46 protein-coding genes are annotated in these 57,671 nt (G+C 67.5%); 32 read left to right on the top strand and 14 right to left on the bottom strand.

The genetic code is table 11. The features are described 5' to 3' along the window. Together NA10_RS23880 and NA10_RS23885 are read left to right on the top strand one after the other, a co-directional pair. The coding region (locus NA10_RS23880; RefSeq protein ID WP_174562548.1) for a cbb3-type cytochrome c oxidase subunit I at window positions 1-566 on the top strand (566 nt) is incomplete at its 5' end. A gap of 76 nt (window positions 567-642) precedes the next feature. Further along, a complete protein-coding gene (locus tag NA10_RS23885; RefSeq protein WP_067571695.1) occupies window positions 643-1,545 on the top strand; it encodes a quinone oxidoreductase family protein in 903 nt (300 codons plus the stop codon). A gap of 6 nt (window positions 1,546-1,551) precedes the next feature. Here NA10_RS23885 and NA10_RS23890 read toward each other — a convergent pair whose 3' ends face one another. Beyond that, window positions 1,552-2,001, bottom strand: coding sequence for a MarR family winged helix-turn-helix transcriptional regulator (locus tag NA10_RS23890; RefSeq protein ID WP_067571697.1), 450 nt, complete (start codon window positions 1,999-2,001; stop codon window positions 1,552-1,554). A 218-nt stretch (window positions 2,002-2,219) separates the two neighbouring features. Here NA10_RS23890 and NA10_RS23895 point away from each other — a divergent pair, with 218 nt between their 5' ends. The 3 genes from NA10_RS23895 to NA10_RS23905 all read left to right on the top strand — a co-directional run bounded on the left by NA10_RS23895 (window position 2,220) and on the right by NA10_RS23905 (window position 17,328). Further along, a complete protein-coding gene (locus NA10_RS23895; protein ID WP_067571790.1) occupies window positions 2,220-3,602 on the top strand; it encodes an MFS transporter in 1,383 nt (460 codons plus the stop codon). A 194-nt stretch (window positions 3,603-3,796) separates the two neighbouring features. Then, entirely contained in the window at window positions 3,797-17,098 is a 13,302-nt protein-coding gene (locus NA10_RS23900; protein ID WP_067571699.1) for a non-ribosomal peptide synthetase, read from the top strand. After that, window positions 17,095-17,328 (top strand): hypothetical protein, encoded by a 234-nt coding sequence (locus NA10_RS23905; RefSeq protein WP_218021569.1) that lies wholly within the window; start codon window positions 17,095-17,097, stop codon window positions 17,326-17,328. The genes NA10_RS23900 and NA10_RS23905 overlap by 4 nt, the downstream gene beginning before the upstream one ends. Here NA10_RS23905 and NA10_RS23910 read toward each other — a convergent pair. Both NA10_RS23910 and NA10_RS23915 read right to left on the bottom strand, forming a co-directional pair. After that, window positions 17,325-19,583 (bottom strand): M28 family peptidase, encoded by a 2,259-nt coding sequence (locus NA10_RS23910; protein ID WP_157556708.1) that lies wholly within the window; start codon window positions 19,581-19,583, stop codon window positions 17,325-17,327. The genes NA10_RS23905 and NA10_RS23910 overlap by 4 nt on opposite strands. Window positions 19,584-19,625: 42 nt before the next feature. After that, window positions 19,626-20,387, bottom strand: coding sequence for an SDR family oxidoreductase (locus tag NA10_RS23915; protein WP_067571792.1), 762 nt, complete (start codon window positions 20,385-20,387; stop codon window positions 19,626-19,628). Window positions 20,388-20,504: 117 nt separating this feature from the next. Here NA10_RS23915 and NA10_RS23920 point away from each other — a divergent pair, with 117 nt between their 5' ends. The 5 genes from NA10_RS23920 (at window position 20,505) to NA10_RS23940 (ending at window position 25,607) form a co-directional block, all read left to right on the top strand. Next, window positions 20,505-21,338 (top strand): helix-turn-helix domain-containing protein, encoded by an 834-nt coding sequence (locus tag NA10_RS23920; RefSeq protein WP_067571706.1) that lies wholly within the window; start codon window positions 20,505-20,507, stop codon window positions 21,336-21,338. A gap of 15 nt (window positions 21,339-21,353) precedes the next feature. After that, a complete protein-coding gene (gene hutH, locus NA10_RS23925) occupies window positions 21,354-22,934 on the top strand; it encodes a histidine ammonia-lyase (protein ID WP_245677745.1) in 1,581 nt (526 codons plus the stop codon). Window positions 22,935-23,177: 243 nt separating this feature from the next. Then, window positions 23,178-23,834 (top strand): hypothetical protein, encoded by a 657-nt coding sequence (locus NA10_RS23930; protein ID WP_067571708.1) that lies wholly within the window; start codon window positions 23,178-23,180, stop codon window positions 23,832-23,834. Between the two features lie 59 nt (window positions 23,835-23,893). Next, a complete protein-coding gene (locus tag NA10_RS23935) occupies window positions 23,894-24,325 on the top strand; it encodes a DUF6636 domain-containing protein (RefSeq protein WP_157556709.1) in 432 nt (143 codons plus the stop codon). 199 nt (window positions 24,326-24,524) lie between these two features. After that, window positions 24,525-25,607 (top strand): ATP-grasp domain-containing protein, encoded by a 1,083-nt coding sequence (locus tag NA10_RS23940; protein ID WP_067571712.1) that lies wholly within the window; start codon window positions 24,525-24,527, stop codon window positions 25,605-25,607. Between the two features lie 28 nt (window positions 25,608-25,635). Here NA10_RS23940 and NA10_RS23945 read toward each other — a convergent pair whose 3' ends face one another. Further along, window positions 25,636-26,583, bottom strand: coding sequence for a LysR family transcriptional regulator (locus NA10_RS23945; RefSeq protein WP_067571714.1), 948 nt, complete (start codon window positions 26,581-26,583; stop codon window positions 25,636-25,638). Window positions 26,584-26,715: 132 nt separating this feature from the next. Between NA10_RS23945 and NA10_RS23950 the strand changes: the two genes are divergently transcribed. After that, window positions 26,716-27,462, top strand: coding sequence for an SDR family oxidoreductase (locus tag NA10_RS23950; RefSeq protein ID WP_067571716.1), 747 nt, complete (start codon window positions 26,716-26,718; stop codon window positions 27,460-27,462). A gap of 4 nt (window positions 27,463-27,466) precedes the next feature. On the opposite strand, the gene NA10_RS23955 is transcribed toward NA10_RS23950, so the two are convergent. Continuing rightward, window positions 27,467-28,039: a TetR/AcrR family transcriptional regulator gene (locus NA10_RS23955; RefSeq protein WP_067571718.1), complete on the bottom strand. Its 573-nt coding sequence runs from the start codon at window positions 28,037-28,039 to the stop codon at window positions 27,467-27,469. A gap of 72 nt (window positions 28,040-28,111) precedes the next feature. On the opposite strand from NA10_RS23955, the gene NA10_RS23960 reads away from it, so the two are divergent. The 5 genes from NA10_RS23960 to NA10_RS23975 all read left to right on the top strand — a co-directional run bounded on the left by NA10_RS23960 (window position 28,112) and on the right by NA10_RS23975 (window position 32,348). Continuing rightward, complete coding sequence (locus NA10_RS23960) at window positions 28,112-28,687, top strand: dihydrofolate reductase family protein (RefSeq protein ID WP_067571720.1); 576 nt, start codon at window positions 28,112-28,114, stop codon at window positions 28,685-28,687. Between the two features lie 104 nt (window positions 28,688-28,791). Further along, window positions 28,792-29,211, top strand: a complete 420-nt coding sequence (locus tag NA10_RS23965) for a YciI family protein (RefSeq protein ID WP_067571722.1) — start codon at window positions 28,792-28,794, stop codon at window positions 29,209-29,211. A gap of 12 nt (window positions 29,212-29,223) precedes the next feature. Next, window positions 29,224-30,513, top strand: coding sequence for an RNA polymerase sigma factor (locus NA10_RS23970; protein ID WP_067571724.1), 1,290 nt, complete (start codon window positions 29,224-29,226; stop codon window positions 30,511-30,513). A 74-nt stretch (window positions 30,514-30,587) separates the two neighbouring features. Then, window positions 30,588-30,716 carry a hypothetical protein gene (locus NA10_RS39220; protein ID WP_281180232.1) on the top strand — a complete coding sequence of 43 codons (129 nt, stop codon included), beginning with the start codon at window positions 30,588-30,590 and terminating at the stop codon, window positions 30,714-30,716. Window positions 30,717-31,130: 414 nt separating this feature from the next. Next, window positions 31,131-32,348, top strand: a complete 1,218-nt coding sequence (locus NA10_RS23975; protein ID WP_067571726.1) for an MFS transporter — start codon at window positions 31,131-31,133, stop codon at window positions 32,346-32,348. A 258-nt stretch (window positions 32,349-32,606) separates the two neighbouring features. Here NA10_RS23975 and NA10_RS23980 read toward each other — a convergent pair whose 3' ends face one another. Genes NA10_RS23980 through NA10_RS23990 form a run of 3 tightly spaced genes read right to left on the bottom strand, consistent with a single transcriptional unit; the run spans window position 32,607 to window position 35,760 of the window. Further along, the gene (locus tag NA10_RS23980; RefSeq protein WP_067571728.1) at window positions 32,607-33,800 is read right to left on the bottom strand and encodes an MFS transporter; all 1,194 of its coding nucleotides are present in this window, start codon (window positions 33,798-33,800) and stop codon (window positions 32,607-32,609) included. 47 nt (window positions 33,801-33,847) lie between these two features. Then, window positions 33,848-34,471, bottom strand: a complete 624-nt coding sequence (gene wrbA, locus NA10_RS23985) for an NAD(P)H:quinone oxidoreductase (protein ID WP_067571730.1) — start codon at window positions 34,469-34,471, stop codon at window positions 33,848-33,850. Between the two features lie 59 nt (window positions 34,472-34,530). Continuing rightward, window positions 34,531-35,760 (bottom strand): serine hydrolase domain-containing protein, encoded by a 1,230-nt coding sequence (locus NA10_RS23990; protein ID WP_067571795.1) that lies wholly within the window; start codon window positions 35,758-35,760, stop codon window positions 34,531-34,533. A gap of 132 nt (window positions 35,761-35,892) precedes the next feature. Between NA10_RS23990 and NA10_RS23995 the strand changes: the two genes are divergently transcribed. Further along, window positions 35,893-36,951, top strand: coding sequence for a helix-turn-helix domain-containing protein (locus NA10_RS23995; protein ID WP_067571732.1), 1,059 nt, complete (start codon window positions 35,893-35,895; stop codon window positions 36,949-36,951). A 204-nt stretch (window positions 36,952-37,155) separates the two neighbouring features. On the opposite strand, the gene NA10_RS24000 is transcribed toward NA10_RS23995, so the two are convergent. After that, a complete protein-coding gene (locus NA10_RS24000; RefSeq protein ID WP_067571734.1) occupies window positions 37,156-37,830 on the bottom strand; it encodes a response regulator transcription factor in 675 nt (224 codons plus the stop codon). Between the two features lie 114 nt (window positions 37,831-37,944). Between NA10_RS24000 and NA10_RS24005 the strand changes: the two genes are divergently transcribed. Further along, complete coding sequence (locus NA10_RS24005) at window positions 37,945-38,799, top strand: phosphatase PAP2 family protein (protein ID WP_084515177.1); 855 nt, start codon at window positions 37,945-37,947, stop codon at window positions 38,797-38,799. Here NA10_RS24005 and NA10_RS24010 read toward each other — a convergent pair. The 4 genes from NA10_RS24010 to NA10_RS24025 are packed head-to-tail and all read right to left on the bottom strand — an operon-like array spanning window position 38,794 to window position 43,470. Then, window positions 38,794-41,451 carry an ABC transporter permease gene (locus NA10_RS24010; protein ID WP_067571739.1) on the bottom strand — a complete coding sequence of 886 codons (2,658 nt, stop codon included), beginning with the start codon at window positions 41,449-41,451 and terminating at the stop codon, window positions 38,794-38,796. The two genes, NA10_RS24005 and NA10_RS24010, sit on opposite strands and share 6 nt — an antisense overlap. Continuing rightward, the gene (locus NA10_RS24015) at window positions 41,448-42,146 is read right to left on the bottom strand and encodes an ABC transporter ATP-binding protein (RefSeq protein ID WP_067571741.1); all 699 of its coding nucleotides are present in this window, start codon (window positions 42,144-42,146) and stop codon (window positions 41,448-41,450) included. Before NA10_RS24015 ends, NA10_RS24010 begins: the two co-directional genes overlap by 4 nt. Next, window positions 42,143-42,847: an ABC transporter ATP-binding protein gene (locus tag NA10_RS24020; RefSeq protein WP_067571743.1), complete on the bottom strand. Its 705-nt coding sequence runs from the start codon at window positions 42,845-42,847 to the stop codon at window positions 42,143-42,145. The genes NA10_RS24015 and NA10_RS24020 overlap by 4 nt, the downstream gene beginning before the upstream one ends. Continuing rightward, on the bottom strand, window positions 42,844-43,470 hold the full coding sequence (locus tag NA10_RS24025; protein ID WP_157556710.1) for a hypothetical protein: 627 nt from the start codon (window positions 43,468-43,470) through the stop codon (window positions 42,844-42,846). The genes NA10_RS24020 and NA10_RS24025 overlap by 4 nt, the downstream gene beginning before the upstream one ends. Window positions 43,471-43,733: 263 nt before the next feature. Here NA10_RS24025 and NA10_RS24030 point away from each other — a divergent pair, with 263 nt between their 5' ends. After that, window positions 43,734-45,044, top strand: a complete 1,311-nt coding sequence (locus tag NA10_RS24030) for a sensor histidine kinase (RefSeq protein ID WP_245677751.1) — start codon at window positions 43,734-43,736, stop codon at window positions 45,042-45,044. Window positions 45,045-45,071: 27 nt separating this feature from the next. Here NA10_RS24030 and NA10_RS24035 read toward each other — a convergent pair whose 3' ends face one another. After that, a complete protein-coding gene (locus NA10_RS24035; protein ID WP_067571747.1) occupies window positions 45,072-45,884 on the bottom strand; it encodes a COG4705 family protein in 813 nt (270 codons plus the stop codon). Window positions 45,885-46,061: 177 nt separating this feature from the next. Between NA10_RS24035 and NA10_RS39225 the strand changes: the two genes are divergently transcribed. The 13 genes from NA10_RS39225 to NA10_RS39235 all read left to right on the top strand — a co-directional run bounded on the left by NA10_RS39225 (window position 46,062) and on the right by NA10_RS39235 (window position 57,429). Next, window positions 46,062-46,196, top strand: coding sequence for a hypothetical protein (locus tag NA10_RS39225; RefSeq protein WP_281180233.1), 135 nt, complete (start codon window positions 46,062-46,064; stop codon window positions 46,194-46,196). Between the two features lie 173 nt (window positions 46,197-46,369). Next, window positions 46,370-46,993: a hypothetical protein gene (locus NA10_RS24040; protein ID WP_067571748.1), complete on the top strand. Its 624-nt coding sequence runs from the start codon at window positions 46,370-46,372 to the stop codon at window positions 46,991-46,993. A gap of 89 nt (window positions 46,994-47,082) precedes the next feature. Next, window positions 47,083-48,330 (top strand): COG4705 family protein, encoded by a 1,248-nt coding sequence (locus NA10_RS24045; protein ID WP_067571750.1) that lies wholly within the window; start codon window positions 47,083-47,085, stop codon window positions 48,328-48,330. A 64-nt stretch (window positions 48,331-48,394) separates the two neighbouring features. Then, window positions 48,395-48,520: a hypothetical protein gene (locus tag NA10_RS39230; protein ID WP_281180234.1), complete on the top strand. Its 126-nt coding sequence runs from the start codon at window positions 48,395-48,397 to the stop codon at window positions 48,518-48,520. A 127-nt stretch (window positions 48,521-48,647) separates the two neighbouring features. Next, a complete protein-coding gene (locus NA10_RS37990; protein ID WP_067571752.1) occupies window positions 48,648-48,833 on the top strand; it encodes a hypothetical protein in 186 nt (61 codons plus the stop codon). Window positions 48,834-50,116: 1,283 nt separating this feature from the next. After that, window positions 50,117-50,455 (top strand): hypothetical protein, encoded by a 339-nt coding sequence (locus NA10_RS24060; protein ID WP_067571754.1) that lies wholly within the window; start codon window positions 50,117-50,119, stop codon window positions 50,453-50,455. Between the two features lie 6 nt (window positions 50,456-50,461). Further along, the gene (locus NA10_RS24065; RefSeq protein WP_067571756.1) at window positions 50,462-51,568 is read left to right on the top strand and encodes a tyrosine-type recombinase/integrase; all 1,107 of its coding nucleotides are present in this window, start codon (window positions 50,462-50,464) and stop codon (window positions 51,566-51,568) included. 471 nt (window positions 51,569-52,039) lie between these two features. Next, window positions 52,040-52,225, top strand: a complete 186-nt coding sequence (locus NA10_RS24070) for a helix-turn-helix transcriptional regulator (protein ID WP_067571758.1) — start codon at window positions 52,040-52,042, stop codon at window positions 52,223-52,225. Window positions 52,226-52,231: 6 nt separating this feature from the next. Then, window positions 52,232-53,287: a bifunctional DNA primase/polymerase gene (locus NA10_RS35900; protein ID WP_084515179.1), complete on the top strand. Its 1,056-nt coding sequence runs from the start codon at window positions 52,232-52,234 to the stop codon at window positions 53,285-53,287. Next, window positions 53,284-54,513, top strand: coding sequence for an AAA family ATPase (locus NA10_RS24080; RefSeq protein WP_067571763.1), 1,230 nt, complete (start codon window positions 53,284-53,286; stop codon window positions 54,511-54,513). The genes NA10_RS35900 and NA10_RS24080 overlap by 4 nt, the downstream gene beginning before the upstream one ends. A gap of 430 nt (window positions 54,514-54,943) precedes the next feature. Next, the gene (locus NA10_RS24085) at window positions 54,944-55,267 is read left to right on the top strand and encodes a hypothetical protein (RefSeq protein ID WP_067571765.1); all 324 of its coding nucleotides are present in this window, start codon (window positions 54,944-54,946) and stop codon (window positions 55,265-55,267) included. A gap of 180 nt (window positions 55,268-55,447) precedes the next feature. After that, complete coding sequence (locus NA10_RS37660) at window positions 55,448-57,280, top strand: phage major capsid protein (RefSeq protein WP_169812633.1); 1,833 nt, start codon at window positions 55,448-55,450, stop codon at window positions 57,278-57,280. A gap of 20 nt (window positions 57,281-57,300) precedes the next feature. Further along, entirely contained in the window at window positions 57,301-57,429 is a 129-nt protein-coding gene (locus NA10_RS39235; RefSeq protein WP_281180235.1) for a hypothetical protein, read from the top strand. Window positions 57,430-57,671: the final 242 nt, after the last annotated feature.

Genomic DNA, 57,671 nt, shown 5'->3' on the forward strand with positions numbered 1-57,671 from the left:
GCTATTTCGTGGTGGCGCACTTCCACTACGTATTGTTCGGCACCATCGTGTTCGCGACCTTCGCGGGCATCTATTTCTGGTTCCCGAAGATGACCGGCCGCATGATGGACGAGCGCCTGGGCAAGTGGCACTTCTGGGCGACGTTCGTGGGTTTCCACACCACCTTCCTGGTGCAGCACTGGCTGGGCAATGAGGGCATGCCGCGCCGCTACGCCGACTATCTGCCCGGTGACGGTTTCACCACGCTCAATACCATCTCCACCATCGGCGCTTTCATTCTCGGCGCGTCGATGCTGCCGTTCGTGTGGAACGTCTTCAAGTCCTACCGCTACGGCGAGGTAGTGACCGTGGATGATCCGTGGGGCTACGGCAATTCGCTGGAGTGGGCGACCTCCTGCCCGCCCCCGCGGCACAACTTCTACGAGCTGCCGCGCATCCGCTCCGAGCGCCCCGCGTTCGAGCTGCATTACCCGCACATGGTCGAGCGCATGCGCGCCGAGGCCCATGTGGGCTGGGGCTCCAAATCGCACTATGTCGCCGAGGAGGCGAAGGTCTCCGAGCAATAATTTTAGGATTGACATATGAATCCCCTTCATTCTAATCTTGTGTCCGTTACAAGATTCTGGTCGAAGGGGATTTCTCATGCTCAAGGTGCTGTTCTCGGGACTTCGCGAACCTGTCGAGGTGGATCGGCCGGTGCCGGGACCGGGGCAGCTGCTGATTCATTCGGAGGTTGTGGGCGTACATCTCGGGCTGGTGCGCATGCTCGGCGCGGACGCCGCGGCGGATCCCGGCGCCGAGGTCGTCGGCACCGTGGTCGAGGTGGGACCCGAGGTCGATGCCGCGTGGGTCGGCAAACGCGTCGGCGGTGTGGTGTTCTCCGGCGCCTATGCCGAATACGCGCTCGCGGCACCGGCATTGGTGACCGAGATTCCGGCCGGGGTCGGGGCCGCCGACGCGCTGGCGGTGGTACGCGGCGGACTCGTCGCCCTGGGCGCGCTGCGCGCCGGGCGATTCACGGCGGGGGAGTCGATCATGATCACCGGCGCGGCCAGCGGCAGCGGTCATCTCGCGGTGCAATTGGCGCGGGCGCTGGGCGCGGCCCGGGTGATCGCCGCGGTGAGCTCCGCCGACAAGGCCGGTTTCGTTCGCGACTGCGGAGCCGATGCCGTGCTCACCTACGACGAGCCGTGGACCGAACGGGTGGATGTCATCCTCGACGGCGTAGGCGGTGATCAGGTGCGGCGCTGCGTGGAAGTGCTTGCGCCGCAGGGCCGTCTGGTCGCCTACAGCGCCGGTCGCGGTGCGGTGGACGTGAACGCCCTGCTCGCCGAGCTCAAGACCGTCACCGGTTTCTCGGTTGGTCTGTTCGCCAGAACCCGTCCCGAGGTGATCGAGTCCTACCGTGCCGAACTGTGGAAGCTGTTGGCGGAGGGCGCGATTCGACCTCGGCACACCGTGCTGCCGCTGGATCGCATCGACGAGGCGATGGGGCTCATCACGGCCCGTCGCAATCTCGGCCGGGTCATGGTGCGCCTCGCCTGAGCCGAATCAGGGTCGCGGCCAGGGTCTTCCGTCGATGCGCTCGATATCGGTATTGAGCCGTTCCAGATAACCGGCGAAGGCCGCGACGTCCGCGGCCGACCAGGTTTCCATAACCCGTTCCAGCCCTTCGGTATTGGCGGCGCGCTCGGCCTCCAGGCCGCGTTCGCCCGCCGCGGTGATGCGGAATTTGCGGGCGATGCCACCGTCCGGGTCGGGGATGCGCTCCACCACCCCGGCGCGCAGCAGGGCCGCGGTCTGGCGATTGAGCGTGGAGGTGTCCAGTCCGAAAGCCTCGGTGAGCTGACCGATGGTCATCGGGCCCTGCACGCTGAGCCGGCTCAGCAGCACGTACGCGCTGCGATCCATCCTGGTGCCGTCGCGCCGATAGCGCGCGTTGATGGTGTACCGGCCGAGCAGCATGGTTTCGAATTCGACCCGGTCCGTGGGCTTTTCCATGCCGTCCTTCCGTCGCGACCTGCGTGAGCCTGTCTATCACAGGTGATGTGAGTCACAGCACGTATATGCACAATGCATAACATGTGTACCGTACACACGCCTTGTATTCGATCGATGAGGAGAAGCGTGTGGCTGTGTCATCGAGCACCGCGGTCCCCGGGGCGGACAGTCCCACCGGCTCGGGCGGGCGGCCCGGCGGCATAGTCGGGGTGCTCGCCATGGCGGGCATCATCGCCGCCGTCATGCAGACCCTGGTGGTGCCGCTGCTCGGCGAACTGCCCGCGCTACTGCACACCGGCGCTTCCAATGCCTCCTGGGTGGTGACCGCGACACTGCTGGCCGCGGCCGTCACCACGCCGGTGTCGGGGCGGCTCGGTGATCTCTACGGCAAGCGGCGCATGCTGCTGGTCTCCACGGTGCCGCTCATCGCGGGCTCCGTGCTCTGCGCGGTCGCCGGATCGGTCGCGCCCATGATCATCGGTCGCGGTCTGCAGGGTATGGGCATGGGCATTCTGCCGCTTGGTATTTCGGCGCTGCGCGATCTGCTGCCCGCCGAGCGCGTCGGTCCGGCCATCGCAATGGTGAGCGCCTCCATGGGAATCGGCGGCGCGATCGGCCTGCCGGTGGCGGCAGCCGTTGCGCAGCACGCGAATTGGCGGGTGCTGTTCTGGGCGGCGGCGGGCTCGAGCCTGCTCATCGCGATTCTCATCCACGTGGTGGTGCCGGATGTGCCGGTGCTCGCCAGTGGCCGCTTCGACGCCATCGGCGCGGTCGGGCTCGGTATCGGACTGATCTGCCTGTTGCTCGGCATCTCCAAGGGCGCGACCTGGGGCTGGGACAGCGGCAGCATTCTCGGCCTGCTCGCGGCCGCCGTTGTGGCGCTGGCACTCTGGGGCTGGTGGGAGTTGCGCACCGCGGACCCGCTGGTCGATCTGCGCGTCACCGCGCGGCCCAAGGTGCTGCTCACCAATGCCTCGTCCTTGGTCCTCGGATTCGGCATGTACTCCGCCTCACTGATCATTCCGCAACTGCTGCAACTGCCGAAGGTCACCGGATACGGCCTGGGGCAGTCGATGCTGGCCATGGGTCTGTGGATGGCCCCTGGCGGGGTGGTCATGATGCTCATCTCGCCGTTGGGTGCGAAGCTCTCCGCCGCGCGCGGTCCGAAGGTGACGCTGGTGTCCGGCGCGCTGGTGCTGGCCGCCGGGTACGCCTCCTCGACGGCGCTGATGGGTTCCACCTGGGGGCTGCTGGTGGCGGTCTGCGTCTGCAACTGCGGTGTGGCATTGGCCTACGGCGCGATGCCCGCGTTGATCATGAGTGCCGTACCGCTCGCGGAGACGGCGGCGGCCAATAGTTTCAATACGCTCATGCGCTCGATCGGCACCTCGTTCTCGGCGGCGATCATCGGTGCGGTGCTCTCGCAAATGAGCACGACGCTGGGCGGCCATTCGATTCCGACCGAAAGTGGTTTCCGCACCGGACTTTTCATCGGCTGCGGGGTTGCGGCGGTGGCCGCGGCGATTGCCGCCTGCATTCCGGTCAAGGGTGATAAGGCAATCGGGCGCTCGTCCACCAGCGCGAAGATCGCGGCAGCCTGATCATTCGTCCACTTACGGCACGCAGGAAATAGCAGCAGACTTCCAGCAACTGTGCGGTACTGTCCGCAGTCGGGGCGCACGCGTATCCAATTGTGCTCCGGCTCATTCCGCCGCTCTCGACTTCGGGAGGGACAGTGCCAGCCCAGTCTCCGGATCTATGCGACGCCGTACCGTTCGAATTGTCCAGCGCCCAAATGGAATTGTGGCTCGCGGACGATATCGGGACCGGGCTCGGCGCGGATTCGCGCGCGCTCCCCGGCCAGGCGCACTACCTGGAATTGCGCGGTCCGCTCGACGTGGAACTCTTCGACGCCGCCTCGCACCGCGCCTTCGAGGAGTTCGGGGTCGGCAGACTGCGCATCGGCCAGGCCGAGGGGCGGCCGTATCAGTGGATGGCCCCCGATATCGGCGGCGAACTCGAACGCGTCGACTGCACCGCCGCGCCCGAACCGCATGCGGCGGCGCTGGAATGGATGAATCGGCGGCACCGCGAACCCATCGATCTCCTCGACGCGCCGCTGTGGGCGGCCGCGCTGTTGCGGGTCGGACCGGAGCGGCACATCTGGTACGCGCAGATGCATCACGTCGCCATCGACGGGTACGGCGGGCTGAGCCTGATCGCGCGCATCGGGCAGTGGTACGAGGCGCTGCTGCGCGAGACCGAGCCGCCGGCGTTCGGCGGGCTCTCGCCCGCCGGGATCCAGGCCGTCGAGACCGCGTATCGGGAGTCCACGCGATTCACCGCCGATCGGGAGTATTGGCGGGAACGCTTCTCGGACTGGACCGTTCCGACACCCGCCGGTGCGGTGGTCCGGGCGCGGCACGGCGGCTCGGCGCCCATCGCGCTGCGCGCCGAGGGTGCGCTCTCGGCCTTCGAATGGGTGGCGCTGGAGCAGCTGGCGCAGGATTGCGGGGTCAGTCCGGCGCAGGTGCTGGTGGCGGCGATCTGCGCGTTCCGCGCCGGTATCGCCGGGACCACCGAGCCGATGGTGCAGCTCGCGGCCTCGGCGCGGACGACCGCGGCCTTGAAGCGCTCGGGCGGCATGCTGGCCAATGTGCTGCCGATCCGGCTGCACTGCGCGGGCGCGATCACGGTGCGCGAACTCATCGGCGCGGCGGCGCGCGAGATCACCGGCGGGCTACGGCATCAGCGATATCGCTTCGAGGAGCTGCGCCGCGATCTCGGGGTGAGCGCGGATCAGCTGCTCGGCCCGAGCGTGAATCTGATGTTCTTCGACCGCACCAGCCGCTTCGGCCGGGCGGTGGCCGAATATCGCATCCTCTCTTCGGGTTCGGTGGCGGATCTGCATTTCAATCTGTATCGCGCCGGGCATGCGGAGGGCCTCTCGATCGATATTCTCGCCAACCCCGAACGGTATGACCGGGCGGAGTTGGATGGGCAGCTGAATCGATTCCTGCTATTCCTGGGCAACTTCATTGCCGCCGATCCGGATCAGCCGGTCGGCGGTATCGGATTGCTCACCGATGCCGAGCGGGACCGAATCCTGCACGCGCCGAACCGCATCGACGAGCCCGATCCGGAATTGCTGCCGGAATTGCTGGCCGCCGGTGCGCGGCACGCCGCCGAGACCGCCGTGATCGACGGCACCACCGAGCTCACCTACGGACGACTGGACGCGCTGTCCAATCGATTGGCGCGCACGCTGATTCGGTCCGGCGTCGGACCGGAGGATGTCGTCGCCGTCCCCGCCCGCCGGAGCGCCGAATGGGTGGTGGCCCTCTGGGCGGTGGCCAAGACCGGCGCGGCCTACCTGCCGATCGATCCGGTCCACCCCGCCGAGCGGATCGCCGCGATGCTCGAGGAATCCCGGGTGCGGGTCATAATCGACACCGCCACAGCGCAATTGCCGGAGCCGGTGCGCCGGGGACGTGCGTACCTGACGCTCGGCGATCTGATGGACTCGCCCGCCACGGGTCCATCGGCCGATGCCCACGCCGATCTGGACGCGGCGCCGGTCACCGCCGCGGAGCGCGTGCGTCCGCTGCGACCGGCGCATCCGGCCTACGTCATCTACACCTCGGGCTCGACCGGTACGCCCAAGGGCGTGGTGGTGACCCATGCCGGCCTGGCCGGACTGCTTGCGGCACAGGGCGATTACCTGCCCGCCGTACCCGGCGATCGCATGCTGTGCGTCACCACGCCGACCTTCGACGCCTCGCTCTGGGAACTACTGAACGCGTTCGCCGCCGGTGCCACGCTGGTCATCGCGCCGAGCGAGGTGTACGCGGGTCCGGCGCTGACCGACTTCATCCGCCGGACGGGGGTGACCCATGCCTTCCTCACCCCCGCGGTGCTGGCGAGCACCGATCCGTCGGGACTCGGTGCGCTGCACTACCTTTCGACCGGCGGCGAAGCCTGTCCGCGGGCGGTGGTCGCGGCGTGGTCCCCGGGCCGCACCCTGGTCAATGCGTACGGCCCCACCGAGGCGACCATTGTCACCAACCTGGGCCCGCTCGCCCCGGACCGCCCGATCACCCTGGGCGACACGGTCCCCGGTATGCGCTGCTATGTGCTGGATCCCTGGCTCCGACCGGTTCCCCCCGGCGTGGTGGGTGAGCTCTACCTCGGCGGTCCCGGACTGGCCCGCGGCTATCTGGCCCGTCCGGTCGTCACCGCCGCCACCTTCGTCGCCGATCCGTTCGGCGCGCCCGGCGAACGCCTCTACCGCACCGGCGATCTCGCCGCCTGGAACGGCTGCGGTGAACTCGACTTCCGCGGTCGCGTGGACACCCAGATCAAGATCCGCGGTCTGCGCATCGAACTCGGCGAGATCGAATCCGTGCTGGCCGCCTGCCCCGGCGTCGCACAGGCCGTGGTGATCGTGCGCACCGCCGCCGCGCCGAGCATAGTCGCGTACGCGGTGCCGGAGCCAGGCGTGCTGCTGACCACTAGGGAGCTGGAAGTGTCTGCGGCGCAGCGACTCCCGAGCTATATGGTGCCCACGATCGTGCTGCTCGATCGCCTGCCGACATCGGCCAATGGGAAGGTGGATCGGGCGGCGCTGCCCGCACCGGTGGCCGCGACCGGTCGATACCGCGCGCCCGTGACGGCGGCGGAGAAGGCCGTGGCCGAGGCGTTCACACAGGTACTCGGTGACGACCGGCTCGTCGGCCGGCGCATCGGAGTGGATGACGATTTCTTCGCCCTCGGCGGGGATTCGCTCGGCGCCGCCCTGGTGGCCGGGCGGGTCGCGGCGGCCCTCGGGGTGGCGGCGGGAGTCCGGGATCTGTTCGAAGCCGGGACGGTGGCCGCCTTCGCCGAGCGGGTGGGTGCGCGGGATCTGCTGGTGGAGCGGGCGCGGCCCGCGGCGCGGGAGCGGGGTGCGACCGTGCCCATGTCGTATGCGCAGCGGCGGCTTTGGCTCTCGCATCGGATGGACCCGGAGTCCGCGGCCTACAACATGCTGCTGGGCTTGCGCTTGACCGGGGCGCTGGACGTCAGCGCGCTGACCGCCGCGCTCACCGATGTGGTGGAGCGGCATGAGGCGCTGCGGACCTGGTTCCCGGAGATCGACGGGGCGGTTTGTCAGCGGATTTCCCCGGTCGACACGGTGGTCGCGGGGCTGGTGGCGGAAACCATTGCGGCCCAGGACGTCGAGCGGACACTGTACGAATTCGGCGGCAGCGGTTTCGATCTCGCCGCCGCCCCGCCGATTCTGGTGCGGCTGCTGCGGATTCATGACACGCAGGGCGTGGCGGAACAGCATATTCTCGCCGTTCTGGTGCATCATGTGATCGCCGACGGACTCTCGCTCGCTCCATTCGCCCGAGATCTGGCGGCCGCGTACCGGTCTCGGGCGCGCAGTGCCGTCCCCGAGTGGGCGCCACTGCCCGTGCAGTACGCGGATTACACCCTCTGGCAGCGCGAGGTGCTCGGCGCGGCAACCGATCCGGAGTCCGAACTGTCTCGACAGCTCGGCTACTGGTCGGAGGTCTTGGCCGGGCTGCCGATGGAATCCGGTCTGCCACCGCATAGGCCGCGCCCGGCGCAGCCGACGCGGCGGGCCGGGCGAGTGGGTGTGGATATCTCCGGCGCTACCGCCGGGGGATTGCGCGAGGTGGCGCGCCGGCACGGCGCGACCATGTTCATGGTCGTGCACGCCGGCCTGTCGGTGGTGCTGGCCGCGGTATCGGGTGGAAGCGATATCGCGGTCGGCACCCCGGTGGCCGGGCGCGGTGACGCCCGCCTCGACGATCTCATCGGCATGTTCGTCAATACGCTGGTGCTGCGGGTTCCGGTGCACGCCGGTGAATCCTTCGACGCACTGCTGTCCCGGGTGCGCGATATCGATCTGAGCGCCTTCGCGCATGACGACGCCCCGTTCGAGCGGGTGGTGGATGCGCTGGGCGTGCCGTGGTCCCCGACCAGGCATCCGCTCTTCCAGGTGATGCTGTCGTTCCGGCCGCGCGCGTACGCCGAATTCGAGCTGCCCGGACTGCGGGTGGAGTCGATCGAAATGCCTTTGCCGCTGGCCAAATTCGATCTGGAGTTCACCGTCGCGGAATCGCCCGGCGGCTTGGCGGTCAGCGTGCAGTACGCCACCGATCTGTTCACCGAGGGCGCGGTCCGGGCACTCGCGCAACGGTTGGCCCGGGTGCTGGACCAGATCGCCCGCGATGGCGCCACCCCGGTCGGCGATATCGATCTGCTCTCCGCCGAGGAGCGGCGGCTGCTGCGCGAATGGAATGAGACCAGCCAAGCCATCGCGGTCACCCTGCCGCACCTGTTGACCCGCGCGGCGGCCTATGACCCGGAGCTGCGGGCGGTGACCGGGGAGAGCGGTTCGCTCACCTATGGCGAGCTGAGCGCACGCGCGAACCGGTTGGCGCGCAGGCTCATCGCCCTCGGTATCGGGCCGGAGGACATCGTCGCGGTGGCGCTGCCCCGCTCCCCGGAGTGGGTGGTCGCGGTCTGCGCGGTCGCGTACACCGGTGCGGCCTATCTGCCCATCGATCCGAACGCGCCCGCCGAACGCATCGATCTCATGCTGACCGATTCCGCCGCGGCCATGGGCATCACCACCGATCGCCGCCGCGCGGATCTGCCCGCGCCGGCGGGCGGCGGCTGGCTGCTCATCGATCCGGATGAGCCGGTCGAGCCGGAGTCGCCGCCGATCACCGATGCCGATCGGGTGCGCCCGCTGCGGCTGGCGCATCCGGCGTATGTCATGTACACCTCCGGATCGACCGGAAAACCCAAGGCCGTCACCATTACGCACGCCGGGCTCGCCAATGTGCTGGTGACCCAGGCGCAGCGCTGCGACTCCGATCCGGCGACCCGCGTGCTCGCGGTGGCCTCGCCCGGTTTCGACGCCTCGATCTGGGAACTGCTGCTGGCCTTGGGATCCGGGGCGACCCTGGTGATCGCCCCGGCGTGGGCCTACGCCGGGGACGCTCTGCTGGAGCTGCTGGAGCGCGAGCGTATCTCGCACGCGCTGCTCACCCCGCGGGTACTGGCCACCCTCACCGCGCCCGAGCGCCTGCCCGAGCTGCGCCTGCTCGCCGCCGCCGGTGAGACCTGTCCACCGGAACTGGTCGAACTGTGGTCCGCCGGAAGGTGTTTCGTCAATATCTACGGTCCCACCGAGGCCACCATCTGGGCGACGGTCACGGTGCCGCTGCGGGCCGATGCCACCGTCTCCCTCGGCGGACCCGTCGTCGGGATGCGCTGCTATGTGCTGGACGATCGACTGCGCCCCGTCCCGCCCGGCGTGATCGGCGAAATCTACCTGGCCGGAACGGGTTTGGCGCGCGGCTACCACCGGCGTTCCGGCCTCACCGCCACCCGTTTCCTGCCGGACCCCTTCACCGCCGCCGGTGATCGCATGTACCGCACCGGCGATCTCGGCAGCTGGCGCGGTGACGGTGAACTGGATTACCACGGCCGCAATGACTTCCAGGTCAAGATTCGCGGCGTCCGCCTCGAACTCGGCGAGATCGAGGCCGCCCTCACCGCCCTGCCCGCGGTGGGCGATGCCGTGGTCACCGCGCGCGTGGACGCCCAGACCGGATCGGTGGAACCGGAGTTGGCCGCGTACGTGGTGGCCGCGGCCGAATCCGAGGTGGACCCCGCCGAGGTGCGCGCGCAGCTGTCCCGCACCCTGCCGGATCAGTATCTGCCGGCGACCGTGACCGTGCTGGAACGGTTTCCGCTGACCCTGACCGGCAAGGTCGATCGGTCGGCGCTGCCCGACCCGGAGCGCTCGCCCGTGGCGTTCCGCGCCCCCGAGACCGAGTTCGAGGAGATGGTGGCGCGGGCCTTCGCCGAGGTCCTGGGTGTTGACCGGGTCGGCTCCACCGATGATTTCTTCGCCCTCGGCGGCAATTCGCTCAGCGCCGCCCGGGTGGTGGCCGCACTGCGCGCGACCGGTTTCGAACCGGATCTGCGTGCGCTCTTCGAGCGGCCCACCGTGGCGGGTCTGGCCCAAGCGCTCACCGCGCGGGGCGTAGCCGCGCCCTCCCATCCGGCGGCCGCTCCCGAGCGGCCCGGGCCGGAGCGGGTCCCGCTCTCCTTCGCACAGCAGGGAATCTGGCTGCTGGATCGCTTCGGCGCGGGCGCGGCCTATCACATTCTGCTGGCCGTCCGACTGACCGGCGCGCTCGACGTGGCGGCCCTGTCGACCGCCGTCACCGATGTGGTGCGGCGGCACGAGGCGCTGCGCACCTACTTCCCGGAGCACGAGGGCGTGCCATATCAGCGGGTGGCATCGGCGGATGCGGTCGCCTTGGAACTGTGCCGGATTTCACCGGAGCGGCTCGATCACGTCCTCGCCGAATTCGAGAGCGAGCCATTCGATCTCGCGACGGCGCCCCCGATCCGGGCGCGGCTGTACGCACTCGAGCAGGACGGCGGCTGTGCCGGTTGGGTGCTGGCTCTCGTTGTGCACCATGTCAATGCCGACGGCTTCTCGCTCGGCCCGCTCGCTCGCGATCTCGCGGCGGCGTACACCGCCCGGTCGATCGGCGGCGCGCCCCGGTGGCCCGCACTGTCCCTGCGGTACGCGGATCACACCGTGCGCCAGCACACCGCGCTGGGCGCTCCCGAGGATCCGGACTCCGAACTGAACAGGCAACTGGCGCACTGGGTTCGAGTGCTCGACGGTGCGCCGCTCGAGCTCGCGCTTCCGCTGGATCGCCCGCGCCCGGAGTTCTCCCGGCATATCGGTGGCAGCGTCGATGCCGTTGTGCCGCAGGAGATCACCGCCGCACTGCGCGCCATCGGGCAACGGCACCGCGCCTCACTGTTCATGGTGGTGCACGCCGCGCTGGTCGTCCTGCTGGCGCGCCTGTCCGGCAGCACCGATATCGTCATCGGCACCCCGACCGCCGGACGTGACCACCCCGGACTCGACGATCTGGTCGGCATGTTCGTCAATCCCGTGGCGCTGCGCGTGCCGGTCGAGGCCACCGCATCCTTCGACGAGCTGGTGCATCGCGTCCGCGTTATCGATGTGGACGCCTTCGCCAACGCCCGCGCCCCCTTCGAGCGCGTGGTCGAGGCCCTCGACCTGCCCCGTTCCGCCGCCCGGCATCCGCTCTTCCAGGTGATGCTGGCCTATCGGAACTTCGGATCGGCCGAACTGTGCCTGCCCGGTGTCCGGGTGGAACCGATTCCGCCGCGCACCGCGCACGTCCGCTTCGATCTGGAATTCGAGGTGGCCGAGCGGGATTCGGGTCTGGCGCTGACCCTGCGCTATGACACCGCACGCTGCGACGGCGAGACCGCGGCGGCCCTGCTGGACCGATTCGGCCGGGTGCTCGCGCAGGCGGCCGCCGCACCGGATCGCCCCTCGCACACCATCGAGCTGCTCACGCCGGTCGAGCGGGAGCGAATCCTGCACTCCTGGAACAAGACCGGCGGGGCCACCCATATCAATCTGCCCGGCCTGATGTGCCGCGCCGTGACCCTCGCGCCGGATGCCGTGGCGGTGGTGTGCGGCGCTCGCGCACTCACCTATCGCGAGCTGGATCAGCGGTCGAATCAATTGACCCGCGGCCTGATTCGCCGGGGCGTCGGTCCCGGCGATGTGGTCGCGGTGGTCATGCGCCGGTCGGTGGAGTGGGTGATCGCCCTGTGGGCGGTGGCCAAATCCGGTGCGACCTACCTTCCCCTCGACCCGCGTCATCCGCGCGAACGCATCGCGCATATGCTCGCGGAAACCGGTGCGGCACTGGGTCTCACCACCGCTGACAGCGGTGACGGCCTCCCCGGCGCACCCCCGGCCGGCTGGCTGGCGGTCGACGATCCGGCGATGGTCGCCGAACTGGCCGCCACGTCCGCGTCGGTGGTGACCGGCAATGAGCGACTCCGGAACCTCCGGCTGTACGACGCGGCGTACGTGATCTACACCTCCGGGTCGACCGGTGCGCCCAAGGGTGTGGTGATCACCCATGCGGGGCTTGCCAATACGGTCGCCGCCCAGACCGCGCACTGTGCGCCGGGAAGGGATGCGCGGGTGCTGGCGGTGGCCTCGCCGAGCTTCGACGCCTCGCTCTGGGAGGTGCTGCTGGCCCTGGGGGCGGCGGCGACCCTGGTGCTCGCCGAGCCCGACGTCTACGGCGGCTCCGAACTCACGGAACTGCTGCGCCGGGAACGGATTACGCACGCCTTCCTCACCCCGGCCGTGCTCGCGGGCATGGACCCGCACGAGCTGGCGTCCGCGGGCCCGCGGGTGCTGGTGACCGGCGGCGAGGTCGTCGCCCCCGCGCTCGCCGCGCGCTGGTCGGCCGACCGGACCCTGGTGATCGCGTACGGCCCCACCGAGACCACCATCATCTCCCATCTCAGCGCGCCGTACGTCCCCGGTCGCCCCGTCACGCTGGGCGGCCCCGCGACGGGTATGCGCTGCTACGTGCTGGATGCCTGGCTGCACCCGGTCCCCGCGGGGGTGACCGGCGAGCTGTACATCGCCGGGGCCGGTGTGGCGCGCGGCTATCACGCCCGCCCGGGCCTGACCGCCCTGCGTTTCCTGGCCGACCCCTTCGCGCCCGGTCGCATGTACCGCACCGGTGATTCGGTGCGCTGGAATGCCGCGGGCGCACTGGAATTCGTGGGTCGCACCGATGATCAGGTGAAATTGCGCGGTATGCGGATCGAGCTCGGCGCGATCGAGGCCGCCGTCGCGAGCGCGCCCGGTGTCGCACAGGCCGCGGTCATGATTCGCCGGGATCTTCCCGGCGATCCGCGGCTCGTCGCCTACCTGACCGCCGACGGCGCATCGGATATCGCGGCGGTGCGCGCGGCGGTGGCGGAACGGCTGCCCGACCATCTGGTGCCCGCCGCCTTCGTGCTGTGCGAACGACTGTCGCTGACCGTGAACGGCAAGGTCGATCGGAGCGCACTGCCCGCACCCGTACTCGACACCGCACCCTTCCGCGCACCGGAGAGCAGCACCGAACTGGCGGTGGCACGGGTATTCGGTGAGGTGCTGGGGGTCGATCGGATCGGCCTCGATGACGACTTCTTCCGACTCGGCGGTAATTCGCTCAGTGCCACCCGGGTGGCGGCGCGGCTCGCAGCGGCAGTGGGCCGCCGGGTCCCGGTGCGCATCCTCTTCGACGCGCCGACCGTGGCGGCCTTGGCCGCGCGCTTGGCCGAAACTGCGCCGTCGGCACGAATTCCATTGACCGCCATGGCCCGTCCCGACCGCATTCCGCTGTCCTTCGCCCAGCAGCGGCTGTGGCTGTTGAACCGCCTCGATCCGGAATCGGAGGCGTACCACATTCCGCTCGTCCTGCGCCTGACCGGCGACCTGAATACCGCCGCCATGGTGACGGCGGTGCGCGCGGTCATCGCCCGGCACGAGAGTCTGCGCACCTATTACCCGGAGGCGGACGGTATCGGGTGGCAGCGGGTCCTGCCGCCGGAGGCCGAATCGCCCATCGCGGCAGTGCATGTCGATGCCGCGTACGCCAGCGAGGAGCTGTGGGAGTTCTGTTCCCGGCCCTTCGATCTCACGACCGAAGCGCCGGTGCGCACCAGGTTGTTCGCCGTCGCCGAACCGAACGGGCCGGTGCGGGAGTGGCTGCTGGCCTTCGTGATTCATCACGCCAACGCGGACGGATTCTCGCTCGCACCGCTGGCCCGCGATCTGGTGACCGCGTATTCGGGCGCGTGCCGGGGTATGGAACCGCAGTGGCCAGAACTGGCGGTACAGTACGCCGACTACACGCTGTGGCAGCGGGCCATGCTCGGCGCGGCCGAGGACCCGGAATCGGAGATGGCACGCCAGATCGCCTACTGGACAACCACACTCGCCGACCTGCCCACCGAACTCGGGCTGCCGGCCGATCGCGCCCGCCCGCTGATCGCCTCGCACGCCGGTGCGACGGTCACCTGCGAGATTCCGGAACGGGCGGTGCGGCGGCTGCGCGCGGTCGCGCTCGAGCACGACGCCTCACTGTTCATGCTCCTGCACGCCGGACTGGCCATGCTGTTGGCGGCGTGGACCGGCGGCAGCGATATCGCCATCGGCACGCCGGTGGCCGGGCGCGGTGAGGCGGCGCTGGACGATCTGGTGGGCATGTTCGTGAACACCCTGGTGCTGCGGACGAAAGTGCCGGTGGCACAGTCTTTCTCGTCCTTCCTGGGACAGGTGCGCGAGACCGACCTGGCCGCCTTCGCACACGCCGAACTGCCCTTCGAACAGGTGGTGGAGGCGCTCGATCCGCCGCGATCCCGCTCCCGGCATCCGCTGTTCCAGGTGCTGCTGACCCTGCAGAATCTGGACCCGGTCCGGCTGGAGTTGCCCGGTCTGGACGCCGAACCGGTCGCGCTGGCCTCGCCGACGGCCCGCTTCGATCTGGAATTCATTGTCACCCAGTCGAATTCCGGACTTTCCGTGCGCGTCCAATACGCCACGGATCTCTTCGATCAGGTCACCATCGCGGCGCTGGCGCGGCGCTACGCCCTGCTGCTGGAGCGGGTGTGCGCCGATCCGCTCACCTCGATGGCCCGGCTGCCGATACTCGACGCCGCCGAGCAGCGCCGCATCGTCCAGGACTGGAATCACACCGGCGGCGCCGACACTGACCTGCTGCTGCCGGATCTGCTGACGGCGGCCGTCCGCCGTGCCCCCGAGGTGGCGGCCGTGCGCAGCGGTGACCTGGCCCTGACCTATCGGGAGTTGGACGATCGCGCCGAGGAGATCGCCCGGGACCTCATCGCACGCGGCATCGGACCGGAAGACGTGGTCGCACTCGGGATGTCGCGCTCACCGGCCTGGGTGGCGGCGTGCTGGGCGGTCACCAAATCCGGCGCCGCCTTCATGGCGGTGGATCCCGGCTTCCCGCCCGCCCGCATCGCCGCCATGGTCCGGGACGCGGGTGCGCGGGTGGTGCTCACCACCGAACCCGAGCGCGCCGCCTTCGCCACCGAGCCGGTGGAAGTCGTCGTCCTGTCCGCCACCGGAATCCCCGTCGAACCATGGCCCGAGGAGCGCCCGGCGGATCGCGTCGAGGCGCGGCGGGCGCGAATCGACAATGCGGCCTATGTGATTCACACCTCCGGCTCCACCGGCCTGCCCAAGGCCGTGCTGGTGACCCACGCCGGCCTCGCGAATATGGTCGCCGCGCAATCACATTCGATCGATGCGGGCCGCGGCGATCGCATTCTTTGCGTGGCTTCGCCGACCTTCGACGTCTCGATCTGGGAACTCACCCTCGCGGCCCGCACGGCGGCCACGCTGGTGATCGCGCCACCGGACGCCTACGCGGGCGCGGCCCTGACCGACTTGCTGCGCCGCGAGCGGGTGACGCACGGGTTCGTGACACCCGCGGTGCTGGCCCGCACCGATCCGGCCGATCTGCCCGACCTGTCGACGATTGTCACCGGCGGCGAGTCCTGCCCGCCCGCGGTGGTGGCCACCTGGGGCCGATCGCAACTGCTGGTGAACGCCTACGGCCCCACCGAGACCACGGTGATCGCGACCATGAGCGCTCCGCTGCACGGCGATCATCCGATCACCATCGGCGGACCGGCGGTGGGCGTGCGCTGCTACGTCCTGGACCACTGCCTGCGACCGGTGCCCATCGGTGCGACGGGTGAGCTGTATATCGGCGGGCCCGGGGTGGCCCGGGGCTATCCGGGTCGCGGCGGGGCCACCGCCGCACGCTTCGTGGCCAATCCCTTCGGCGCGCCGGGTGAACGCCTGTATCGCACGGGCGATCTCGTCACCTGGACCCTCGACGGTGAGCTGATTCACCAGGGCCGCACGGACTTCCAGGTGAAGGTGCGCGGTATGCGCGTCGAGCTGGGGGAGATCGAGGCGGCGGTGGCGGCCGCACCGGGCGTCGCCCATGTGGTGGCGGCCCGCGCCGACGGTCCCGCCGGAGCCGAACTGGTCGCCTATGTGGTCGCCGAGCGCGATCGGGTACTCGATCCCGCCGTGCTCACGGCCGTTGCGGCACAGCGGCTTCCGGAGTATTTGCTGCCGGTGGTCGTCGTTCTCGACGAGCTGCCGCTGCTGGTCAGCGGGAAGGTGGATCGAGCGGCATTGCCGGTGCCCGCCAAATCCGGAGGCGAGTACCGCGCGCCGATCACACCCTCGGAACAGCAAGTGGCGGAGGTCTTCTCGGCGATCCTGAGCGTCGATCGGGTCGGCCTGGATGATGACTTCTTCACCCTCGGCGGCAACTCCCTCGCCGCCGCCCAGGCCATTGCGCGCCTGCACGGTTCGGTCACCCTTCGGGACCTCTTCGAGGCCCCGAAGGTCGCCGCTCTGGCCCGCCGGATGGATGAGAAGACCGGGGACACAGCGGAGAACGACTCGTACGCGGTGCTGCTGCCGCTGCGCCGCACGGGTCCCGAGACGCTCTTCTGCATCCACCCCGGCGGCGGACTGGCCTGGCCGTACGCGGGCCTGCTGGCGCATCTCGATCCCGAGATCTCGCTCTACGGCCTGCAGGATCCGTGGGTGGTGCGGGATGAGGAACCGCTCAGCACGGTGGGCGACTACGCCGACCACTACGTGACCGAGATTCTCGAGATTCAGCCGGAGGGCCCCTACCGCCTGCTCGGCTGGTCCCTGGGCGGCCGCATCGCACACGAAATCGCCGTGCGGTTACAGCTGCTCGGCGCGGAGGTGGTGCTGCTCGCCATGATGGACACCGCCGTCGCGGACGGTCGCGAACAGCTCGCGCCCGGTGACACCGATGCGGCCTGGGCGCAACTGCACGCCATGGAATCGGTCATGCGGGCCGCGGAGAACTTCCCGCTGGAGATGGTCGAACGCGCGACCGCCGCGCTCACCCGGCGGGTGCCCGGTGCGCCGAGCGGGCCGTACAAGGGCGATCTGCTGCATTTCACAGCCACCCGCGAGCCCGATCGGGAGCGGCGCCCGGCGGCGAGCTGGAGCGAGCACATCAGCGGGGACATCACCGATATCGCGATCGACGCCACGCACATCGGCATGGCCGACGCGGCGCCGATCGCGGTGATCGCGCGGGCGCTGATCCGGCGGTGGAACGGAGCGTGAGCATCGATCATCTATCCGGGGCCATCAGGGTTTTCGGCGCGCGGGCCATCGATCACGACCTCGATCTGATCGGCGACGCGGACCACATCATCGATATGGGACCGGGTGGCGGACCCGATGGCGGGCGCATCATCGCCACCGGCACGCCGCGGCAGCCGGCCGCCACGCGCGACAGCCTGACCGGGCGGTACCTGCGCCGCCATCAGCACCTCGCCGAGAGCGGCCGCTAGAGACCCCGCACCTTCGCGAAGACGACCGCGGAACTGTCCTGCCGGAAGTAGGTGTCGTTCGGATGGCCCGCGCCCGCACCCTGGGCGAGCTTGGAATCGGGTAGATACGTGTAGTCGGCGACGGTGAGCGCGACCGCGCCCGCCGGTGCCACCAGTTCGACCTCGATGCCGTCGGCGGGCGGTGCCGCGAAGCTGAAACTCTTGTGCGGCACGGGAGTCACCTCGCGGCCCGCCACCCGGAGCGCGGTGGGTGCCTGCTCCCAGTGCAGGTCGATGCGGGTCGCACCGCGCGTGGAGCGCAGTCGCAGCTTGACCGTGCGCTGCCCGGAATCGGTGGTGTCGGAGATGATGTCGGCGGTCGGCGCGGTGAGGTTCTCCACCACTGCCTTTCCGCTGGCCACCACGCTGGGGAACAGGTCGGAGTAGGGCGCGCCCGGAGCGTGATCACTCGCGAACGACCGCGTCCAGTCATCGGGGGGTAGCACCGACATCCATTGGGCCTGTTGCTGATCCGCGTCGAGCGCGTACGCCACCTGTGCCACCCGCGGATGCTCCACATCAAAGCGATCCACGGCCTGCCCCACGGCGGTGAGCACCAGGGCCAGCACCAGCGTCAGCGCCGGAACGGTCCAGCCGCGCCGCTGCGGCCAGCTCCGAATGAGCGTCAGCAGCAGCAGACCGCCCAGCAGCACCACCAGCGGTACCGCGGTGAAGGGTGCGGTCATGAGCCCGGCCTGCATACCCAACCACACATTGCAGCCCAGGAATACGGCCGCGGGCAGCAGGAAGACGGTGAGGGTGAGCAGCCGCCAGCGATCCGGCACCAGGAAGGTCAGCGCCACCCCGAGCGCCGCCGCACAGCCCGGCAGTACGAACATCTCGGCCGCGGCGGGGGAGTACACCGTCGTCGCGGCCCCCGCCACCACCACACCCGTGAGCACCCCGACGGCGGCGGCGGTCGCGCCGAACCAGCGGCGCGCCAGGGCATAGCAGGCGATCAGCACGCAGACCGCGAGCACCAGCAGCGCGGCCTGGAAGAACTCGGGCCGATACGGATCCACCGGCCACGCCCGGTACTCGGGCCGAATCCGCTGCACCAGCCACCACAGCCCGTACGTCGCGCCCACCGCCACCGGCGTACCCGCCGAAGTCAGTGCCGCAGCACCGATCACGCCCTTGACGGACGCCTCGCCATTGCGCCGCACCTGCCGGATCACCCACCCGCCCACCAGCAGCGACAGCACCGCGAGCGCGATGATCACCCAGGCGGGCAGCACCACCAGCGTGCCGAAAGGCAGTGCGAAATAAGCCGGATTCGAGCGATCGGCGGTATCGGTCAGATCCCGCCCGCCGAAATCCCTGGTCAGTGCGAGCGTATTCTCGCCCAGCTGCTGTACGGTCGCCAGATCCACATGCGCGGGATCATCTTTCGGATTGTGGTAGTAGGCGCTGTCACCGGCGTAGGCCCAATCCAGCACCGGCAGCCCGACCTTGTCGAAGGCCACGAAATCGGTGGTGCTGGAGACACCCGCACCCGCCAGCGTGGTGGTCAGCGAATCGGTATTCGGATACGGCGCGTGCTTGGCGACCCCGATCAGGCCGCCATCGGGGGAGGTGATCCGCCACAGCAGCGGCGGCCCGCCCGCACCGCGCGCGTCATGATTGATCACCACGCCGTGGCGATCGTAATTCCCCGCCGCCGCAAAGGCTTCCGCGCCCAGCAGCCCCGGCTCCTCACCATCGGTGAGCAGGGCGACCACGGTATTGCGCAGGCCGTTCTCACTGTCGCGCAGGGCGCGCATGGTCTCCAGAATGGCCGCCACGCCGACCCCGTCGTCATTCGCGCCCGGCCCCGGCGGCACCGAATCGTAGTGCGCCACCAGGTAGACGGTGCCGGTCGGATTCGTGCCCTTCAGTGTGCCGACGATATTGGCGACCCGGCCGAGCCCGGTATTGTCCGGTTTGAAGTTGCCGGGCCAGCGGCCCACACCCTCGCGAATCTCGGTCTCCAGCCCCAGCTTTCGCAGCTCGTCGGCGAGATGATCACGCACCCGGTCATGTTCGGGCGTGCCGACCGGATGCGGCGCCCGCGCGATCTCCCGCACCGTCCGGTAGGCGCGGGCGGCGCTGAACTCCTCCGGCGCGGCGGAGTCGTCGCGATATCCACGCGGTTGGCCCTGCCAGGCGGTGGCCACCACCACCGCCAGCAGTAGCGCGAATGCCAGCAACCCCGAAAGCCCTCGTCCCACCCGCATGAGATCGATAGTAGGCAGGAAAGCCGCGCGGTCGGCCGCGCCTCACGCCTGCTGGGTCGGCAGCACAATGAGCTGACGCAGGTTGACGTGCGCGGGACGGCTCGTGGTGTACGCGATCAGATCGGCGATATCGTCGGCCGAGAGCGCGTCGATGACGGCGAACATGCCGTCCAACCCGCTGCTCAATGCCTCGTTGTCGATATGCGAGCCGAGTTCGGTAGCGGTCAGGCCCGGTTCGATATTGGTCACCCGCACCCGGCGCGAACCCAATTCGGTGCGCAGGCTCGCCGACAGGTGGGTGAGCGCGGCCTTGGTCGCCCCGTACACCGCGTAATCCGGGAAGGTCACGTGCGCGCCGATGGAGGAGATGTCCACCAGATCGGCGGTGCGCCCGGCCTCGGCCGCGGCCAGCAGGTCCGGTACGAACGCGCGAATGATGCGCAGCGCACCGGTGATATTGGTGTCGATCATGCGCACCCACTCGTCCTCGCGACCCGCCGCGATGGGGTTGGGCAGCATGACACCGGCCGAGTTGACCACCAGATCCACCGGGCCGAAGTGCGCGTGCACCCGGTCCGCCGCGGTGCGCACGCTCGCGGCATCGGTGATGTCGACGGGGACCGCCAGCGCCACCCCGCCCTCGGCCTCGATCTTGGCCACCAGGGTCTCGAGCCGATCCGCGCGCCGGGCCAGCAGCGCCACCCGGGCGCCATGGCGAGCCAGCAGCACTGCGGTCGCCTCACCCATTCCGCTCGCGGCTCCGGTGATGACGGCGGTGCGGCCGGACAGGTTCTCGTAGCTCATTTCCTTCTCCTTCGCTGAGGTCTGCACCCATCCTGAGCTGGCGCGACAGGGGTAGCGAGGGGTCCGGTTTTCCTGGGTCCGGCAGTACCAGGATCGGATATCCCTAGGGTGGGGGACATGGACAGCGATCTCGGCGAGTTTCTGCGATCCCGTCGCGCCCGCATCCAGCCCGCCGAGGCCGGATTGCGCGAATACGGCCGCCGCCGGGTGCCCGGCCTGCGCCGCGAGGAGGTGGCGCAGCTGGCCGGGGTCAGCGTGGACTACTACATCCGGCTGGAACAGGGGCGCGGGCGCAATGCCTCGGACGCGGTGCTGGACGCGGTCGCGCGGGCACTGCGGCTGACCGACTCCGAGCGACTGCATCTCTACGTCCTGGCCCGGCCCCGCGGTACGCATCCGACCGGTGGGGGCGGGGTGTATCAGGACTCGCTGCGGCCGGGGGCGCGCCTGGTGCTGGACGCCCTTGTCGCTCCCGCCTTCGTGCTGGGCCGCCGCATGGACGTGATCGCTTGGAATGACCTGGGCGACAAGGTGTCCGGCTTCTCCGCGGTGCCCGCCGCGGAGCGCAATCAGGCCCGCTATCTGTTCCTGAACCCGCTCGCACCGCGGTTCTATCCGGACTGGGAGACCGTGGGCGCCGAGACCGTGGCCTTCCTGCGCCGCGATGCCGGACTGCATCCGGACGATCCGAAACTGCACGCCCTGGTCGATGAGCTCACCACCCGCAGCGCGGACTTCCGGCGCATCTGGACCGCGCACCCGGTCAAGGAGAAGACGCACGGCGCCAAGCGAATCCGGCATCCGGAGGCCGGACTGCTGGAGATGGGCTACGAATCACTGCTGCTTCCGGGCGATCCCGATCAACTGCTCGTCGTCTACACCGCCGTTCCCGGCTCGGCCACCGCCGCCGCCCTGGCGGCCCTCGCCGCGAGCACCACCGCGCACGTCTGAGGAAAGGAGAGGCCCGTGAGCGCCTCCATCGAACACACCCCCGGTCGCTTCACCTCCAACGACACCGTCACCGTGGGAATCGGCCCGGTGAGCGTGGCGGAGGTGGTGCGTGTCGCCCGCTACGGTGCGCCGGTGCGGCTGTCGGCCGAATCACTGGCGCTGATCGCCGAAAGTCGCACGCGCATCCAGGAATTGGCCGACGATCCGAAGCCGGTGTACGGGGTTTCCACCGGATTCGGCGCGCTGGCCAGTCGGCATATTCCGCAGGAGTTGCGAACCCAGTTGCAGCGCAGCCTGATTCGCTCGCATGCGGCGGGCTCCGGGCCGGAGGTGGAGACCGAGGTGGTGCGCGCGCTCATGCTGCTGCGCCTGTCCACCCTGGCCACCGGGCGCACCGGCGTACGACCTGAGGTGGCACTGACCTACGCCGGAATGCTCTCGGCGGGCATCGCCCCGGTGGTGCGCGAATTCGGCAGCCTCGGCTGTTCGGGTGATCTCGCACCGCTGTCCCATATCGCGCTGGCCGCGATGGGCGAGGGGCAGGTCCGCACCGCCGACGGTGAATTGGTGCCCGCCGCAACCGCTTTGGCGCAGGCGGGGCTGGAGCCGGTGGTGCTCGCGGAGAAGGAGGGGCTCGCGCTCATCAACGGCACCGACGGCATGCTCGGCATGCTGGTGCTGGCGCTGCACGATCTCGACGGACTGCTGCGCCTGGCCGATATCGCCGCCGCCATGAGCGTGGAGGGTCAACTCGGCACCGATCGGGTCTTCGCGGCCGATCTACAGGCCCTGCGCCCGCATCCGGGACAGGCCGTCGCCGCGGCGAATATGACCCGGCTGCTCGCCGACTCCGAGATCGTCGCCAGCCATCGCGGGCCGGAATGCGCGCGTGTCCAGGACGCGTATTCGCTGCGCTGCGCACCGCAGGTCGCGGGTGCGGCCCGCGATACCGTCGAACACGCGCGAAGTGTGGCGCTGCGCGAATTGGCCAGCGCCGTGGACAATCCGGTCGTCACCCTGGACGGCCGGGTCGAATCCAACGGCAATTTCCACGGCGCGCCGGTCGCCTACGTACTGGACTTCCTCGCCATCGTGGTCGCCGATGTGGCGAGCATCAGTGAGCGGCGCACCGACCGCTTCCTGGATGTGGCCCGCAATCACGGTCTGAACGCTTTCCTCGCCGATGATCCCGGCGTGGACAGCGGACATATGATCGCCCAATACACCCAGGCCGCAATCGTTTCCGAGCTCAAGCGGCTCGCCAATCCGGCCAGCGTCGACTCCATTCCGTCCTCGGCCATGCAGGAGGACCACGTCTCCATGGGCTGGTCCGCCGCCCGCAAGCTGCGCCGCGCCATCGACGGGCTGACCCGGGTGCTCGCCATTGAAATCCTCACCGCCGCAAGGGGTATCGATATGCGCGCACCATTGACGCCCGCACCCGCCACGGCGGCCGTCATCGCGGCGCTGCGCGAGCAGGTGCCCGGTCCGGGCCCGGACCGCTACCTCGCGCCCGATATCGAGGCCGCCGTCAGCCTCGCCGCCGCGGGCGCATTGGTCGCCGCCGCCGAAGGGGTCGCCGGGCCGCTGGGCTGATCGCTCGCGATTGGTCGCCGCCGAAGGGGTTGCGGGGCAGCTGGGCTGATCGCTCGCGATTGGTCCCCGCCGCCGAAGGGTCGCCGGGCTGATCGCTCGCAGCCGAGGTGCCCGCTGCCGTGCCGCCCCGGGTGCGTCTCCCGGCACGGCATCCCTCGTTGCCGCGATATCGGCCTCGCACCGGGCCGATATCGACTGCACGGCTTCCACTCCGCACACCCTTTGACGTGGTAAACCGGCAGTATGACGGAGGCGGTCGGCACCGAGGCCGTGCCCACGGCGGCGGGGCGTTCGGCGGAATTCTGGGGTTACCTCATGTGGGGCCTCGCGGGTCTGGCCATTGCGCTGCCCGAATTGGCATCGGTCTTCCGATTGGCGGGCTGGCCCACCATTTCGGCGACCATCGGACATCTACAGGCCGAGCACTCCTGGGTGCGCGTGGTAGTGGTCTTCGTCATCGTGGTGACCGCCTACTACGCGGTGCCGCAACTGCTGATCAGCCCGAAACCGGTGGCGCGCACCGTGGCCGGGCGACCGGTGACGGCCAACGGCCGCGTCACCACCGCTACCGGGAATATCGAACTGCTCGGCGTCGGCTACCTTGCACTCGCCGCTGTCGCACTGATTCTCGGCGTACTCTTCGCCACCGGCGACCGTCACATGTCACCGGACTCCTACCTCGGCGCATACGTCCTCTACGGCATCATCGCCCTGGTCTGGGTCGTGATCCCGAGTATCCTGTCACTGTTCTTCAGCAAAGACGTCCCCTTCCCCACCCTCTTCCGCACCATCGGCTACCTGGAACGCCGCGCACACCCCGTAGCCGCGGTATCCCTCGCCCTCCTCGTGGTCCTGCTCTTACACCTGGCGCTCTACCCGTGGCCGCGCGTGGTGAGCTAGATCGCCGCCATTAGGCGAACATAAGCGTTTCGAAATCCGCGGCGCTCAGTATGAAATCCATGAAGTCACAGTACTTTTCGACTGTTGCGGGGGCCTTCGTCATCGCCGGGGCGGTATTCGGTGTTAACGCGGGGACCGCCAATGCCGCCTCGCTCGATCAATTCGTCACGCCGTCCGGGAATATCGGCTGTCTGATCGGTCCGGCGGGTGCGGTGTGTCAGATCCGGGAGCATTCCTATGCGATGCCGCAACGCCCGGACAGCTGCCACGGGAACTACGGCGATGTCTTCGCGGTGCAGTCCGGGGAGGCGGGACGGATCACCTGTCATACCGATGCTCCGGTCGATTTCCACTCGCGCACAGTCGGTTACGGCGGTCAGGTGCGGGAGGGCAACTTCGTCTGCACGGTCTCCACGCAGTATGTCCAGTGTGTCGACGCCACCTCCGGACACGGTTTCCAGCTCGCGCGCGAGTTCTACGAGGTTTACTAGACGGGGCGTGGATGCGGCTGGGCGGCAAGGAAACCGGGGCCCATTCTCGCCGCAATGTGCACGTCACCGAACCGGGTTAGGATCCGCGCACCACAGGATTGCGCCAGGTTTTCACCGCTCGGCGACATGAGCAGGAGGGAGCGGCGCCATCACGCTTCGCATTTGGCTGAGCAGCGCAGGGGCGGCAACAGCGCAGGTCATGCGGTTGTTGCGGCAGAATCCCGACGGGGTCGAGGTCGTCATCCACGCCAGCAATGTGGATCCGGGGGCGGCGGCGCTCTCGGTATGCGATGTCCCCGCCATCGAACCCAGACATGTCGGCAATGCCGAGTACGCCGAATTCGCACTCGACTTCTGCCGCCGGAACCATATCGATGTCCTCATCCCGCCGCGCCGTCTCACCGCGCTGGCGGGGCGCGCGGCGGATTTCGCCGCGATCGGCACCGGTCTCATGTGCTCGCCCCCGGCCGCCGTGCGAACCCTGACGGACAAAGTAGCCACCTACGAATCGGCAAGTGCCGCAGGAATTCCCGTGCCGCCGTGGCGTGCGGTCACCGATGCCGAGGGGCTGTATCGGGCCGTCGAGGAGCTGTCCCGCACCGACGAAATACTGTGCATCAAGCCCAGCGGCGAGTACTCCGCCTTCGGCTTCCGCATTCTCGACGACCGTCCGCTCACCCTGGCGACGCTACTGGCCGCACCCCAGCCCATCGCCTCCGTCGAGGCGGTCGCCGGTGCGCTGCGCCGCGCCGCCGAGGCGGGCGACCGCATACCCGAGCTGCTGGTCATGCCCTTCCTGGACGGCCCCGAGATCAGCATCGACTGCCTCTCCGCCCCCGGTGGCGAACTCCTGGTGGGCATTCCACGCGCCAAACAGGGCCGCTTCCGACTGCTCCTGGACGATCCGGCCCCGGTGGCCATCGCCGAGCGCCTGGTCCGCCACTTCGGACTCGCGTATCTGACCAATACCCAACTCCGCCACCGGCACGGCGAACCGGTCCTGCTGGAGGTCAATCCCCGCCCCTCGGCGGGCCTGTTCCAAACCGCCTTCGCCGATGTGAACCTGCCGTGGGCCGCGGTTCGCCTACTCCTGCACGGAGATTCGGGACTGCGTCAACCGCCGCGCCTGGGCACCTGCCTGGCGGTGGCGGAGGCTGTCATGGAGGTGTCCCCGCGCACCATCGCCCCGGATCCCGGTCCCGCACCGGCGATCAGGGCCCCGGAGCCGGTCCCCGCGCCCGTGCCGCACACCCCCGGGTCGATACCGGTGGGCGTGCCGTAGCTCCCAACTCCGGCCGGGCTCGCTGCCCTCAGGGCGCGAGTCCGGCGGCCAACTCGGCCGGATGTCGTTCCGCCACCTCGATGGCAGCCGTGACGAAGGCGGCCACCGCCCTGGAATGCGAACCCTCCGGCCAGGCGATGACGGTGCTGCTCGGGCTCAGATCGGTGACCGGAATGTAGGCGATATCCGGGCGGGGATACCGCGCGGCGGTCGAGGCGGGCACGAATGCGACTGCTTGACCGAACGCCACGACCTCGAGCAATTGCATGAGATCACCGACGGTGGGGCCGACCGGTCCGGGTTCGCCCGGCCCGCCCTCGGCCCAGGCCGAGGTGCGGGATGCCGGATCGCGGCCGTGCCAATAGTCATTCGACGCCGGGTCCCCGCCCGGCCAGTGCGGGAGGGGTTCACCGGCGAGATCGGCGCGCCGTAGCCGAGTGCGCCCGGCGAATCGGTGCGTCGCGGTCATGGCGACCACGCGCGGTTCACTGGACAGCTCCCAGACCTCCAGCCCGTGAGTATCGAACGGACTGCGCAGCAGGGCGACATCGGCCGCACCGGAACGCAATTGGCCTGCGGGACCGCCGAATCCGGCGAAGCTGATATCGACGGCGGGCAGTCCCGGACGGCTGTAGGCGGCGATGATCCGGCGCAGCAGATCACTGTCCCCACCCGGTTTGAGCGTCACGGTGAGTCGCGGTTCGGGCCGGGCCGCGCGCACTGTGCGGGTGATGGCGGCGTCCGCGGCGTCCAGCACCAGCCTCGCCTGTTCCAGCAGTACGGCCCCGGCCGGAGTCAGCTCGACCCGGCGCGTATCGCGATCCAATAGTCTTGCGCCGAGCCGTGATTCGAGCTGTGCGATGGCCTTGGAGAGCGGGGATTGCGCCATGCCCAGACGTTCGGCTGCCCGGGAGAAGTTCAGTTCGGTGGCGACGGCGACGAAGTACCGGAGCTCACGCAGTTCGACATCCCTCATCACTGCCCCTTACCTGCGGTTAGACCTCACGAGTCTAGATCGGGAGGCGATCGGTCTTTCCGCGGCACGGGGATGCGGGCGTTCACTGATTGCGGGAAATACCGAATCGCCCGTACCGGAGAGTGAAATATCATGAGCAACAATGCTTCTCGTCAGATCGCACTGGTCACCGGGGCCAACAAGGGGATGGGCCGGGAAACGGTCCGCCGACTCGCGGCCGCGGGAATGACGGTGCTGCTGGGCGCTCGCGATCCCGAACGCGGCCGGACCGCGGCGGCCGAATTGGCCGCGGACGGCGCGGACGTGCGCTTCGTCCACCTGGACGTCACCGACGCCGCCACCGTCGAGGCGGCTGCCAGATTGATCGAGCAGGAGTTCGGACGGCTGGACGTACTGGTCAACAATGCGGGCATCAGCGTCGAGAATCAGGTCCCGGTCACCGGCATCACCGCCGAGGCCATGCGAATCACCTATGAGACCAACGTATTCGGCGTCGTCACGGTCACCAACACCCTGCTGCCGCTGCTGCGCCGCGCCGAACATGCCCGCATAGTCAATGTCTCCAGCCTGCTGGGCTCGCTCACCACCGCCGCCGATCCGAACGGACCGCTCGCGGGATGGCCCGCCGCGGCCCTACTGGCCTACAACTCCTCGAAATCCGCACTGAATGCCCTGACCATCATGTGGGCCAATGCCCTGCGCGCCGAAGGCATTACGGTGAACGCCGCCGATCCCGGCTATGTGGCGACCGATCTGAACCAGCATGCCGGGACCGGCACCGTCGAAGAGGGTGCGCAGATCATGGTCACCCTCGCCACGCTGCCCGCCGACGGCCCCACCGGCACCTTCCGATCGGCCGTGGGTCCGCACCCCTGGTGATCCGCTAGTCGGGGATCGCCCGCTCCACGACCATCCGGACCAGTTCTCCGGCTCGTTCCTCGGTGAAAACTCCGGGGAGCGTGAGGCGTTCGACGATCAACCAGTTCAATGCCAGATACAGCAGCACGACGGTATCCTCGTCACCCGGCTGTCCGGTGCCGTGATAGTTGCCGATATTGAAGTCCAGATCGGCCCGCACCCGCTCGGTGAGCAGGGCCTGCAATTCGGGTCGCCGGGTGGCCTCGAGCCGGAGCTCGAGAAGTGCGAGATAGCCGGTGCGGAATCCGGCGACCCGCGCGATCACCTCGGTCATGACTTCGGTCAGGCTCGCGCGGGTCTGCGGTCCCCGGGATTTCCGCATGGCCTCTTCGCTGGGAACCAGCCGCTCGTAGTACCGATGTCCCACCTGCACGAACAGCTCATCCCGGTTCGCGAAGTAGTTCGAGGCGGTCCCGGCGGGCACCGCCGCCTCCTTGTCCACCGCCCGGAAGGTCAGTCCGCGTGCCCCTTCCCGGGCCAGGACCTCGATCGATGCGTCCAGCAGGGCCTGCCGTCGCTCGGGATTCGTACGCACCACTTGACACCACTCCATCTGTAGTACTACGTTTCAAAGAACTTCACGCAGAGTACTACAGATGAGGCGGTTAACATGCGAAATCTCGTTTACTACGTGGCGGTCTCCCTCGACGGCTACATCGCAGGTCCGCAGGGCGAATTCGACTTCTACCCGATGTGCGACGACATGACCGCTTGGAGCAATCAGGAGTACCCGGAGACGGTGCCCACCCATTTGCGTGCGCACTTCGGCATGGCGGTGGATGCGCCGAACAAGAGTTTCGACACCGTGCTGATGGGCCGCGGCACCTACGAACCCGGCCTCGCGGTCGGTGCGAGCAGCCCGTACAACCATCTGAAGCAGTTCGTCTTCTCGAGCACGCTCGCACCCGTCGACAACCCGCAGGTCGAGATTGTCGACACCGACCCCGTCGGCCTGGTCCGCGACCTGAAAAGCCAACCGGGCCTGGATATCTGGCTCTGCGGTGGTGGCAACCTGGCCGGCCAGTTGATCGACGAGATCGACCGGCTGATCATCAAGAGCTACCCGGTCGTCGCCGGTGCGGGCATCCCCGCCTTCTCCGCCAACTTCAAACCCGCCCGATTCCAGGTCACCCGCCGCCAGGAATTCAGCACCGGCGCGCAAACCAGCTGGTTCGACCGCGCCTGACCTATCCCGCGAAAATTCTTTCGCCGCCGTGTCGATCCGTCGTAGCGCCCATTCGACCTTGGAGTGAGAGGGTCGGGAAGCGACCCGGGACCAGGAGGACCGTTGTGAAGTACATGTTGATCTGGCGGGCAACCGATGAGGGTAAGGCGGCCATGATGGGCGTCGATTTCGAGAAGATGCTCGAGACGATGGGGCGGTACAACGATGAGCTGATCCGCGCCGGGGTTTTGGTCGCGGCCGAGGGGCTCGATGCCGCCGAAGAGGGTGTGGTGGTGGACTTCTCGTCGGAGCCTCCGATCGTCACCGATGGGCCGTACGGGGAGACGAAGGAGTTGTTCGGTGGTTTCTACATTCTGAATGTGGCTTCCAAACAGGAGGCGATCGAATGGGCCAGGCGGGCGCCGTCATTCGGGCCCGGGTTCAAGACCGAGATTCGGCGGATCACCACCATCGATGAATTCCCGCAGGACAACGAGTGGATTCAGCGGGAACGGGCGTGGCGCGAGGCCACCGGACAGCTGTGAGTCGCTGAGCCGATGGTCGATTCCACGGGGCGGGCGGCCGTTGCCGCGGTGTGGCGGATCGAGTCCGCGCGGATTGTCGGCGCGCTCGCCCGCTACACCGGCGATTTCCCCATGGCCGAGGATCTGGCGCAGGAGGCGCTGGCCGAGGCGCTGGTGAATTGGCCGCGCGAGGGCGTGCCGCGCAATCCGGCCGGATGGCTGTTGACGGTCGGGCGGCGGCGGGCCATCGACGCGTTCCGGCGCCGCGCCGCGCTCGACGACCGGTACTCCGCCCTCGCCCGCGAACTGGGTGAGGGCGGGGTCGCCGCCGGTGGTCCGCCCGTGGAATCGGCGGAGCCGCAGTGGGATCCCGATCAGATCGATGACGATGTGCTCGCGCTCATCTTCATCTCCTGCCATCCCGTGCTGGCGCGCGAGGCCCGGATCGCGCTCACACTGCGGGTGGTGGGCGGCCTGTCCAGCGATGAGATCGCCAAGGCGTTCCTGACGCCGACCGCCACCGTGCAGGCCCGCATCACGCGGGCGAAGAAAACCCTTGCGGCAGCGCGTATCCCATTCGCCGTACCCTCCGCGCAAGAGCGTGGTGAGCGTCTCGGTTCGGTGCTGAGCGTGCTGTACGTGATCTTCACCGAGGGTTCTTCCGCCACCTCCGGAACGGATCTCATTCGATTCGATCTGGCCGGTGAGGCGCTGCGCCTGGCTCGTATCCTGGCCCGGCTCATGCCCGCCGAACCCGAGGTGCACGGACTGCTGGCGCTGCTCGAACTCACCGCCGCCAGATTTCCGGCCCGCACCGATCCCGACGGACAGCCGATTCTGCTGGAGAACCAGAATCGCCGCCGCTGGGATCGTGCCGCCATCCGCCGCGGCCGCGCCGCCCTGGATCAGGCCGGCCGCCACGGCCGCGGTCTGGGTGCGTACGGCCTGCAGGCCGCGATCGCGGAGTGTCACGCGGTCGCCACCTCCGTCGAAACCACCGACTGGGATCGCATCGTGTTGCTTTACGAGGCCCTGAGCCGCCTTGCCCCGTCACCGATCGTCGATCTCAATCGCGCGGTGGCGGTCTCCATGGCACAGGGCCCGCCCCCCGCGCTACTCCTGGTAGATGAGCTCGAAACCACCGCGGCGCTGGCCAATTCGCACCTGCTGCCCACCGTTCGAGGCGAATTGCTGACCCGCCTGGGTCGTACCGACGAGGCGCGCATCGAACTCGAACGCGCCCTCGGCCGCTGCGGAAGCGAACCCGAACGTGCCCTACTGCGAAGAAAACTCGCCGAACTGGGTCCAAACTCGCTGTCGTAAAGGCGGATTCGGTACCGTCAGCGGCCCGGCCCGGCCCGGCACCGGGATGCGCCGCAGCCCATTCGGCGCGACAGGTGACGGTCGCGCGCCCGGTGCCGGTCACCGTCGACGGTACCCACCGCACCGCGTGGGAACGCATCGAGCAGATCGCGTCGATCGGCGAGCTCGCGGATCGCCTGGGGGTCCAGGGTGGTGAAGTCTGATACACCCGGACCGGATCGAGTGCGTCCCGGGATGGGGACCGAGCTGGTCAGGCGGATCGCCGAACCGCACGACGTGGTCGGTCTCGATCGCGGCCAGGCACTGATCGACCGGGGTGGCCTCCCCGCGCGGCGGCGGTCCAGGACTCCGTCTACCGACTCGGCGAGGAGATCGCCCCCCCGCCCTGCGCCGCCACATCGGAAGTGCCGCTCCCGCGGCGGCAGTGGGCTGACCTCGGCGTTCCGCTCGATCGCCGATAACCCTGGCTTATCGGCCGGACCCTGATCTCTTATTGATCGACGGCCCTGACGGCCGTTCCCGTATGCGTACCAAACAGTTTGCGAGCGTGGGTGATTCGTGATTGCCTCGAAGGGTGTTCCGGTGCCGTTCGGGCGGGAGTGTCGAGAGGAGCCCTCGTGGCGATCCACAGCGGTGTGCAATCGGCGGCGGCGTATCGGTCGGCGCTGTGGTCCGTGCGGCTGATATTCCTGCTCTCCGGTCTGCTTTTCGCCACCTGGGCGGCGCGAATACCGACGGTCAAGGAAAGCCTCGGGCTCGACGACGCGGGGCTCGCCGTGGTTTTCGCCGGATTGAATATCGGCGCGATCGCCGGGTTGCAACTGGGCAAGTTCCTCACGCTGCGGTTCGGGAGCAGGTCTGCGCTGCGGGTCGCGGTGCCGGTGTTCGCGATATGCCTACCCGGCCTGCTGCTGGTGCCCGATCGGATCGGATTGACCACTGCCGCTGTCGTTTTCGCGATGGCGAACAGCGTGGTGGACGTCGCGATGAACGCGCACGGCGTCATTGTCGAGAAGGTGAGTGGGCGTGCGCTGCTCTCGGGCATCCATGCCTACTTCAGCATGGGCCTGATCGGCGGTTCACTGGTCGGCGCGCTGGCCGAACGGCTGAGCGTATCGCTGGTGGCGCATTTCTGGGTGGTGGCATTGCTCGCCATAGCGACGGCCGCGGCGAGCTCGGGCCGCCTGCTCCCCTCGGCCGCCGACAGCGTCGCCGGAGCCGAGCCCGGCGGTGGCCGCCGCTGGCCCGCCCGATTGATCGTCCTGGGCCTGCTGGCCTTCGCTGTCGCGCTGGTCGAGGGGGCCGCCAATGACTGGTCGGCGGTCTATCTGCGGGACGAAACCCATGCCGGTGGCACCGCCGCCGCTGTCGGTTTCGCGATTTTCGCCGCGGGCATGACCCTCGGCAGACTGGCCGGTGATCAGCTCGTGGCCCGCTTCGGCCGGGTGCGCCCGTTCGCGGCCGGAACGCTCACCGCGGGTATCGGTTTCGGGGCGGCGCTGCTGGTAGGCGGCACGATTCCCGCACTCATCGGACTGGCCCTGCTGGGATTCGGCATCTCCTACACCCTGCCATTGACCTTCGCCGCCGGCGGGGACGTCCCGGGCATTCCGGTCGCCAGATCCATCGCCAATGTCTCGATCCTCGGATACTGCGGTTTCTTCACCGGACCCGTACTGATCGGTTTCCTGGCCCACCACTGGGGATTGAGCGCCGGTCTCGCGGTCCCCGTCGCCATAGCGATCCTCGCCGCGCTCGGCGCTCGCGCCCTCGGCCCCGTCACTCGGCCCCCGGCGCACTCGAGATCCCTGTCCGCCGAGGACAATTCGCACTGACGGTGCTCACCCGTCCGGTCGAGGGTGGTGGACGAGGCCGGGAAACTCCCCGCGCCCCGGGCTATCGAGCTGGATGTCGAGCCGTGGGTGCGGCATCGAGCGGAGCCGAAACCGGTTGCGGCACAGTGCATGGTCGAGTACGCCAGCTCGGGCGGCGATGGGAGGGGGCCGGTGCGGGGGCGGCGGCCCCGGCGTAGGAGGTGGGGTGATCGGTGTTGTCGGATGGAGTGTGCACGTAACTCCTCGTGGGGCGGGTGGTCAGTCGTGGGCGGGACGGGTGGTCAGGACGGCGACCGAGGCCAGCGCGCTGAGGGCCGCGCCGAACCATAGGACCGCCGTCGAGGTGAGGGAGTTGGCCACCAGCCCACCGAACAGTGCGCCCAGGGCGATGGCGAGGTTGAAGACCGAGGTGTTCAACGCGGTAGCGGCTTCAGCCGATTCGGGGGCCGCACGCAGAATCCAGGTTTGGACCCCGACCGGGATACCACCGAACGACAAGCCCCACACGATCATCAGGACGATGCCGGTGGCGGGATTGCCGCCGATGAGGCCGATCAGCACCAGCACCGACGCCAGTGCGACGCTGATGGCGATGATCGTGGCGCGGACATTGCGCCCGGTGGCCACCCCGGTGGCGAAGTTGCCGATGATGCCCGCGATCCCGAACCCGAGCAGTACCGGGCCCAGCAGTGATCGGTCGATTCCCATGTGCGACTCGACAATCGGACCGGCGAAGGTGAAGGCCGCGAAGTGCCCACTCACCAGCAGGAAGGTCACCAGCACCCCGGTGCGCACAACCGGCTTGGCGAACTGTTCGGCCAGGGTACGCAGGTGCACCGGGGTGTCGGCGGGTAGCGCGGGTAGCAGCCAGAGCAGTCCGGCGACCACGATCAATCCCAGTCCACCCAGCAGCCCGAAGGCGATCCGCCAATCGGTGAGTTCACCGATCAGCGTGCCCGCCGGAATTCCGAGCACATTGGCCGCGGTGGCGCCGCCGAAGGCGATCGCGGTGGCCTTGGGCACGAACGCCTCGGGCACCATGCGTACCGCGATACCGGCTGCCAGGGACCAGAATCCGCCGATGGCGATACCGATCAGCAGCCGGGAGATGAGCAGTACCGCGAAGTTCGGTGCGAGCGCCGACAGCAGATTCGCCCCGATCATCAGGGTGATGAGACCGAGCAGCACATGGCGTCGGTCGAGGCGGCCGATGGCCACCGGCAGCAGTGGCGCGGTGGCCGAGGCGACCAGACCGGGCACGGTGACCATCAGTCCGGCGGTGCCCTCGGAGATATTCAGATCGCTGCTGACCGAGGTCAGCAACCCCACCGGGAGTTGTTCGGAGGTGACCACCGCGAAGGTGCCCAGGGCCACCGCGGCCACACCGAACCAACGGGCGACCGACACCCGTTCTTCGATACCTGAGGGATCCGCGGTTGCGATACTGGTCATGCACTCACTCCTTGCTGAGAATAGTGATCACCCCCTTCCGGGAGCGGTCAGATGGCCGCTCGGCCGCGTTGCAGAGCCTGCGCGATGGCTACGGTTCGGCGGGTCTGGAATTCGATGGCCGCCAGCTCCACCTCACCGGGCGGGATTTCACCGTTGTTCGAAATATGGCTGGTGCCATAGGGATTGCCCATTTGAAACTGGATCGGATCGGCGTAGCCGGGTGGCACGACGATCGCTCCCCAGTGATAGAAGGTGTTGTTCAAGGCCAGAATGGTGGACTCTTGACCGCCGTGAGCTGTCGCGGTGGCGGTGAACGATGAGGCGACCTTGTCGACGAGTTTGCCTTGCGCCCACAACGGGCCCGTGGTGTCGATGAACTGCTTGAGCTGGGCGGCGGGCAGGCCGAATCGGGTCGGTGCGCCGAGCAGGATCACATCGGCCCACTCCAGATCGGCCGGGGCCGCCTCGACGACGTGCTGGGTCGCGGCAGTATGTGCGGACCAGCCCGCATTGGATGCGATCGCCTGTGCGGGAGCGAGTTCGGCCACCTTGCGCAGGCGCACTTGCGCTCCGGCCTTCTCCGCGGCGGTGGCGGCGGCCTTGGCCAGTTCGAAGACCGTACCGGTGGCCGAGTAGTACACGACGGCGACATTGACAGGGGATTCAGACATGGGGCTTCCGTTGGTCGGATCGAGGGAGTGGGTAAGGGGGCTGCTCTGCCGGCTTCCGGTCAGTCGTCGAGAGCCTGGTAGATCGCGGTCCAGAAATCGTGGATCAGCCATGCCGGATCCGGTGTGGACAGCCCGACCGGAGTGAACAGGATGCCGGTGAGCCGATTGCTCGGATCGGCGTAGGCCGTGGTGCCGGTGCCGCCGTCCCAGCCGAACTGCCCGACCGGCGCGTAATCGCCGCGGTAGGTCCGCACCGCCATCCCGAAGCCCCAGCCGCCCTGCTGCCCCTGTCCGAATGACAGATGAACGTTGTTCTTGGCCAGCGTGTTTCGATCGGCCTGTTGTTCGGGGGTGAGGCGATTGGTGGTCATCAACTCGACGGCGGGCCGGGACAGGATCCGTTCGGAGCCGTGCATCCCCTGGTTCAGCAGCATGCGGAAATAGGCGTGGTAGTCATCGACGGTCGAGACCAGTCCACCGCCGCCGTGCTGGAATGCCGGAGGGCTGCTGTACCTTCCGCCTTCCGCCTCGTCCCACACGATGAATTCGCCGGTCTGCGGGTCGGGCGTGTAACTGGGGCCCATCCGGTGCATCTGGTCCGCGGGAACGTGGAAACCGGTGTCCTTCATGCCCAGCGGCTCGAAGATGCGCTCGCGCAGAAACGATTCGAAGCTCTGACCGGAAACCCGGGCGACGAGCACGCCGAGCACATCGTGGCTGAGTTCGTACTGCCACCGCTCGCCCGGCTGGTATGACAGCGGCAGCTCGCCGAGACGGCGCATCCACTTGTCGGGTTCCGGCGCGGGGCCCACGTCGGGGTTGTAGTTGGCCCGATCCAGGACCTCGGTCATGATCGGCGAGCCCATCAGCGTCAGGTCGACGCCGAGCCCGAAGGTGGAGCTCAGCAGATCCCGGACGGTGATCGGCCGCCGCGCGGGCACGGTGTCGTCCAGCGGCCCATCGGCCGCTCGCAGCACCTGGCGATCGGCCAGTTCGGGCAGCCACGGATCCACCGGATCATCCAGGTGGAACCGGCATTCGTCGAGCAGAACCATGGCGGCGGCCACCGTGACCGGCTTGGACACCGAGGCCATGCGGAAGATGGCGTCGCGGCGCATCGGCGTACCGCCCTCGGCGCGCATGGTCCCCAAGGTCTCGACGTAGGAGTCCTCGCCCCGGCTGACCATGGCGACGAGCCCGGGGATCTTCCCGGTTTCGACGTGCCGGGTCAGCACATCGCGTACTCGGCGCAGCCCCGCTTCCGAGAAGCCGCCTGTGTTGTTTTCCATCGGAATCTCCTTTCGCGACACCGAATCTAGGACCGATCCGAGTACCTCAGGAGGGGCGCCGCGCGCCGTGCAAGTGGCCTCACACGCCATATCGTCCAGATGGAAGTAGTCGTCGATCTATATGCTCCGCCGATGATCGAAGGCACCATTCCCGCGCGGACCGCCGGACTGATCCGGGCGACGGCCTTGCGGGTCGGCGTCGCGCCCGCCCAGCTCACGGGCGTCTCAGGACTGGATCCCGCCGACCTCGACAGCGACCTCACTCGCGTGCCGACCGAATCGGCCTGGCGCATGTGGGAATTGATAGCCGGTTTCGCGGGACCGGGCTCGGGACTGTGCGCGACGGCCACCGCGGGCCGGGGCGGGCTCAGCGCGTGGGATTATCTGTTCTCCAGCGGCCCGACTCTCGCCGAGAGCCTCCGTACAGCCATGGAACTGCGCGCGATCGTGACGGACCCGGCGGTCGGCTGGGAGGTGATCGAAGACGGTGGTCTGCTCACCATTCGCGACTCGGTCGGGATCGAGCCGGATATGGTGCTGGCTCCCATCGAGGAATTCGTGCTCTCCCTCATGCTGCGCCGGGTGCGCGAGGCCACCCGGCAACCGCTGGTGCCGGTGCGGGTCGCCTTCACCCATCGCTCCGCCCGGCGCCACGGATTTCTGGTGGATGAATTCGGCACCAGCAGACTGGACTTCGCCGCGCCCCGGGCCGAGATCACCTTCCTCGACGCCGGTGCGCTCCCCACCGGAGCCGACCCGTACATGGGGCGAATCATGCGGCAGTACGTCGAACTGACGCTCGCCTCCTCACGCTCGGTCCCCGACTGGCATGAACAGCTCCGGCACGCCATCGCGGCCGCCCTGAGCCGTGGCGACCTGGAACTCGACCGCGTGGCTCGCCGCCTGGCCATCAGTCCCCGCACCCTGCAGCGCCGTCTGCACGAGATGAACACCACGTGGCGCAAGGAGGTCGAAACCGTCCGCTATGAACAGGCCCTGAACCTGTTGCGCGACACCGGTCTTCCCGTCCGTTCGGTCGCATCCCGGCTCGGTTACGCCGACGCCCGCGCCCTGCACCGCGCCTTCCGCCGCTGGACCGCTACGACCCCGGACGCCTATCGACGGGAAATCATCACGGCACATCGGGATTCTTCCGGTCCGGCTCTCGCTCGACGTGGCGAGCACCGCTGACCCGACCGATTGTGCGATCGCAAACGCCTCACCAGCCGCTCTGAGCCGGGGCTTCGGCTGACAGATCAGTGTCGGCAGCCTCCGCGATTCCAGCGCCCATTGACGGTCCGATCAGCGAGGGGCGGTATGGGCGCGCGTCGGATGGTCGGCATCATGGGCGTGGACGACCGGGATCGCCCGAGCGAGCGGGTTGTCGTGAGCGGCTCATGAATCGGTGCGGAGGCGATAGCCGACGCCGCGCACGGTTTCGATCGTGGCCAGGTCGAAGGGGATGTCGATTTTCTTGCGGAGGTATCCGATGTAGACCTCGACGACATTGTCGGCGCCCTCGTAGTGGGCGTCCCATACCGAGTGCAGGATTTCGGCTTTGGTTACGACGTCGTCCTTGTGGCGCATCAGGAACTCCAGAACTCCGAATTCGCGCGGTGTCAGGGTGAGCGGCTCGTCGCGGCGGGTTGCTCGGTGGCGGGCGGGGTCGAGTGACAATGTGCCGGCGGTCAGTACGGTGGGGCGTTCGGGTGCGCCGCGGCGCACCAAGGCGCGCAGCCGCGCGACGAGAACGACGAATGAGAACGGTTTGGTGAGGTAGTCGTCGGCACCGAGGTCGAACGCGTCGGCCAGATCGTATTCGCCGTCTTTGGCCGACAGCATCAGCACCGGCGTCCAGACTCGGTGTTCCCGTAATTCCCGCACGATCTGGTAGCCGTGCTTGCCGGGCAGCATGATGTCGAGCACGATGACGTCGAAATCGTCGCTGACGGCCAGGTCGAAGCCAACATTGCCGTCGTGTGCGATCTCGACGACGAACCCCTCGGCAGTGAGACCACGACGCAATGTCTCTGCCAGGCGTTCCTCATCCTCGACCACCAGGACCCGCATCGAGCGGCACCTCCTATCGTTTCTGTCGTCTGCGGACTATCGGAGTCGAATGCCGTTCCCGGATCATGATCCACTCTCAGTGTTCTCACAGCGCGCCGGGATGACACTGCTGGCATGTCAGCGACGACCGACTTGATCAGGGACGTCATTACCGAGATCCGAACAGAGGGAGCCACCGCCGAGATTGCGATTACGGCGATGACGGTGTGCGGGCTCGTGGTCGTCGGATCGATTGTTGCGCCGCAGCTGTGGCCCCGAAACGGCGCGGCATCATCCTCCTGGCGACTGGCGCGCGTCGTGGCGATGGCGGTCATGTTCGTCGAGCTGAGCTTCCAGGTGTCGATGTCGGGGTGGCTGACCGGTGCGGACGCGGCGACGCTGCGCTGGTTCACCGAGCATCGTTCGCCAGGATGGACGCGCGCCGCGCTCGTGGTGACCGATGCCGGCAGCCCGGTGGGAGTCGCGCTGATCGGATTGCTGTTCGCCGGGCTCATCGCGTGGCGGCGACGCTCGTTGATCCCGGCGCTGACACTGCTCGGGTTCGTCGCTATGGCGTCCGCCGCGAGTACGTTGACCAAACTCGTTGTGGGGCGCGCCCGTCCGCCCGCGCTCACGCAGCTGATCTCCGAAACGGATCTCTCGTATCCTTCCGGCCACACCACCGGCACGGCGGCGCTGGTCGGCGCGGTACTGGTTGTCTACGGCGTCGGCCGGCAGGGTTGGTTGCGCGCTCTTGCGGCGGTGGTGCCGGGTGGCGCGATAGTGGTTCTCGTCGCGGTCACTCGGCTTTACCTCGGCGTGCATTGGCTGACCGATGTCGTCGGCGGCGCGCTGCTGGGTTCACTGGTGGTGCTGGTCGGATCTCAGGTGACGAGTGCCTGGATCCGTGCTCACGCGGTTCGAGCCCGGGATGCCGACGCGCAAACCATCCGAAGCCGGTCGGGGACAACGGAACCGCGGCCGTCATAGTTCGCGCAGAATCGCGATGGCCGGACGTTGTGCCGCGCGCGCCGTGAGAGCGCTGACAACCGCCAATGCGGTGACGGTGAGAACCAGGACGGTCAGCAGATATGCCCACGGGACGGCGATCGACGAGGGCGGCGGGTCGAACACACCGGTGAGGATCTTGACGAGCATCAGCGACAGCACCGAACCCGTTGCGGCACCGGCTATCAGGCCCCCGGCGGTGAGCGCGGCGGCTTCGCTGAAAACCACGTCGCGCAGCTGTCGCGGTGTGGCCCCGAGTGCGGTCAGGACGGCGAAGGTGCGGCGGCGCTCGGCGAGCCCGAGCGCCAGGACGAGCCCGCCCGCGCAGACCGCGAGGAGGGCGGCGAAGGACAACTCGACGCGGGTCAGGCCGGTGAGATCGATTGAGGTGAGGCTGGATCCGACGGTGCCGCGGACGGTGGCGATGTCGGTGACCGTGGCCGAGACTCCCAGCTGAGCGCGAAGGTGCTCGGCGACAGCGGTGGTGCTCACTCCGTGGGTGTCGAGCAGGAATGTACCGATGGCGTCGGATCCGGTCTGCTGTGCGACGTAGGTGGCATTGGCGACGAAGAAGCTGTCCTTCGGTGCGGTGGGGAACTCGGCGACCACTCCGGCGTAGTGGAACTCGATCTTCTTCGGCTGATGGTTACCGGAGTCGGTGAGCCGCAGTGTGATCGGGTCTCCCGGGCGCAGCCGAAAGTCCTTGACGGTTTCGGCGGACACCAGAATCGAGTCCGGCTTCGCGGCCAGGACGGCCATCGCGTCGGTAGCGGTGCTGCCGGGAAAATAGCTGTCCTGCAACGCGGAAACACGCCCAACGGTGTCCGGCCGCACGCCGAAGAGGTCCTGCATATCCGCGCCGATGTAGGCGAAACGGTGCTGTAGCGGTTCCACCGACGCGACGCCTGGTACTTGCGCGAGCGCAGCAACGGCTTCGGGGGAGAGAGCGGTGCCGGGGACCGGCGTGACGCTGACGTCGGCGCCATTGGTCAGCTGGGCGTCGGCCTCGGCCTGCCGGCTGTAGGTGGCATTGAAGGTCGCCGTTGACGCGGCGAACGCGAGCGCGAGTGCGAGCAGCACGATCGCCCGGATCAGCGGGCGTCGCTGCCGGGACAGGCCGTTCGCGATGATGGTGGCGGGCGGTCCGGTCATCGGCCGCAGCAGGCGCGCGATCACGCGGCGACCGCGACCCAGGATGAGGTCCCCCAATCGCCAGGTCAGCAGCGCCGCGCCGACCCACAACAAGCCTGGACCGGCAAGCGCCCAGTAGGACACCGAGATCGTGGGCACGCCCTCGGGTGCGAGCACGAGCTGGTAACCGCTGCGCCCGGCGGCCGCGAAGACCAGCCATGCCCCGAGCAGCGCCAGTGCGTCGAGTCCGTACCGTGCCCAGGCCGGATAACGCGGTGCGGTGACAACGGCACGACCGGTGGCAACGGTGGTCCCGAGCAGGTCACGACGGGCTGGTAGGAGCACCGTCACGACCGTGAGCGCTACCCCGGTCGCAGCGGCTGCGGCCGACCACCCCACGGCGGCCGAGGTGGTCGCACCGAAGCGCATCGACCCGAACGCGAGATACCCGGTCCCGGCGGCGGCGAGGAGCCCGAGCAGTGCTCCGGCGGTGCCGATCAGCCCTGCCTCAGCGGCGGCGAGGCGAAGCAACTGTCGGGCCGATGCACCGCGGGCACGTAAGAGCGCCTGTTCTCGACGACGTCGGTCCGCGCTCGCCGCCGCGACGGTCGAAGTGATCGCCGCAGCCAGGATCGCGCCGGGAACACCGAGGAACAGAAACAAGATCTGCGCGTAGGCGGCGTCGCTGCGGGCGGCCGCGAGCGCGGCACCGAGATTGTCCGCGACCGTGGCGCCGCCGCCGCTGCGTGCCTCGAGATTGCGGGCGGCGGCGGTCGCCGTGCTGTAGGCCACGGCCGGACTCGAGGGCAGGACATGGTCGCGAAGTACATGAATCTGCGTGGATACCAAGTCGGTTCGAGTGGCGAGTGGGTCGAACATCGCATGCCATTGCGCTTCGGGCAGTATCAGCACGTTGTCCGGCGGCGCGGCTGGTTGAGACCCGGGCGGTGCGCCGACCTTCTGAAAGAGCGAATTCGCTTGCGGCAGATCGACGATACCCGCCACCGTGACCGGAAAAGATGACAGATCGGCGCGGCCGACGGTGACGATGTCGCCGAGGGTGACATGGAGGTTCGCGGCGGTCTGTTGTGCGAGCAGCACCCCGCTGTCCGCACCGACGAGCCGCCGGATCTGGCCTGGGAACAGCGCCGGGTAATCGGCCGGGAGGCCGAGAACCACACCCGGACCGGTGGTCTGAGTAGTGTCGCCGGTGAGGGCGGACAGGCCGGTGGTCTGCGCGAAACCGACCGGGGTGCTGAGGCGTACGCCAGGGGTGGCGCCTACCAACTGGGCGATCGCCTTCGGATCGGTGTCCGGCTGCACTTGGACCTGCCAGTCCACGGCCACGCCGCGGACGGCGCGCGCGGTCATGGTGGCCTGGGATTGCGTCAGAAAAGTGCCCAGGCAGGCGAGCATCGCGACGGTGGTCGCGACGCCGAGTGCCGCGCCGAGCAGGCGGGCGGGTTGCCTGCGAAGCAGACCTGCGAGCCAGAGCAGCATCATCGATGGCCTCCGGAAACCCCTGCGGGATTGTCCTGGAGCGCGCCGTGATGCATCGTCCACCGTAGTGGCAGGCCGTCGGCGATCAGCGGATCGTGTGTCGAAATCACCAGGGCCGCACCCAGTTCCGTAGCAGTCCGCACCAGCACATCGAGGACCACAGCCGCGGCTTCGTGATCGATTTGACCGGTCGGCTCGTCCGCCAGGATCAGCCTGGGAGCGGCGGCCAGCACTCGCGCGACCGCGACCCGCTGGGCTTGACCCCCGGAGAGTTCGTGGGGGAGTTGCCGCGCGAATTCACCGATGCCGAGCAGGTCCAGCGCAGCTGCGGCGCGTTCGGTAGCGTCCCGTTCGGGGGTGCCGCCCAAAAGCAGCGGCACCGCAACGTTTTCCATGACATCCAGCGCCGGCAACAGGCTCGGCCCCTGGAAGACCACACCGATGAGCCCGGGCCGCGCCCTGGGAGCCTCATCGAGTCCAGGCCAGCAGACCGTGCCGGAGGTGGCCGTCTCCAGCCCTGCCATGACATGCAGCAGTGTCGACTTCCCGGAGCCCGAAGGTCCCGTCAGCGCGATGTGTGCGCCGGACGGCACCGAACAGTTGACGTCCGTGATCGCCGTGATCGCGGTTGCTCCGGTGCCGAACACGCGGGCGACGCCCGCGCACACCACGACCGGCGGTGCGGACCGCGAGGTCACGGCAGCACCTGCCCGTCGTGCAGGCGGACGATCCGATCCGCGGCGGCGGCGACCGCCGGACTGTGGCTGGCCACCAGAATCGCGCCGCCGCAGTCGGCCCGGTGTCGCAGTAGCGCGAGCACTACGGCTTCGGTTCCGGCGTCGAGTTCACCCGTGGGTTCATCCGCCAGCACCACCGCCGGGTCGTTGGCCAGAGCCACCGCCAATCCGGCACGGGCCAGTTCGCCGCCGGACAGCTCGCCAGGGTAGGCCACGCCGCGCGAACCGAGCTGGACCGACTCGAGCAGGTCTGCGACCGGCGGCGACACCGAACCCGGGTGGAGCCGCCGCGCCAGCACAATGTTCTTGAATAATGTCAACTGCGGCAACAGATTTCCGCTCTGGAACAGCATCCCGATATACCGGGCCCGCAACCGGGACCGAATGGGTTCGGGCTGCCGACTGAGCCGACGGCCGCAGACGCGCGCCGTGCCACCGTCGGGTTCGTCAACCCCCGCCAGACACGACAGCAACGTCGATTTCCCGGACCCGGAGGGGCCTACCACCGCCACCAGCTCGCCCGCTGCCACGGTCAGCGAAACACCTTGCAGGGCAAGGATTTCGTCATCTCCGGCAGGAAAGAACCGGTACAGGGAATCGGCCTGTAGGGCGGGTGCTCCCTCGTAGCGCTGCGCGGTGCCGCGGTCACCGGGTGGGCTCATGGCAGCCAGCTGAAGGAATCGGTGACCTGCCGCCACGGATCGACATTGTCCGCGTCGACAAGCCCCGACAGGGTCAACACCACTTCGCGGCCGGAGCGGTAGAACTCGTAGCGTTCCACCGCCTCGGGCACGATCTTCCCGGTCACGGGGCTCGGCGGGGAGTCGGCGCGGTAGGTGATCCGCAGTACCGGACCGGCCTTGCGTTCGACGGTGCTCACCTCGCCCGGGACGTATCCGGGTGTCCCGGCTGCGAGCTCGGGTAGTTCGATTGACTTGGCCGACTCGACAGTCGGCGCGGAGGCGACATCGGCCCGCGATTCGATGCCGACGCTGTTGAATTTGTCAGTGAACACGACACCGGCGGCCGAATCGCTCCTGGACCAACCCTCCGGTACCTGCACGGTGAACCGGCGATCCGCGGGTGTGTACACGACGAACGCCTGATTGTCCGGGATGTCACCACTCGGATTGGATTCGGCCGAAGTGGGATTCGCCGAGGAGTCGTGCGGAGTTCCCAGCGTGGAACCGCCCCCGCACGCCGTCAGCAGCGCGACGCTCGCCAGTGAAAGCCCCGCACCCGTAGCGGCGACGTTCCACCCGCGAATCCAACGTGACGAATTCATCGCTGCTCCCTTCGCCGCAGACCACCGCTTCCCCGTGCCGGAAACGGTCCATCTCACTGCCGATAGTCGCGCGGCGCACCTGTGGAAACGCTGAGTGCGGATGGTCGGCTGACACGCCGGATGGACCGGCGCGGCGGATCCCCGCACAACATCCCGCATGGTGAGAACAATGGACCCGGACAGGCGAAAGGCAATTCATCATGTGGATCCGATCCATCCCCGCACCAGGTAGCTGGGGGCTCCGGGTCAGATCCGCCCTCATCGTGACAGTCGCGGTCGCCGTCGGTCTAGGAGTCTGCGTACTGGCGCTGATCGCCTTCCTGTACCGGTCCCTAACGGCCTCCGCCGACGATGTCGCCGCCAATCGGGTCCGCGAAATCGCCGGCCAGCTCCGCTTCGACAGGCCCGCCGAACTCGATCGCAGCCTATTGGCCACCGACCGCAACCTCACCGTTGTCCAGATCATCGGCGCTGAGGACCGCATCGTCGGAACCTCCACCGACGGCCCGGGCGACCCGCTCACCGCGCTCCGACCGGAACCGGGACGCATCGTGCGCAACGCCGGCCCGGTGGCAGCGGACACCGGACTTCGATTGACCGTCGCCGGTGTCGACGGGTCCGGCGGCCGCTACACGGTGGTGGTGGCGATGAACCACGATTCGATCGAGGACACCATCAAGCTCGTTCTCAGCATGGTCGGCATCGGCGTGCCGTTCGTGATCGCCATCGCCGCGGGTTCCACCTATCTGCTCGTCGGCAGATCGTTGAGTTCGGTGGAGACGATTCGCCGTCGGGTGGAGGCCATCACCAGCGCGGATCTGACCGAACGTGTGCCGGTACCGGAGCAGCACGACGAAATCGCCGCACTTGCCCGCACCATGAACGAAATGCTCGCTCGTATCCAATCCAGCCACGAAGCTCAGAGCCGATTCGTTGGGGATGCCTCCCACGAATTGCGCAGCCCCCTGGCCTCGATGGCCGCCGCACTCGAGGTGGGACTCGCCCGCCCCGAACTCTTCGACGACACGCTGGCGCGAACCACACTGATGCCCGAAGTCGAGCGCATGCGCCTGCTGATCGACGACCTGCTGCTACTGGCGCGCGCCGACGAACGCGGACTACCGCACCTCGCAACCGACGTCGACCTCGACGATGTCGTCGCCGCCGAAGTCGCGCGTCAACGCGGTCGATCCGACACGGTCGAGATCATTGTGCAGCTCGAACCGGTACGGACCCAAGGCGATTCCGGGCAACTCTCACGAGCCGTCCGCAATCTTCTCGACAATGCCGCCCGTTATGCCGCCACGACCGTCACGGTCCGCCTGACCCAGGACGCGGACACTGCCCGCATCGAAATCACCGATGACGGTCCCGGCATCCCCGCCGAGGATCGGGTCCACGTCTTCGACCGATTCTTCCGCCTCCAGCGTGACCGAGGCCGAGCCAGCGGCGGCACCGGCCTCGGACTCGCGATCGTCGCGGAAATCATTGCCGCACACCACGGTGCGGTTCATTTCACCGACCATCGGGGCGGCGGGGCCATGGTCGTCATCACACTTCCGGCGAGCCCGTGAGCCGATGACCGGAATCGAAACCAGGCATCAGGCCCGGTCGCGTGCGAGCGTGGTTTCGAGGTCGTCGAGCGTTCGGGTTCGGTTGTGGCTGTGGGCGATTCCGGCCGTGAGAAGGATAAGCAGTACGGCAGTGGTGCCCCAGGTGCCGAAGCCGAGTCCGCCCTTGTCGTGGGATTTGGACAGCAGGTCGCCGACGGTAGCGCCGAGAGGGCGGGTGAGGATGAACGCGAGCCAGAACAGCAGAATGCCGGAGATACGAGTGAAGAAGTGGGCGGCGAGCAGAGCGGCCATGACGGCGGCGATCACCAAGGCGCCACCGCGGTAGCCGAGTCCGGAACTGTCGGACAGGTAATCGCCGACAGAAGTGCCGAGCGTGTTCGACAGCAAGATCGCCGACCAGTAGAGCACTTCGCCACGCAGGCTGGTGATGCCGGTGACGTCGTAGGTTTGGCCGCTCAGTTTCCAGATTCCGAAGACCAGCGCGAGCCCGGTGATGAGCACGGCTGCGCCGGCGCCGTAGCCGAGTCCGCCGTCGGTGGAGGTCCCCGAGCCGGGGCCGCGATTGAGGAAGTCGGCGATTGTCGTGCCGGCGGTGCTCGTTGCCGCGATGACCGTCCAGTAGAGCGCGGGATGGAATCGGCCGACGCGTAGCTGGGCCGCCAAGCTCACCGCGAAGACGGTCAGAAACAGCAACGACGCAGCGGCATAGCCGAGATGCAGGGTCTGGGCCAGTAGATCACCACCGGTCTCGCCAAGCGTGGTCGCCGCGATCTTCAGCGCCCAGAATAGGGCGGTCACCTGGGGGAGCTTGTAATTCGCACGCGGTTGGGCCGCAGGCATGCGAGGGTTCCCTTCGTTTGAATCGGCTGATGACACAACTCCGCGGAGTCTGCCCGCCGGTCGCTGAGAACCCGCTGAGTCGGCCCGTGCGTCGATCTGGCCGGGAGTCGCCATGTTGGATTGCCCCGACAGTTCTCGAACGGGCCGCGCAGACTCCCCGGAACCAGCGTCTTGCGGATGTTCGGCCGGCCCGGTCCGGTGGCCGAAATCGTCGCTGCCCGCAGGGGCAGCGTGCGGGTCGAGGATTCACCGTCCGGCGGCGCTCGCTTGAAGGCCGCCCTGCCGGTGACCGCGAATTCCCCTGCGACCTGACACGTCACAGTCGCTTACGCGCTGAGAAGACGCTGAGAACGCGGCCCTGCTCGCTGGCGTCGAGGTTCCGGCCTTGCCATATTGGTTGAAGCAGCGTTATCGAGCAGGCCCCTCGCGACGCTGTCATTTCGACTCTCCGCTATCGCGTACCGCATAGTCGAAGGAGATCTGGCATGGCAAGGTTCGGCGACTTGGATGTCACTCCGGGTGACTACGTCCAGTATCGGGATTCGGTCGGTGCACGCATTCGTGGCCGAATCATCGCGATCGAAACAGAAGACACCCTCGGTGAAGCGGTATGGGTATCGCCGCTGATCAAACCGGCTTACTTCAACGTTTCACCGAATGTCGCCGCTCTCGGAAAAGCGAAAGAGAAGCTCGACAACGCCATCGGATTCGGTCGCCTGCACCACCGGGCAAGCATCAACTCCCACCGTGACAATGTGATTCGCGAAATCCGAGAGGAAGTGGCCCGCAACGACGGAAGGCTCGCCCCGCCGTGGGCGGTACCGTGTGATCCTTCCATCGCCGAGCGGCTCGGGGCCACGGTGAGCGAGGTCAGAATCCTTGCGCACTGGCCCTGGCAGGGCGTGTTCGTCGGTGATTTCGTGTGGCTGGACATTGCGCGCAGAGCCGCTGTCCCTCATCTGGGTCCCGACATCTGCTTCGCCGTCGATGCGCTCGAACCGAGCGCTCGGCGGATCACCGTCACCGCGACGTGTCTGGGCACGGGCGGCACCCACCGCTTCTGCTACGACGCGGTCGCGATCAGGAAAGTGATCGCGACCGCCCTGTGAACCGCCCCACCCGGTGACGCCCCTGCCGGTCAACGAGTTCTCAGCGCTGTCACAGGAGCCTGACCGTACGGTCGTGCGCTGTGACGGAGATGACGAACTCGCAGGTCGGTGCGACCCGACGCATGCTGAGCAAAGTGCCCGAAGTGACCGTGTGGTTTTGGGTCATCAAAATCCTGTGCACCACCGTCGGGGAAACCGTCGCCGACTGGATCAACAGTTCCCTGGGGGTCGGGTTGACCCTCACGGCCCTGCTGTTCACCGTGGTACTCGCCGTGGTGCTGGGGTGGCAGATGCGCCTGGACCGCTACGTGCCCCTGGTGTATTGGCTCACCGTCGTGGTGCTCAGTGTGACCGGCACGCTGTACACCGACATTCTCACCGACAACCTGGCCGTGCCACTTGCGGTGAGTACCAGCCTTTTCGCCGTGGCCCTGGCGGTCGTGTTCGGTGTCTGGTTCGCGCGGGAACGGACATTGTCGATTCACTCCATCGTCACGCTCCCCCGCGAATTGTTCTACTGGCTCGCGGTGCTGGTCACCTTCGCGCTGGGCACCGCGGCCGGGGACTGGACGTTGTCGGTGACCGGGTGGGGGCCGGGAACCTCGGTGCTGCTCCCGGCCGGTCTGATCGCCGCTGTCGTGCTGGGTTGGCGGCTCGGCGCGAACGCGGTGCTGTCGTTCTGGCTCGCCTACATCCTGACCCGGCCGCTGGGTGCGAACCTCGGCGATTGGTTCGCCTCCCCGACCGCCGAGCATGGGCTCGGCGTGGGAACCGCACTCACCAGTGTGCTTTTCCTGGCCGGGATCCTCGCGACAGTGGTGTACCTGACGCGCAGCCGCCGAGATGTCATCACCGATCACCACCTCGCGCAGCCTCTCGAAGTCGCACCGGCCCCACCGGTGCGCGAGCGAATCATGCTGGGCTACTTCGTGATTGTGGCGGTAGTGGCCGGGTCACTGCTCGTGTGGGCGTCTTCCCAGCCGCACAGCAGCGCCGTGACCGACGAGGAAACCGGGGCCGGGCCCGTCCCCGCGGAGGTGACACCGGGGCAGGTGACGGCGAAGTTCCCGGCGGCCGAGATCGCCAAGTTCCGCACCATCACCCAGGACACGCTGAGCAAGGTGCAAGCAGGTAACCAGAGCGGGGCCAAGGCCAGGATCAAAGACCTCGAAACCGCCTGGGATCAGGACCAGGACACCTTGGAGCCGCTGGACAAGTCGGCATGGGCCGTCCTCGACGGCCGGATCGACGGTGCGCTGAAGGCGGTGCGCGCGAGCACTCCCGATTCGGCGACCGAAACTCTCGCTCTCACAACGTTGCTCACGGCGCTAGGGTAGCGCGGCCTCCAGCCGGAGGCGTCACACCTTCACTCCGCACGCACCAGCTCTTCCCCATTTCCATGTGGCCACCGCGCCGGCCCTGGTGATCTACTTTCGGCGGGACCGGATACGGATCGCCGCCGGGCTCTGGGATCTGGTCCGGACCCGCGAAATGCGTTCGCCCGAGGCACGATTGGAGTTCTGCTAGTCATCGCGACCATCCCGGTGGGCCTGCCCGGGCCGGCGCTGGAGAAAGCGGTCCGTAACTATCTCGGCACTCCGCTACCGACGTCAGTGTTCCTGGCGCTCAACGGATTGGTGCTGCTCTCGGCCTGATGCGACATCTGATCATCACGTACGGGCGCGGCGCGATCCTGCTGCTCATGATCGCCGAATCCCCGTGTACACCGGTCCCTTCGGAGGTGGCCATGCTGCTCGGTGGCGCCTTGGCCGCCGGTGCGGTCACCGGAGCGCATCCGAATCTCGTCGCCGTCATCGCGCAGGCACCCTCGGCAACGTGATCGGCAGCTACCCGGCATGGCTGGTAGGGGGCGCTAAGGTGGGCGACCCGCCCTGCACCGGTGGGGCCGGTACATTTTCTTGCGCCCACACGACATCGACCGGGCACAGAACTGGTTCATTCGCGGCGGCGCATCGGTGTTCCAGCGGCTCGAAGCAACTGTCGAAGAGGTGGAGACCGCGCTGCGTTGGTTCCTTGGTTGATCGGATCGAGTGCGGGGTGCTGGCGGGTGTGACAGCCCTTCGTGCGTTCCGGCGCGGTGAACGGGGCCTGCCGCTGGCGACCTTCGTGCGATTCCACGACCCGGCCGCGCGACCGGGTCTTGCCTTCACATCTGGTGTTCGTGTGGTCGCTGCTGGAGGCGCTGGCCGAGCGGTACTGAGTCGCGTTCTCGGGAGGAAGACCTGGAAACATGGGCCTGCGATGAACGTGTGCACCGAGGCGGTCGCGTATCGATCGGGGTCAGCACTAGAGTGAGGATCCGCCCCCTGAGAAGTCGACGCCGGACCCTCGATCACTGATGTCCCGACGCCGATATTCCAGCAGGTAGAACTCCCGCCACCGCGGCCAATCCAGGTACTTGTCACCGGCTCGTGCCCGATAGCGCCGATACTGCCCCTTCTTGGTCCGCCCCACAGATCGCTGTGCGTCCCGCGCAGCCTTCCGAGCCGCCTGCTCACCCCGCCGCTGCTCCGCGCTCGTGAGCGTCACCGGCGGATCCACGAAAATCCCTGAGCGCTTCCACAACATCATGCCCCTCGAAGGCTGCGAAGTTTCTTTCTGATTCGACTGTAGGGAGAACGGTCACCTACGGCTATCGGGCGATCGCCTTAACCACGTTGAGGGACACGGCGAATAAGGTCATCGGAGTGCGACGCCGCGAGTGGCGGAGAGCCGGACCATGTCCTCCGTTTACATGTCCGCGTATTCAGCCGTCCTGCTGAGGTTACGCGAAAAGCTACTCTGAGCTGGGGTGCTATCTGACAGCAACCCCGTAGGGTCCGAACCTGCGACACACGACCTGCGGTTTCTTGGTCACGTTGAACTACCTGAGGTTCGGAACCCATGCCTGACCTGGGCGGATAACGCTCCCGACTGTGCCCTCGGCAGGATTCGAACCTGTTAGGGGCACTGGCTTGTCGTAGCAGGTCAGTACAATAAAACCCGTTCTGACCTGCGGAAACATTGCGAGTCATACCCGGTCGTAAGTGGTCACTTGCGGGCACGGATGAACTCACGAAGGGAACGCCAGGGGAACGCGGTAGCCCAGGAAAGGCCCCTTTGATGACTATCTACACCCGCCCCGCCGTTCGGTTCGGCCCGGTTCGGATCAATCTCAGCACCCAGCGCGGATACCGGCGACCGCCGCGCACTGATCGCGTGCAGCGTATCGGCAATGCGCGCTCGGTCGCTCGGGGTCGCCGGTGGCGCATCATCCTCACAGCGCTCGCCGTGCCGTTGCTCGTAGTGGCCGCTGGACTGCTCGCTGCGGCGCTGGTCTTGGTCGCCGTGGTCGCCGTGTCGACCAGCCAATGGGATTCATTCGCCGACTCACTCAGCAGCGCGTACCGCACCGCGCGGCTGCGTTGGTCGTACCTGCACACCGCCGCGAACGGGGAATGAACCATCATGGCCAAGAAGGCAACCCCGCGCCGATCATGGGGCACCTGCAAGCAACTCCCGTCCAAGCGATACCGCGCGACGTATGTCGGCCCCGATGGGCGCACCTACGCGGCTCCGCAGACCTATGCGGCGAAGATCGACGCCGAAGGGTGGCTGTCCAACGAGAAGCGTCGTATCGACCTCGGCAACTGGCGACCGCCGACCGTCGAAGCGGTGCGGGGCAGCACCTTCCGCGAGTACGCCGCTACGTGGCTCGAGCAGCGCGATCTGAAACCGCGGACACGGGGGCTGTACTCGGATCTGTTGCGCCTGCATATCAATCCGACGTTAGGCGACCGCGCGCTGGAGTCCATACGGCCCGCTGACGTACGCAAATGGCACTCCGGGGTGACGACAGGCAAGACGCGGAAAGCGCACGCCTACAGCCTGTTGCACGCCATCTACGCCACTGCTGTCTCCGACGAGGTGGTGGATTCGACACCGTGCCGCATCCGGGGCGCGATGGCGACCAAGCGCGCGAAGCAAATCGTCATGCTCACCCCGGCCGAGCTTGCCAAGCTGGCCGATGCCATGCCGGAACACCTCCGGTTAGCCGTACTGCTGACCGCGTGGTGTGGGCTGCGGTCGGGGGAGTTGAAGGAGCTGCGGCGCAAGGATGTCGGACCGGAAGGTCACACGCTGCGCGTCGAACGGGCGGTGACCTTCCGGTCGGGTGAGACTTTGGTCGACACCCCGAAAACCGAAGCCGGTAGCCGAACTGTGACGGTACCGCCGCACCTGAAAGACGCTGTGAAGGAGCATCTTTCGAAGGTGAGAGGCACAGAGGCGCTGTTGTTCCCCGGCCCCGATGGCAAGACGCATATGTCGGACTGGCTGCTCCGCAAGGCTGTCACCAAGGCAGCGAAGGAGATCGGTAAACCCGGACTCACGCCACACTCGCTGCGGCACTGCGGCGCGGTGTGGGCGGCCCAAAGTGGTGCTACCACAAAGGAATTGATGCACCGGATCGGGCATACCACGCCGAACATGGCGATGCGGTATCAACACGCGGCCGAAGCGCGGGATGTCGAGATCGCGAAACGGCTGTCCAAGATGGCGGGGGTGAAGCCATGAACGGGGCGGTGTTGGCCGAACTGGATTGGCAACTCGCGTGCGGGGTGCGCTGCGGGCGAGTGACGAAAGCCGGTGTGCGCGCGTGCCGTTCAGGCACGCTGGCCGAATACTATGTGATCTGCCCTGACAGCTCCGGGCTGCGCTCTGGCCCGGCTTGCCTGCGGTGCCTGACGGAGGTGCTCAAGCGCGTGCCGGGGCTATCGGTCCGGGTATTCAGGCTGTAAGGCCCTGGGCTAAAAAACCGGCGTGGCTCGCTTTTCGGGGGCCACGCCGGTTTTTTGTTGCAACAATTCTGTAACAGGAATTCGAGCGTTGTGTCCATCCGTGTCCATTTAACGAACGTGGACAAACAAAGCGCCTATGCCACGCTGCATTAACGGCCATCTCGGGGGCCGGTGACTGCGGCTAATGTCGCATCCAGAAAGGCTATGACCGCAAGCGTCATGGCGTATCAGGATAGAAGGATCGACAATGGAAACACGTTATCTGTCGATGGCCGAGGCGGCGATCTATACCGGCGTGGACGAGCGAACGCTGCGGCGCTATATCGCCCGCCGGGAACTGCGCGCCTACCGCATCGGGCCGCGCCTGTTGAAATTCGATCGCGTAGATCTGGATGGCCTGTTTCGGGTCGCAGGCGTGGAGGGGCGGGGGTAATGCGATATGTCAGACAACCAAAAAGGCCGCCCCGCCGAAGATGAAAGCGGAGCGACCTTTCCATCAGGAATCACACACCACGCACAGGATACCACCGAGATTTATGCTAGAGCCGCGCCGATTTATTGGGCTGCTGGCTGGCGTGGGATTCTGCCGATACCGCCGAGAAGCAAAGCTATCAAAATCAAAGGCTGGACCGGTCACAACGGTATCGATCCGAGCTACGCCGATATTCGGACCTGGCTCGAAACCCAAGGCGCGAGCAATATCGCGCTGCGCTTGCCGCCCGATGTGATCTGCCTCGACGTTGATCATTACGGCACTAAGACCGGCGGTGACACTCTCGCCGAAGCCGAGAAGCGTTGGGGGGCACTGCCTCCCACGGTTCGATCGACATCCCGCATGTGCGAGATCAGCGGTATCCGGCTGTATCGGGTGCCGAGCGGCACCACATTGGCCGAAGCGAAGCTACCTGGCGGTGGTGTCGAGATCGTTCAGCACGCGCACCGTTATGCGGTGGTCTGGCCGAGCGTTCACCCATCCGGCGACACCTACCGCTGGCTCGACCACGGAGCGCTGTACTACGACGCCGGATGGGTGCCGAGCCCAGCCGAGCTGCCGGACCTGCCCGCGCGGTGGCTGCAAGCGCTTCGGGTAGACGCCGGACCGGATCTGAGCGGTGTTCATGTCGACGTTGACGCACGCATGTCAACGATGCCCGGAGGCGACCCGGACACGACAGTTACCTCAGTGCTGTACGGCGCTGTTCACGCTCTCCTTGCCCCCGGCGCGGCACGGCATACGACCGCGCTACGTTCGGTCGGGCACCTTCTGCGCCTCGGCGAACGCGGGCATCCTGGCGTGGCTAAGGCGCTGGACGCCTTGGGCCGCGTGTTTGTACTGACCGTTTCGGCCGATGGTTCGCGAAGCCCCGGCATGGCGTCGGCGGAGTGGCGACGCTTGTGCACTGGCACAGGGATTCACGCGCGCATCGCTGCCGATCCGTCGCCGAAGTGGGCTGATCTCGAGGCCGACCTACTGAAATTAGGGTTCCTGTTATGAACGCCGAGGACTTCGCCGCATTGCGGGAGGAAGTCGAGCAGCTCGGTGATGTGAACGTGAAAAATGCTGTGCTTCAACAGGTTGCCTCGCAGATCGCCCGAGGCTTGGTCGACAAGTACACACGGCCTCTCGAGACGGACGACGAGCTGCTCGCGAAAGAGGTTGCGAGACAAAGGCGTCTCGATAAGGCGCGGCGAACTGTCGCGGCAGAGAACAATGTGCGGCCCGCCATCGCGCCCGGTATCGGCCTGGACGAATTCCTCGCGATCGAGGACGAGCCGGAGGACTACCGCATCGCGGGTCTGCTACCCACCGACGGGAAGGTGCTGCTCAGCGCGGCATATAAGGCCGGAAAGACCACCATGGTCGGCAATCTCACTCGCTCACTGGTTGACGGCCGCCCGTTCCTGGGCAAGTTCGAAACGCGGCGGCTACAAGGCCGCCTCGCGATCATCGACAACGAGATGAACCCAAGAGCGCTGCGGAGCTGGCTCCGCCGCATCGGCATCCTCAGCCCCGAAAAGGTAGTGCTGTGGTCTCTGAAAGGCCGGGTGTCGTCGTTCGACTTGCTGGACAGCGAGACCCGCGCCAAGTGGAGTGACCATCTCGCCGAGGAAGGCGTCGAGTTCGTGATCCTGGATTGCCTCCGGCCGGTGCTGGACTCGCTCGGACTGGATGAGCACCGTGAGGCCGGAAAATTCCTGGTGCCTTTTGACGAGATGCTGGCCCGCGCTGGTGTGCGGGAAGGGGTGATTGTGCAGCATATGGGCCACACCGGGGAAAGGGCGCGCGGAGATTCCCGCCTTCTCGATTGGCCCGACGTGAATTGGACGCTGGTTCGCGCCGAAAACGAAAACCCGGCCTCACCGCGGTTCTTCACCGCCTATGGGCGCGATGTCGACGTCCCGCAATCCGGGCTCGATTTCACCCCGGAAACAGGTGAACTCACGTATCTCGCGAACCGCCCGAGAAGGCAGACAGCGGCGGAGAAGTTACTGCCAGCGGTGTTGAAGGTGGTTCGCGAAAAACCTAACCTCACCGGCCGCGCGATCATCAACCTGTTGACCGACGACGGGGTATCGCAGAGCGGCGCTCGCACTGTATTGGAGTTGTCGAGGGCGCGGGGGTTCGTCCTCACCGAGGAAGGCGCGGAGCACTCGAAGCTGCATTTCCTCAATCCCAGCAGATCCGGGGATATCGCCGCGCTTCTAGACGAGAGGGTGTGATGGCGTGTGTTGGCGTGTGATGGCGTGTGTTGATTTCACCCCCGGCAAACGCGTGTGTTGGGTGTGTTGCCCGCCTTTAAGGGCAACAACCAACGCACCCCCGAACCGACAAAGGCGAATCCCAGAAAGCGCCATTAAGCCACCAAGAGACGACCAGAGTGACCAGCACACGCGATTCCGACCCTCTGGCGACATCGCAGACCGACGAGGAGACCGATTCGGTCTCCAGGTAGCCGAATCGCCTCACCAGCGCTTAGAAATCCATCCGATAGTCGACCGATGACCCAGCGAAAACGCCGAGAAGTCGATCTTGATCCAAGACGGGACCAACACACGCTAAATCGGCCAAAAATAGGGAGCGTGTGTTGATTTGCTCCAACCGCACCCTTGGCCAACCTTGGTCGGGTGACCAAAAGGAAAGGGACAAGTAATGAACGACGATCACACCAACCCCCTCGACAATCTCAGCGACCGCGCGGAGGCCCGCCTTCGCGCGCTGCTGGACCTCAGCGTCGCAGCGCTACACCCCGACGACCGGGCGGCCCTTCTCGCTGAGCCTGGCTTGCAAATGCACCCCGAGCCGGATGGGATGCTGCGATTCTCAAACCGACCCGACACGATCACGGTTTGTGTCGTAGACCCGAGCCTGCTCGATGCTGAGGGCGAGTTGCCCGAGCCTGAGTCGGGCCGCACCATTCCCGACACAGCCGCCGAGATGTTCGGCGACGACAAGGGCGAAGCAGACGACGCATAGTTAACGGCGTTTACCAAACCACCACTCACCGAGCGCGGAGTAGCCCGCGCGGTTACAATCGACTCCACAAGCTCGGTATCTCGCGGGCGCTGGAACTCCAGGGGGAGCAACCCAGCCATTCGGGTCACCATGCGGCATTGGTCGATTAAACCGACACGCCCTATGAAGGTGACCCCTACTATGACCGAAATCCACTACCGCACTGTCGATTGCGTGCGAGCAGACTCCGACGGCCGAACCATCTACGGTCGCGTAGTCCCATACGGCGAACCCGCCGAGATTCGAGAATCGGGCGTAACTTACACCGAGCGGTTCGCGCCAGGTGCGTTTAGCCGCAGCATCGCCGAGCGCGGCGGGAAAGTTCGACTGTTCGCCGTTCATGAGACCCGGCGGTTGCCGATCGGTCGCGCGACCGAACTGACCGAGCAAGCGGACGGGCTATACGGGTCGTTCGCCGTAGCCGCTACCCGCGAAGGCGACGACGCCCTCGAACTCGTTCGCAGCGGCATCGTTGATGCGTTCTCAATCGGATTTCGTCCGATCCGTCAGCGACACGAGTCCGGCGTAACCGTGAGGACCGAAGCGGCTCTCATCGAGGTCTCTTTGGTCGGTATGCCCGCGTATGAGGGTGCCCAGATCCACGGCGTCCGCAGCGCTGACACCCATGCCCGCCTCACCGCGCTGGTTCGCAGCGCACCAAACCAGCAGCAAGGAAAGACCACCATGAATGTCAGCGACCAGATCTACGACCGACTGCGCTACATGAGCGACAAAGGCGCGCTCACCGAGCGCGACCGGTTGACCGGTGAAGCGCGAGACATGCTCCGCCGGTCCGAAGATGGCGGGTTGACCGCCGACGACGACACCCGGTTTGGCGAAATCGAACGCGACCTGGAGTTCCTGAATCGCCGAATCGAGCAGCGGGACAGGCTGCTTCGCATGGCTCAAAACCCGGGCTACATCGAGTCTGGCACCCCATGGAGCGCTAGGCAGGCGGAGGCACCGACCCAGAAGCGCCAGATACTCACCCGCGCGGAGTCGTTCGACCAGTGGGGCCGCGATTCGGGCCACATCCAGCGCGATCAAGAGCCGCTCTCGTTCGACCGGTATCTCCGCGGTATCGCGGTCGGTGATTGGGATGGAGCGACTCACGAGCGCGCGCTAGCCGAAGGAACACAAAGCGCTGGTGGGTATCTCGTTCCGACGCCGTTAGCCGCGAACGTGATCGACCTGGCGCGCAACGCGATGCGGGTAATCGAAGCCGGGGCTGTCACAGTGCCGATGCAAGCGCAAACCTTGCGGGTCGCCCGGCTCACCGGCGAAGGCGCACCGGCATGGCGCAACGAGAGCGCCCCCATCGCGGCGGGAGACCTGAGCTTCGATAGCGTCCTGTTCACCGCCCGGTCGCTGGATCGGTTGGTCATCATTTCGCGCGAGCTGTTCGAGGATTCGAGCCCGGCGGCGGGTAACGTGATCGCGCACTCGTTCGCGGCACAGATCGCGCTCGAACTCGACCGAGTTGCCTTGCGTGGCAGCGGAACACCGCCTGAGCCGCGAGGCGTGCTCAACACCCCCGGAATCTCTACGACACCCCACGGGGCTAACGGTACGTCGATCAGCAACTACGATTGGTTCCTCGACAGCGTTGCGGCGGTGCGCGGCAACAACTTCGAGCCCAACGCGCACATCATCGCGCCGCGTACGGCCCAATCCCTGAGCAAGCTGAAGAACACGCTCGGCGACTACCTGGAAGCGCCGGGGACCCTGCTGCCGCTTCTGACCACCAAACAAGTCCCGGCGAACCTGACTGTAGGCACATCGTCGGATGCGTCCGAGATCTATACGGGCCAGTGGAATCAGCTGGCTATCGGCATCCGCACCGGGTTCGAAATCCAGTTCCTTACGGAGCGGTACGCGGATAACGGGCAGTACGCCTTTATCGCACACATGCGCGCTGACGTGCAGGTTCTACAACCCGGTGCGTTCGCGGTCGATACCGGTGTGAGGGGCTGATCGGGATGAGTGGATTCGAGATGATCGTCGCCGCCGTGATCGAGAACGCGAAATCGCCCGATCAGGTGAAAGACGAGTGCGACCGGCCGAAACGTGAGGGGCTCCGCCTGGAAGTCTGGCGCGCATTGCCGAACTCGAAAGACGGATAACGTTGCGGTGCAACCAAACACACCCAAACCAGGCGTCGGGGTAGTCTACCGCCGAGTCCTCCAGACATGGCGGACTCGGCGGTCTGGTGCAGTCGTGGTGATGCAGAGCTGCCTACTACCTCACGCCAATGGTGATGACACACAACACCATTGGCCCGCTGCCCATCCTTGCCAACGATGTGCCAGTCCACCACCTTCGCGCCCACATCTGCGCGCCACAGTTGACGCAGGACAGCGCACGG

This window comes from Nocardia acidivorans NBRC 108247, from assembly GCF_001625085.1.
Lineage (GTDB): Bacteria > Actinomycetota > Actinomycetes > Mycobacteriales > Mycobacteriaceae > Nocardia > Nocardia acidivorans.

Coding starts and splice junctions, on each gene's coding strand:
- NA10_RS23885 (WP_067571695.1), top strand. CDS start 643: ATGCTCAAGGTGCTGTTCTCGGGACTTCGCGAACCTGTCGAGGTGGAT.
- NA10_RS23890 (WP_067571697.1), bottom strand. CDS start 2,001: ATGGAAAAGCCCACGGACCGGGTCGAATTCGAAACCATGCTGCTCGGC.
- NA10_RS23895 (WP_067571790.1), top strand. CDS start 2,220: ATGGCGGGCATCATCGCCGCCGTCATGCAGACCCTGGTGGTGCCGCTG.
- NA10_RS23900 (WP_067571699.1), top strand. CDS start 3,797: ATGGAATTGTGGCTCGCGGACGATATCGGGACCGGGCTCGGCGCGGAT.
- NA10_RS23910 (WP_157556708.1), bottom strand. CDS start 19,583: ATGCGGGTGGGACGAGGGCTTTCGGGGTTGCTGGCATTCGCGCTACTG.
- NA10_RS23915 (WP_067571792.1), bottom strand. CDS start 20,387: ATGAGCTACGAGAACCTGTCCGGCCGCACCGCCGTCATCACCGGAGCC.
- NA10_RS23920 (WP_067571706.1), top strand. CDS start 20,505: ATGGACAGCGATCTCGGCGAGTTTCTGCGATCCCGTCGCGCCCGCATC.
- NA10_RS23930 (WP_067571708.1), top strand. CDS start 23,178: ATGACGGAGGCGGTCGGCACCGAGGCCGTGCCCACGGCGGCGGGGCGT.
- NA10_RS23935 (WP_157556709.1), top strand. CDS start 23,894: ATGAAGTCACAGTACTTTTCGACTGTTGCGGGGGCCTTCGTCATCGCC.
- NA10_RS23940 (WP_067571712.1), top strand. CDS start 24,525: ATGCGGTTGTTGCGGCAGAATCCCGACGGGGTCGAGGTCGTCATCCAC.
- NA10_RS23945 (WP_067571714.1), bottom strand. CDS start 26,583: ATGAGGGATGTCGAACTGCGTGAGCTCCGGTACTTCGTCGCCGTCGCC.
- NA10_RS23950 (WP_067571716.1), top strand. CDS start 26,716: ATGAGCAACAATGCTTCTCGTCAGATCGCACTGGTCACCGGGGCCAAC.
- NA10_RS23960 (WP_067571720.1), top strand. CDS start 28,112: ATGCGAAATCTCGTTTACTACGTGGCGGTCTCCCTCGACGGCTACATC.
- NA10_RS23970 (WP_067571724.1), top strand. CDS start 29,224: ATGGTCGATTCCACGGGGCGGGCGGCCGTTGCCGCGGTGTGGCGGATC.
- NA10_RS23980 (WP_067571728.1), bottom strand. CDS start 33,800: ATGACCAGTATCGCAACCGCGGATCCCTCAGGTATCGAAGAACGGGTG.
- wrbA (WP_067571730.1), bottom strand. CDS start 34,471: ATGTCTGAATCCCCTGTCAATGTCGCCGTCGTGTACTACTCGGCCACC.
- NA10_RS23990 (WP_067571795.1), bottom strand. CDS start 35,760: ATGGAAAACAACACAGGCGGCTTCTCGGAAGCGGGGCTGCGCCGAGTA.
- NA10_RS23995 (WP_067571732.1), top strand. CDS start 35,893: ATGATCGAAGGCACCATTCCCGCGCGGACCGCCGGACTGATCCGGGCG.
- NA10_RS24000 (WP_067571734.1), bottom strand. CDS start 37,830: ATGCGGGTCCTGGTGGTCGAGGATGAGGAACGCCTGGCAGAGACATTG.
- NA10_RS24005 (WP_084515177.1), top strand. CDS start 37,945: ATGTCAGCGACGACCGACTTGATCAGGGACGTCATTACCGAGATCCGA.
- NA10_RS24010 (WP_067571739.1), bottom strand. CDS start 41,451: ATGATGCTGCTCTGGCTCGCAGGTCTGCTTCGCAGGCAACCCGCCCGC.
- NA10_RS24020 (WP_067571743.1), bottom strand. CDS start 42,847: ATGAGCCCACCCGGTGACCGCGGCACCGCGCAGCGCTACGAGGGAGCA.
- NA10_RS24025 (WP_157556710.1), bottom strand. CDS start 43,470: ATGAATTCGTCACGTTGGATTCGCGGGTGGAACGTCGCCGCTACGGGT.
- NA10_RS24035 (WP_067571747.1), bottom strand. CDS start 45,884: ATGCCTGCGGCCCAACCGCGTGCGAATTACAAGCTCCCCCAGGTGACC.
- NA10_RS39225 (WP_281180233.1), top strand. CDS start 46,062: ATGTTCGGCCGGCCCGGTCCGGTGGCCGAAATCGTCGCTGCCCGCAGG.
- NA10_RS24040 (WP_067571748.1), top strand. CDS start 46,370: ATGGCAAGGTTCGGCGACTTGGATGTCACTCCGGGTGACTACGTCCAG.
- NA10_RS24045 (WP_067571750.1), top strand. CDS start 47,083: ATGACGAACTCGCAGGTCGGTGCGACCCGACGCATGCTGAGCAAAGTG.
- NA10_RS37990 (WP_067571752.1), top strand. CDS start 48,648: ATGCGACATCTGATCATCACGTACGGGCGCGGCGCGATCCTGCTGCTC.
- NA10_RS24060 (WP_067571754.1), top strand. CDS start 50,117: ATGACTATCTACACCCGCCCCGCCGTTCGGTTCGGCCCGGTTCGGATC.
- NA10_RS24065 (WP_067571756.1), top strand. CDS start 50,462: ATGGCCAAGAAGGCAACCCCGCGCCGATCATGGGGCACCTGCAAGCAA.
- NA10_RS24070 (WP_067571758.1), top strand. CDS start 52,040: ATGGAAACACGTTATCTGTCGATGGCCGAGGCGGCGATCTATACCGGC.
- NA10_RS35900 (WP_084515179.1), top strand. CDS start 52,232: ATGTCAGACAACCAAAAAGGCCGCCCCGCCGAAGATGAAAGCGGAGCG.
- NA10_RS24080 (WP_067571763.1), top strand. CDS start 53,284: ATGAACGCCGAGGACTTCGCCGCATTGCGGGAGGAAGTCGAGCAGCTC.
- NA10_RS24085 (WP_067571765.1), top strand. CDS start 54,944: ATGAACGACGATCACACCAACCCCCTCGACAATCTCAGCGACCGCGCG.
- NA10_RS37660 (WP_169812633.1), top strand. CDS start 55,448: ATGACCGAAATCCACTACCGCACTGTCGATTGCGTGCGAGCAGACTCC.
- NA10_RS39235 (WP_281180235.1), top strand. CDS start 57,301: ATGATCGTCGCCGCCGTGATCGAGAACGCGAAATCGCCCGATCAGGTG.